Genomic DNA, 57,671 nt, shown 5'->3' with positions numbered 1-57,671 from the left:
CCGTTTATTTCTAAAGAACTTGGCACAAGGCATCGCGCTGCATTAGGTATTAGTGAAGTGACAGACAGCATTACCGTCGTTGTGTCTGAGGAAACGGGAGCGGTTTCTGTCACGAAAAATGGGGAGCTTTACCGCGACTTAAAGTTAGATGTATTGCGAGAATTGCTGACGAAAGAGCTCGTTCAACCGAAGACAACTTCTTCATCTCGTTGGCAGTGGAGGGCGAAAAAAAGTGGATAAATGGATGAATAGCCCATGGTTTATACGCATTTTTTCTTTGTTGCTAGCGCTTATGATTTACGTTTCTGTGAATATTGAAACACAATCAAACAGCACGTCAAGAAATACGGTCGGTCAAACCGATGTCGAAACAGTGACGGACGTTCCCGTCGTCGCATATTACGATCAAGAAAACCTTGTTGTTTCTGGTATCCCACAATCGGTGAATGTCATGCTTGAGGGGCCGAAAAGCATCGTTACGCCAACGAAGTTGCAACGAGATTTTGAAGTATATGTTGATTTATCTAAACTGCCAATTGGTAAGCATACAGTTCCTGTGAAATACCGAAATATTTCTGAAAAGTTACGCGTTACTATTGATCCAGCGACAATTACTGTGACGATTGACGAGCGTGTGTCAAAAGATTTTTCTGTGGAAGTCGATTTTATTAATAAATCACAAATTGCAGACGGTTATTCACCGGAACAACCAATTGTGAAGCCAAATATTGTGAAGGTGACAGGGGCAAAAACGCTAATTGACAAAGTTGCGTTAGTAAAGGCACGTGTTGACTTAAAAGGAGTCGAAGAAACGATTGAGCGAGAGTCGAAAGTGACGGTGTATGACAAAGAAGGAAATGTGTTGTCTCTTGATGTGGAACCGTCTATTGTTGATATTACTGTGCCAATTAAAAGTCCAAGCAAAACAGTTCCATTAAAAATTGATCGAAAAGGAACGCTACGGGAAGGATTAAGCATTAGTAAAATGGAAGTGATTCCGAGCGAAGTTACAATTTTTGGACAAAAAGCAAAAATTGACGACATCGAATTTATTAGCGGCATTGAAGTCGATTTAAGCGATATTACAGGCAATACAACTTTACAAGTCGATGTGCCTGTACCAAAAGGAGTAAAAGCTGTAGATCCAGCAAAAGTTACAATTTTAATTGAAGTGGAGCAAGAAAAAGAGAGAACGTTTGGTCAAGTTCCAATTGAAGTGATTGGACTAAACGATGCATACAAGGCAGAATTTATCGATCCTGCCGATGGAAATATTGCGCTAACTGCTTTAGGAGCTCAAAGTGTACTGAATGCTATTCAGTTGAAAGATATTGAGGTATACTTAAACGTTAGTGAATTAGGCATTGGAGAACATGACGTTCCAATTGAAGTCAATGGACCTCAAAATGTTCGATGGAGACTACCACAAAAAGAAGCAACGATTCGTATCACAAGAAATGAGTAACTATAAAAGGAGCGATAGCATGGGTAAGTATTTTGGAACAGACGGTGTGCGAGGGATTGCCAATAGCGAATTAACGCCAGAATTAGCTTTTAAAATTGGCCGTTTTGGTGGCTACGTATTAACAAAAGATAAAGAACGTCCGAAAGTGCTAATCGGGCGCGATACGCGCATTTCTGGTCATATGCTGGAAGGAGCGCTAGTGGCAGGACTGCTTTCCATTGGGGCAGAAGTGATGCGCCTCGGTGTTATTTCTACACCGGGCGTCGCATATTTAACAAAAGCGTTAGGCGCACAAGCAGGGGTTATGATCTCTGCTTCGCATAACCCTGTCCAAGATAATGGGATTAAGTTTTTTGGACCAGATGGTTTTAAACTTTCTGATGAACAAGAGTTAGAAATTGAAGCGCTTCTCGATAGTGAACAAGATACGTTACCACGCCCGATCGGCAAAGATTTAGGGCAAGTAAACGATTATTTTGAAGGCGGACAAAAATATTTACAATATTTAAAGCAAACGGTGGACGAAGATTTTTCAGGCATTCACGTTGCGCTTGATTGTGCGCACGGTGCGACGTCGTCATTAGCGACACATTTATTTGCTGATTTAGATGCCGATGTGTCTACGATGGGCGCATCTCCAAACGGATTAAACATTAACGAAGGTGTCGGTTCGACACATCCAGAGGCGTTGGCTGCGTTTGTGAAGGAAAAAGGAGCAGATGTAGGTTTAGCGTTCGATGGCGATGGCGACCGATTAATTGCGGTTGATGAAAACGGTCAAATCGTTGATGGCGATCAAATTATGTACATTTGCGCAAAATATTTACACGAACAAGGTCGCTTGAAACATCAAACGGTCGTTTCGACGGTGATGAGCAACCTTGGTTTTTATAAAGCGCTTGAAGCACAAGGAATCAAAAGCGTACAAACAGCAGTTGGCGACCGTTACGTCGTCGAAGAAATGAAAAAGAACGGCTACAATTTAGGTGGAGAACAATCGGGGCATATTATTTTCCTCGATTACAATACGACAGGCGACGGGTTACTGACGGCGTTACAGCTTGTCAACATTATGAAAATGACGAAAAAGCCGCTTTCTGAGCTAGCGGGGGAAATGAAAAAATATCCACAAAAATTAGTGAATGTGAAAGTAACAGACAAACATGAGGCGATTGCGAATGAAGAGGTGCAGCGTGTCATTCGCGAAGTAGAAGAGGAGATGGCTGGAAACGGCCGCATTCTCGTTCGTCCGTCTGGTACGGAGCCGCTCGTTCGCGTGATGGCAGAAGCGCCAACAAACGAACTTTGCGATCAATACGTCGAGCGCATTGCGTCTGTTATTCGCGAACGCTTTGGCGCATAATGATATGCTCGGTAAACGATATGCATAAATGGAACCATTTATTCCATTTATGCATATTTTGTTTAAAGATAAGAAATAAAATTTGAGGTATATGTCTAGCTCCAAGCGCCATCGGCTCGAGTCGCTCCGCCCCACACTGCGGCGGCGACAGCCTCCTCGGTGGGGCTTGTGCGCTCTTCGCCGATAGGCGGGCGCTTTGCGCTTTTCTTATACAGGGGGAAGCGATACACATTGACGTTTGCCTCTTTGTTGTTGTAAACTATTGTTGTTTGACATCTTACATGAAAGGAGGATAGCGGAAAACAACTGTATAAAAGCGCCTGGACTAAGCTTTGGACGGGAAAAAAGCTTAGTTGACGAGGAGGAGGTTTATCGAGTGTTCGGCGGATGCCTCCCGGCTGATGCGATGACAGCCGCAAGTTCTTTCTTAAAACAAAGAGGCGACTCTTTGCACAAAGGAAAGAACGTTCATCGCCATTTCATCAATTATTTAAGGGGCAAGAGCCCCTTCTTGCCCCTATGATTAGGGAGGACTTGTTATGTGCGGAATCGTTGGTTATATTGGTGAACAACCATCAAAAGAAATTTTATTGTACGGATTAGAAAAGTTAGAATACCGTGGCTATGACTCTGCGGGGATTGCTTTACTAAACGAAACAGGAGTACATGTGTTTAAAGAAAAAGGACGAATTGCTGATTTGCGTGCGATTGTCGCAGAAGATGTAGACGCACCGCTTGGCATCGGTCATACACGTTGGGCAACACATGGCGTACCGAACCGCGTCAACGCCCATCCACACCAAAGTGCATCAGGCCGCTTTACGCTTGTGCACAATGGGGTAATTGAAAACTACGAGTTGTTAAAACGTGATTATTTAGCGCACGTGTCGTTTAAAAGTGATACCGATACAGAAGTCATTGTGCAGTTAATTGAAACGTTTGTAAACGACGGATTATCGGTAGAAGAAGCGTTTCGTAAGGCGCTTTCGTTATTGAAGGGTTCATATGCGATTGCTTTAATTGATGCAGAAAATGATGGTGTCATTTATGCGGCGAAAAACAAAAGCCCGCTTTTAGCTGGATTAGGCGAAGGATTTAATGTAGTCGCCAGCGACGCATTAGCGATGTTACAAGTGACAAATCAATATGTTGAGCTCATGGATAAAGAAATTGTCATTGTCACAAAAGAAAGTGTGACAATTAAAAAGTTAAATGGTGAAGTAGTAGAGCGTGCACCATATGTAGCGGAATTGGATGCAAGCGACATTGAAAAAGGAACATATCCTTACTACATGTTAAAAGAAATTGACGAACAGCCGCTCGTCATTCGCCGTTTAATTGAAAAATATCGCAACGAACAAGGCGAATTGGCGATTGACGAAGAAATCGTGCAAGCAGTGAATGAAGCGGATCGTTTATACATCGTCGCTTGCGGCACGAGCTATCATGCTGGTTTAGTCGGTAAACAATTGATTGAAAACTGGGCGAAAATCCCTGTTGAAGTGCATATCGCCAGCGAGTTTTCTTACAACATGCCGCTTTTATCGGAAAAACCGTTATTTATTTATATTTCACAAAGTGGAGAAACAGCGGACAGCCGCGCGGTACTTGTGCGCACGAAAGAGCTTGGCTATAAATCGTTAACGATTACGAACGTACCAGGTTCGACATTATCGCGCGAGGCAGACTATACGCTTCTTCTTCATGCAGGGCCGGAAATCGCGGTTGCATCAACGAAAGCATATACAGCACAAATTGCGGTGCTTGCCATGTTAGCTGCGGTAGCTGCTAAAGCGAAAGGAATGGCGCTAGATGTTGATGTGACGAAAGAGCTTGGCATTGTTGCAAATGCGATGGAAGCACTTTGCGATGCAAAACATGAAATGGAACAAATTGCGCGCGAGTATTTAGCGACAACACGCAACTGCTTCTTCATCGGTCGCGCCGTTGACTATTATGTTGTATTAGAAGGCGCATTAAAGCTAAAAGAAATTTCTTATATTCAAGCAGAAGGATTTGCAGGTGGAGAATTGAAGCACGGCACAATCGCCTTAATTGAAAACGGCACACCAGTGATTGCCCTAGCGACACAAGAACATGTCAACTTAAGCATTCGCGGGAACGTAAAAGAAGTTGTCGCTCGCGGCGCAAATCCGTGCATCATCTCGATGAAAGGATTAGACATGGAAGACGATCGTTTCGTCATCCCAGCCGTTCATCCGATGCTCACACCGCTTGTGTCTGTCGTGCCATTGCAATTAATTGCTTACTATGCAGCATTACACCGTGGCTGCGACGTCGACAAACCGCGCAACTTAGCGAAATCTGTAACGGTGGAGTAAAGCGTAGAATTGAGTAATAAAAAACACACGTCATAGATTACCTGTATGTAATCGGACGTGTGTTTTTTCATGTAAATATTTTATGCCTTATTGTTTCGTTTGTTTTGCTGATACAATTGTACGATTTGTTCCTCCTGTTCACGAATGATGACTTTCGGAACAGGGGTCGGTTTTTTATTTTGATCGATGGCGACCATTGTTAAAAAGCATGTGGTTGTTAAGTGATGTTCGCCTGTAAATAAATCTTCTGTTTCGACTTTGACGAATACTTTCATGGATGTGCGTCCGGTTGAGTAGACGAATGCTTCGAGTTTTAAAATATCGCCTACTTTCGCGGATGAAATGAAATCAACTTTGTCGATCGAAACGGTGACGACTGCTTTTCGCGCATGGCGCATGGCGGATATTGCCGCAATTTCATCAATATACGCTAAAACCGTACCGCCAAAAATCGTGCCGAGATGGTTCGTATCAGAAGGCAATACGAGCCGTGTTTGAATCGTTTTCGACTGCTCGACGCTCACTTCCATGCTTTCATCCCTCCATAAGCCAAGAGTTGCTGGCGATATTCGTGTGCGGCTTCCACCATCGCTTTGAGTGCATCGATAGCTTCTTTTTCTTTTCGCGTTTTTAATCCACAATCGGGATTGACCCAAAATTGTTCTGGACGAAGAACGCGAAGTGCCCGTTCGATTTGCTCACGTATTTCTTCTTTTGTCGGAATGCGCGGACTATGAATGTCATACACCCCTAAGCCAATTTCCTTTTGATACTCATATGTTTCAAATGATGAAACAAGTTCACCGTGGCTTCGCGACGATTCAATGGAGATGACATCCGCATCAAGCTCATCAATGATATGCATCATATGTTCAAACTGGGAATAGCACATATGTGTATGAATTTGCGTTTCCTCTTTCACCGATGAGGTAGCGAGACGAAACGCCATAACGGCATCTTCCCAATATGATGCATGTTTCTCTTTTTTGAGCGGTAATCCTTCCCGTAACGCTGGCTCATCGACTTGAATGATGCGTATGCCTTCCTTTTCTAACTGCAATACTTCCTCACGAATGGCGAGAGCGAGCTGCATCAGCACATGTTTTCGTGAAATATCGTCGCGAACGAACGACCAGTTTAAAATGGTCACAGGACCTGTCAGCATTCCTTTAACAGGTTTATTCGTCAGCGACTGAGCATACACGGTTTCTTCTACGGTCATCGGTTGTTGATAGGCAATATGGCTAAAAATAATGGGTGGACGAACACAACGTGATCCGTATGATTGTACCCAACCGTTTGTTGTGCATGCCATTCCTTGTAATTTTTCACCGAAAAATTCAACCATATCTGTGCGTTCAAATTCGCCGTGAACAAGTACATCAAGCTGTAGCTGTTCTTGAATCTTGATCCATTTTGCAATTTCTTTCTTTATAAACGACTTGTATTGGTTATCGTTCCATTCGCCTTTTTTCCACCTCATCCGAGCTTGGCGCACGTCGTTTGTTTGCGGGAAGCTGCCAATCGTCGTTGTCGGCAATAGTGGAAGCTGCAAATGTGCTTGTTGTGCTTTTTTTCTTTCGTTGTAAGGTGTTCGGCTTAACGGAACGGTGGTGATGTCGTTTGTTTGTTCTTGTTGTTGGCGGAACTTAGTGAAATAAGCGTTTGTTTGCTCATCGTATTTGATTAGGTCGTCGATTGTTGCGTTTCCTTTCATATATTCTGTAAGCATACGTATTTCATCTAATTTTTCATCGGCAAATGATAAAGCCCCAGCAAGCTCCGTTGGCAAGGCATGTTCATGTTTTGTCGTGACAGGGACGTGCAGTAAGCTACAAGACGGTTGAATGATGAGCTGTTCAGCAACGCCTGCTAAATGATGAAGGAGCGTTGCTTTTTGTGCAAGCGAGCTTTTCCATACATTGCGACCGTCTACAATCCCAGCAACTAATATTTTATCTTTTGGAAATCCGTGTATGTTTATATGTTTGACGTTTTCGCCATCGTCATGCACGAAATCAAGCCCAATGCCTGCGACAGGTAAAGCAACGATTTCACGATAATGCGATACGCTATCAAAATATGTTTGTAAAATAAGGTTTATATTTGGTACATCGTGATGAAAAACTTCATATACATCACGAAATGCATCGACTATATCGTCATCTATATGTTGAACGAGAATCGGTTCATCAATTTGTACTAATGACACGCCCGCTTCGCTTAGTTGTTTGAATAATTCCACATAAACTGGAACTAACTGGGCGAGATGTTTGCGCCACTCATTTCGTTCGTATTGTTTAGAAAGCAAAAGAAATGTAATCGGTCCAAGCAATACAGGTTTTGTTTCAATATGGAATGTTTCTTTTATTAGTTTGTATTCTTTTAATAGCTGATTTTCTACTAATTTCGGCTTCGTTTGCCCGATTTCAGGCACGATGTAATGGTAATTTGTATTAAACCATTTCGTCATTTCCAAAGCATGTTGTCCATTTGTGCCGCGTGCCATCGCAAAATATTGTTCGAGCGCATTGTCTATTTGTTGAAATCGTTCTGGAATATACCCGAACATAAATGCTGTATCTAACACGTGATCGTATAAAGAAAAATCCCCGATTGGAATGAGGTCGATTCCTTTCTCTACTTGTTTACGAATCGAATCAAGTCGAATGTGTTCCATCGTTTCTATGAATTGCTGTTCGTTGATTTGCCCATTCCAAAAAGATTCTAACGCTTTTTTCCATTCTCTTTTCTCACCAATGCGCGGATATCCTACATTTGAACTACGGATGAACAAGTTAAGCACCTCCAGTTATTTATATCCCAATCAAGCGAAAAAGCCCTCTTCCAAGCAGAAGGAGGGCATAGCTAGCTCGTATTGAGATACATGAAGTGCCTCAAGATCATATGTCCTCACTCCTCCCTATGACGCGTAGGTCGTAAGTGCATACAACAGGCAGGTCTCCTGACTTAGCTTCATCGCTGTTTATCTCCTTCCCATTTCGCATGAAACAGTGGATTGTGATAAACAACTCTGCATCACAGTGGCGCGACCGTGTTGGATTTTCACCAAACTTCCCTTTTAAGATTCACAGCATCTGTGAACCACCTGTTGCGTGAACTTATTATTTTATTGTATAAAATTCAGAATAAACGAACTTTTTGTTTTTTTCAACCGAAATATTTTTTCCCGTTGTTTTTAGAGATGTGGTATTATAAATGGGGATATTTTTCTTTTAAGTTAATATTGATATTTTATTGATAATTTTATGTTAAGAAGTATTGATTTTTTTGTTAAAGTTTTAAATGTATAAGATTAAATTATTTCAAACAAAACAAATTAGCTCATCACTACAATAGGTACTTGAAAAGCCGAGGATTTTCTTGTGCCGCCGTGTACGATATTTACTGATTTTCCCTTATAAGTACAAAGAAGGTTTGTCGTTTATTGAGACAATGTCCAGAGAAGCTGATGGAGGAAGAACGTCAAATCGTACGAGAATAGTGTAATGAAAGCGATGACTGAAAGTCTGTCTACCAATCGCTCCAACATTTTCGCTATGTGTCCAAAAGCCGAGACGAGCAGCAGGCGAAACGACGTTTGGAGGTTTGGATTCATGGGTATTCGTTTTGTCCTTGTTCGGTTGTGCGTGCCATCACAAAATCACGCGTCAAACGAACAGACGAAATCATATCGTGCATTTTATCGCCTTATTCGAATGGAAAATGGAGGGGATGAATAACACGATCAAGCTGATGAAACATCGAGGATATGGATACAGAAATATCCAACGTTTTGCATTGCGGGTTTGGTTAGAAACAGCTAACATACTTTAATGGCTTGTGCAAGTACATATTTTTGTGATGAACTAAATAATTAATAAAGGAGTATAAGTATGCGTACTATTCAATTTTTTGCAGTTCTAAGAGGACTTGCAATGGGATTATTTTCTCCTATATGGATTCTTTACTTGGTGGATCAAGGTTATGATTTACTACAAATCGGATTGCTAGGTACAATTTTCGAAATAGCAAAGTTAATTTTTGAAGTACCATCCGGAACATTTGCGGACCGATATGGTATCAAACTCTCAATTGCGGGTTCTTTTTTTCTCTCCGTTGTAACATGGGCTTTCTTTCCTTTCATTGATACATTAATTATTTGTATATTAGCTATGATTATATGGGCTTTATCAGATGCACTCATCTCTGGATCACTAGAAACTTGGATGAGTAGAGTTGTAGGAGAAGAGAGATTCGGGAAAGAAGTAATGAAAAATACTCAAATACTCATTGCATTTATTGTTGTTGGTAGTATTATTAGTGGTTACCTATACTCTTATAATATGTTCTTACCATTTATTATCGTAGTAGCACTTTATACAACCTTGTTTATATGGATGTCAATTTTTGTTGAAGTACCTATAGTTAAAATTGAACACGAACAGGAACATATTAAGGAGTCATTTTTAAATATCTTAAAACAAAGTTTAAAAATAGTTTTCCATAAACGAAAAGTATTGTTAATTGTATTATCTGGATTCTTTACCGCTTTAACTTACGATATGGTATCAAGATATTGGCAGCCCTTACTCCATGAGATGGGTTTTTCTGATACCGGACTAGGCTATATCTTTGCACTAGCAGGAATATTCGCTTTCATTCTCTTAGAAATAACAATGAAATTAGAGGAAAAAATAGAAACAAATCCATATATATCTTTAACAATTGTAGAATCAGTCAGCCTACTACTAGTAGGAGTATTAACAATAGGTTTCAAACCGTTAGGGGCAATCGCAACTTCAATATTGTTAGCAGTTGAAGATGTTAGACATCCAATCGTTATTAGTTATTTAAATAAATTTTTCCCGGATAATTACAAAAGTACTCTATTTTCTTTAAATTCAGGAGTTGGTGCCCTAGGAGAAATCTTATCTGGTGTTATCTTTGGAATTATTGCAGTAAAATTTGGACTAAAAACAACATTTTTGGTAGCTGCCATTTTTCTATTCCCAGCAATTGTTATTTATTGGGTAGTACCTGAAATCCATGATAAGACCACGTGTGTTGATTAACAATAATATCCATGACCATCATATATACATCCAAATTGACATTTTAATCTCTGGTTTACGCAGCACACCCGATGCGGCGTAACACCTCATCTGGGTGCTGTAAGACGTGTTGTTCAAACCGAGTAATCGACAGGGCAATATCGTTTTGATCTTTATGCAAGACGTTAGCGATGACTTCATCTTTCAGCCACTTCCACAACCGTTCAATCGGATTCAAATGTGGGGAATACGGTGGCAGAAAAATAAAATGAAACGCACCGCCTTCTTCGCTTTGAAGGAAAGTTTGCACCATGTTGGCATGATGAATACGCGCATTGTCCAACACAAGCACGATGAATCGGTCGGAATATTTCTCTTTTAACAGGCGTAAAAAGTCAAGGAACGTTTCGGCATTGGCGGATGATGCGCGATGAAACACGACATCGCCTTGTTGCACATCGACTGCGCCAAAAATGGATACGTGAGCGTGGTGACCGTAGCTTGGCACTTGTTTTTGATTCCCTACTTCTGCCCATGTCGTACGAAGCGCTTGATAGGCGCGAACATGCGTCTCATCGACATGAAGCAGAACAATTTCTTCCGTGATTCGTTTTTTTATAAACTCGAGTTCTTTTTAACCGCTTGAAGTACGGAATCGCCTTTGACAAGCTTATAGGTCGGGCGTGTCCATGACAAGCGAAGACGATGCAACAACTTCCGAATGCCTTCCCGTGACATCGAAACACCATAGGTTTGTTGGATGTAGGACTGCAATATACGTGTGTTCCATAATGAAGAAATGCCCCACCCGACATCCATAGGAGTGGTGGTTCATACCAGTTGTCTGATCTCCTGTTGTTGTTCTTCCGTCAGAAATGGCACGCGACCAGGTGGCAAGCGACGATCGAGCAAATGATCAAGCCCACCTTCATTAAAGCGTGCGACGTAGAGGGCAACCGATTGGCGGCATAGATTGACCATTTTTGCGACATCTTTGCCAAGAAACCCTTCCATGACGAGGCGAACGGCAGTCACTCGAACACGAAGAGAAGCATCTTTAATTTTCCGTTCTTGTTTCCGAAGTGTTCGAGGTGTCCAACCGTGATCATTTGTGATTTTCAGACGTTTCATATCATTTCCGCTCCTTTTATACGTGGGTATTTAGGAGCGGTATACCCATGGAAAAAGGTGGTCATACAGAAGTCATTGCTTTAAAGTGCATGTATATAGTTAGAAGAGTGCACTTCATATAGGGTATCGTATACGATAGCCTTGTTTCGTGTGAATAATTGTTACTTTTCAGGGGATCTTTCGTACAAAGAGGCTCTATGGCAAGTAACAGTAAGTACGCTGAGACTTCTACCCTAGTTCGACAGCGACTAGGCAAACAAAATGCCTCTCATCCCTTGATACGAAAGGGACGAGAGGCATTTGGGCACACTTCGGGCGTGTATCTAGGCGCAAGGATGGAGGCTTAGAACCTTCGGAGGAGGCTCCAGCCCTAGAGCCGTAAAGAGTTGCGCTTGTTTGATCGTCGGTTCCGTACGTTGATAAAGGTCACCGTTTTTTGAAGAAAAATGTCCAAGCAAGCGACGCTCACATTCGTCTCTTACTTTTGGCCAGACGCTCCAAGACGGCGCGATCCACTTCATCTTCGCGCCCAAACGAATAAATCATCTTCGCTTTCGCATATTTGGCCTTTGGATCCCATTCGTTGTGAGTAAGCTGGAGATAAGCAACGGTTGTTCCATCTTTGTTTTTGCGTGTTACTCGTCGTATGTACATGCCTATATTATAACGTATAACCGTTCATTTTAAAAAATAAATTAATAAATCGTGTGCCTATGAAATTCAGAGTTTTTTTCTAGGATCCGCATCACGAAGTCCTTGATATAACATCATTTTGATCATTTCTATTTGCCTAAAATGGCCTCAAAACTGTCGAACTCGGGACTTAGTTTAATACGAAAATAATAAATTTTTAATATTTGCGTTTTTTTTGAATATTAAGGTAATATTAAATTAAATAACAAATAAAGGGGATGAAAAGGAGATGAATGTAATGAATTATGGCAAAAAAAGTGCAATTAATTATAGCAAAGGATTAGAAGGTGTAGTAGCTACCGAAACTAAAATTAGTCTTGTGGATGGTGAAAAAGGACATTTAGTGTATAGAGGTTATTGGGCTAAGGATTTGGCACTTAATCATTCTTTTGAAGAAGTTGCATTTTTAATTTGGTATGGTTACCTTCCTAACGAAGAGGAACTTACTATGTTCTCTGATCTACTAAAAAAATATAGAGTCATTCCTAAATATCTGAAGAATATTCTTGACTTACTACCTAAAGATATGGATATCATGAGCGTTTTAAGAACCTCTATTTCTGCTCTAGGAGATAGTAAATTCAAATGGCCTCCAACAATAGAACAGGCTATTCAGCTAACAGCAATTATCCCTTCGATAATTGCATATTGGTATAGAAAAGTTAACGGTAAGACATATATAGAACCAAACATGGATTTAGATCATATTGCAAATTATTTATATATGCTAAACGGGACAGAACCAAACAACGCACATACGAAAGCACTTTCTGCTTACTTTATTTTAACAATTGAACATGGAATGAATGCTTCAACTTTCTCTTCAAGGGTAGTAGCATCGACGGAATCGGAACTTATTTCTGCTATATGCGTAGCAATAGGAGCAATGAAGGGACCTCTACATGGTGGTGCACCATCAGCAGTAATAGAAATGTTAGAGGAAATTGGCTCGATAGATAATATAGAGCCTTGGATAATTAAAAAATTGGAGAATGGGGAAAAACTTATGGGTTTTGGACATCGAATTTATAAAACTAAAGACCCAAGAGCAGAAGCTTTAAAGGAGGTAGCAAAAAGTTTATCTGGAGAGGATGAATGGTTTGATCTTGCAATAGCATTAGAAGAGAAAGCAATTGAATTACTTAATAAGTATAAACCGGGTAAAAAACTATATACAAATGTTGAATTTTTCGCTGCTGCAGTGATGAAAGGGATTTCTTTACCTCAAGAATTGTTTACACCAACTTTCACAGCAAGTAGGATAGTTGGATGGACTGCTCATGTCTTAGAACAAGCAAGTGATAACAGGATCTTCAGACCGCAATCGATTTATACAGGGAACATTCCTAATTCTTAATAACAAAAATCCTTACTTAGAGGTAATGTTAATAACTCGTGGTGCTAGTTGAACCCTAACGCTCAACTAGCCCAAGTGTTACAAGCGAATATGCCAACAATATACCATTTAGTGCTACTTCGCATCCTGCAATCGAATTGGCACGAATGTCTGTGATCCGATACTGGTCGACGAGGACAGAGAACACCGTTTCCACCACTTTGCGTTTTTGTTTGAGCCGTCTCTCCCATGATGCCGATGGGCGATGCTTCTGATTTTTGCGAGATGGAGTCCAAAGCGCCATGTGATACGTTTCATACAACTTTTTTTCAATTTCCTGCTGATAAACCCCTTGTCGCCAAAATTAAAGGGATGGGGGATGCCGCGGTTCGATCATGACAGGATGCTTCCGTCACCACGTATCCCATCGGCAGTCCTTGATCGGTCACTTGAAGATTTAAACCCATAGTACCACTGTTTTTTCGATGCACAGAGCCCGGTATCTGCGATTCCTTGAAATCGTTTGACTCGGTACATTCTTGCGGCATGGCACAACTCGATCGGCATACTGTCTACGACCGCATAGGCGTGGTGTTGCCCACGTTTGACTAGCTCATGGCGAATCCATTTGATCGCAAAGCGCAGCGCACGGCAACGGCGATTGTATCGGGAACGTTCGAGAACATGTCCATCTGTAAACAAGTTCCCAGTAACAAAGCGATGCCATGCCCGTTCGGAAGAGAAACCAAGCAACTTTCCGAGAAGATGAATGGCAATGATCACCGCGTCTTCTTGTTTCGCCAAATGACGATTGCGACGTTGAAGATAGAATTGAATTTGTGACAGTTGGGCAGAAACAAAGAAGAAAATGGCTGCATATTGTTTTTGAATCTTTGCTTGATCTGTAGTAAAATGAAAGTGCTCTTGCATGGGGATTCTCCTTTCGAATGATGGTTAGCACTTTCATTCTACAGGAGATCCGCAGGCAAGGGCTATTTTTATGCTTACTCGATTTTATCTAGCACCACGGGTTTAAAAAGAATTTTATAAGAGTTTTTGGCATTTTAAATATAGCGTTTGTATTTATGTCAATAATAGCTGGGTTCATCGGTATATATTACTTGTCAATTAACCTTGATGGGTATTTTAAATATATAATCCTTTTCTTCGAAGGAATAACATATTTTTTAGTTTTGATATTTTTTGGGTTATTTCTTTATAAGTTGTCTAAACGGAAATCTTTAAGTTGAAAGGAATGGAAATAATTGATAACTCTTCGGAACATAAAAAAGTACTACAAATTAGATAGTGAAAGAGTTGAAGTATTGAAAGGGGTTTCCTTACATCTTCAAAAAGGACAACTTGTTTATTTATTGGGAGAGTCAGGATGTGGGAAATCCACTTTGCTGAATATTATCGGCGGACTAGACTACGCTGACGATGGAGAATACATTTTTAACTCTATAAATGTTAGAGAATTTAATGAAAAGAAGTGGGCGCGTTTACGAAGGGAAAAGATTGGGTTTGTGTTTCAAAATTTCAATCTTATTCCCCATCTAAGTGTCCTAGAGAATGTAGAGATGAGCATGATTTTATTAGGAAAATCTAAAGAGGAAAGAAAGAGAAGGGCGATAGAGCTTCTAAATATGGTAGGGTTAGGGGATAAATTAGAATATCTACCTAATCAATTGAGCGGAGGACAGAAGCAACGTGTAGCCATAGCGCGAGCGTTAGCAAACGATCCGGACATTATATTAGCAGACGAACCAACAGGGGCTTTAGATTCAGAAAACTCCATTAATATTATGGAAATATTAAAGGATATTTCTCAACAAGGGAAAATTGTGTTAGTTGTAACACATTCTCAAGAGTTAACTTCATATGCAGATAGAATCATAAGAATGAAGGATGGTAAAATTATTGGAGATGAGCATGATTTAGATACAGAAGAAATTGAAGATGTGTATGAGAATGTAGGAAGTAAGGGGAAAAGCCTAGATTTGCTTACAACCTGCAAGCTATCGTTTAGAAATATAAAAAATAAAAAGTGGAGAAATATTTTAACTGCCGTAGGCGCATCGATTGGAATCTTTGGGTTATCTATCATTATGGCTTTAGGAAATGGCGTGAAAGACAAATTATCTAGTTCGATAGATGAAGCTACAGCTAAAGCGTCCTTAAGTGTGGCAAATGAACAGTTTGATGTTTTGAACGAGAGTGACATTGCTCGATTGAGGGAAATCAAAGGAGTAAGTGACATATATCCGTACAATCCATTTCAAATGAGTATTAAAACGAAAGAAGGGAGTAAAGCTACCTCGTCAGCTGAGAGCTTGGCTCCTAGAAAATACGCCGAGATCATATATGGTAAAAAGTATATCGTGAAGGGGAGGTTTCCAGACGATCAAAGAGATGAAATTGTGCTGCCTGAGCGCATAGCCAAAAAGTTGTTTAAAGATTATAAACAGGCTGTTGGAAAAAATGTTTCACTCGTTGTACAGTTAATGTCTTTAAAAGAAATTTATCCAACAGTTACCATTCATGCGACGATAGTAGGAGTGGTGAAGAATAATTCTATACCTCTACTTGATACAGTAGGGATTTCATATGGACTGTCACAGAAGATCATGAAAGAATCTATAGGCAATAGCACAGGTGCCCTATCTTTCACAATTATCCCATCATCCATCAATGATATAGCGCTTTTAAAGAGTAAAATAAAGCAGATGGGGTATAAAGTGCAAACAGATGAAGAAAGTCAAAATGAAATCAATGAGTATGTTTCCCTAGCAAGTGTTGCGTTAGGAATGTTATCTGGCATATCGCTTATCGTTTCATCCATCATGATTGGCATTGTCTTATACGTTAGCGTTTTAGAACGAACTAGAGAGATTGGGATTTTAAAGGCACTCGGTGCATTTCGTGCCGATATTCGTCGTATATTTGTCACGGAAGGAATGTTGATAGGTATCATTGGGGGAGTTTTTGGAGTTTTAGGCTCCATTGCCGTGGGGAAAGCATCAAATTATATGATCACAACGTTGATGAAAAAAAGTAATTTGGATATTTTTCAATTTAGTTTTGCTCAAGTCATGCTTCTTATTCTTTTTAGTGGACTGTTAGGTATTTTAGCTTCTTTTGTTCCTGCGAATAAAGCAGCTAAGCAACCTGCTGTGGAAGCGTTACGTTACGAGTGAGAATAAAGATAGGGAGTGTGAAAATTATGAAATGGACAAATGTCGCGTTTATTATAGCTGTCATTACTTTCATTCTTTACAAATTTATCTCTGGAGAAATGATTAGCAATACAGCGTGGGCAATTTCTATTTTCTTGTCGTTACTAATTTCATTGGTTTAGTACGAGGGCATAATGAGAGCAAGCGAGTATAGTTGGTTAATTGCTCCAATATATAAGTGGAAAATTTAAATAAAAAATAATGTAAATGATCAGACTGTTATATTCACCAAACGGTTTTTCTGTAAACAGAAGGGAGGAAATTTGCACAATACTCCAGATTTTTGATAGATTAACGGGAAAAACTGTTTTAATTTTAAAAAATGGCCATTTTGTTCCGAAATAATGTGCTAACTTACACTGTCTGAAAAAGTAATTTCACGTCATCGCGATGCTCAAAAAGAACCGCATTCTCTATCCGAAAGGCATCGCCGTCCAAGTGACACTCACCTCGTCACGGTGGGAGAAGAGCGTTATCGCGTGTATCGTTACGAGGGAACGCTCAACGGTCTCGACCATGCGGTGGTGCTGCTTGTTTGGACATCCGATCAGCCGATGATACCCGAACATCTTCACTGCGTCTTGAGCACCGATCGGGAGCGAAGGGATGAAGAGATCTTGCGCTACTATGCCGAGCGTTGGTCGATCGAATGCTTGTTTCGACAAGCGAAAGACCAGCTGAAACTCGATAGATACCGCGTTCGCGGGCGTTGGGCGGTGAAACGGTATTGGATCTTGGTGCAGCTTGCTTATGTGTACAGTATAGTCGAGTCCAACCAGGATTTCTCTACCGGGCTTGATCTTCTCCGAACGAAGAAAAGGCATCGTCTCGTCGAGTTCATTTACCATGCAGCGAAGCACGATATTTGATGTTGTCAAAAAACAGCTCCATGTGGCATAAGGGATACCCTGTTTGTCTCTTTTTACATGGTAATTATTGTTATGAAAATTGCTCAACTACAGTAAATAAAATAATACAGTTACAACATAATAAACCTTCTTTAGAACAAACGGAACGTGCTATTGAACATGAGATAATAAGAGGAATGGCTTAAAAAATAATAAGCCAGACCAATTTATCTAACCTTTTCACTTTTGATAATAAAGGGAGGAATGAAAATTGGAGAACATTTTGGAATTGGACAATGTGTGTAAAGTGTTTCAAGGCTTTGCTTTACAAAATGTTAGCTTTTCTCTCGAAAAGGGTTATATCATGGGTTTTATTGGTCCAAACGGTGCAGGGAAAAGTACTACGATTCGTTGTATTATGGATCTCGTACACATTGACAGTGGTAATATTAAGCTGTTTGGTGTAGATTATTATAAAAATCTGAAAACATTAAAGCAGCGTATCGGTTTTGTCTATGATCAAGATATCTTTTTTGAGGATTTAAGTGTGGAAAAAAATAAAAAAATTATCTCGTTATTCTATGATACGTGGGATGATGATATTTTTTACCGATATGCCAACGAGTTTAATATCCCTCTAACAAAACCAGTGAAACATTTGTCAAAGGGAACAAAAATGAAGTTTGCCTTAGCTGTAGCTCTTTCTCATCATGCAGAACTGATCATTATGGATGAACCGACTACAGGGCTTGACCCGATTTTCCGAAGAGAACTATTGGATATCTTAAAAGATATTATCAAAAATAAAGATAAAGCGATTTTTTTCTCGACACATATTACAACCGACTTAGAACAGGTTGCTGATTTTATTACATTCATTCTTGATGGTAAAATTCTTTTTTGTAAAAAAACGGAAGAATTACTTGAACATTATGTAATAATAACAGGGTCACTGAATCTTAAAGAAGTAGTCCAGGCATTCCAACCCATATCACTCAAGGAAACATTGCTCGGATTTGAGGCATTTTTTGAAACTAGTAGGGCGACAAAAATCATTTCAAAGTACAACTTAAGCTTTAAAAAACCTTCCTTAGAAGAAATAATGTATTATTTAGTGAAATCTAATAATAACAAATAGGAAATCCTCTTGGATTTATAATTTCAAAGGTTGAGAGAAAGGGGAGATATACTTTGCTTCGTTTAATTTTAAAAGATTTATATACCCAAAAAAAAATTGCCTATTTTTCACCTTTATTATTATTACTCTATTTTTTTTCAATGGGCAAAAATATCTCAGGCTCAAATCTGATTGCGATCGTAATATACAGCTTAAGTATAGCATTTATTGCTTATTTCATGGTAACTTATACGAACTTTAATACGGGAGAGAGTGAGAAAAATCAAAACAGGCTTATTCTCAGTTTACCCGTTACGAGACTCTCTGTTATAAATGCAAAATACATAATGATTAGCATATGGTGGTTATTTTCATATACTTCCTATATTTTGATACGTATTATTTTAATGAATGTAGTTGATACAAGTATGACTTTTAATCAATTGTTCGATATTAAAGTATTGTTGCTTTCATTATGTTTCACATATCTTTTGACGTCTATTTTCTATCCACTTCATTACAAGTTTGGATTTCGTGTTGCAAGCTCAATTGGGATTGTATCATTTTTCCTTATGACAAATGCAGTGGGAAAGATTTTATCATCTAATAAGGCTAATGGTGTTCTCTCTATCATAATAGACAAACCGATTATTTCCTTTTCTATTATTGCAATTAGTGTTACTTTAGTCTCTTACATTTTTACAGTAAATATTTTTACAAACAAAGATTTTTAAAATTTAATTATTAAAGAACCGACATAGGAATAATAAAAAAAATAAATCATCAGTTTATCTAATGTCGCTTTATAAAAAAACATTAATTAAAAAAGGAGAGTTAAATAATGATCCGTAGAAAAAAATCATTCATAATAGCGATTATTTTTATAATTGTTGCGGTAGCTCAAATCTTAGATAGAAACTTTTTGGCTGTGTTCCCTTTTATATGTGGTATATACTTTTTTTTTCATTCAATTAAGGGTAATGAATGAGTTTTATAAGACTCATAAAGGCTCTTCACCACAAGTTGTACTTGATGATTTAAGATCGGTGTGCATAGAGAAATTAGAGGGTACAAAAAATGCGAATTTTCCTGTATGGTAAAGGTGACCAAACCAAACCATTGGAGGAACATTCGCGTGTACCCTCAGTTTATCAAAGAACTCATCGATTTACCAGATGTTTTGGTTCAAAAGGTACGAAAAGAAGAAAAATGTTGGATTTTCGAACTTTCTTTGCCTGAACAATACCAGTTATATCCTGTCTGCTTGAAACGCATAGTCAACATGACAGGAAAAAAGAAACAGTAGTAGATTCCACGACTATCACCGTGGGGAAAAACCGCCTTACTCTTTTTTCGTTTGTCCGTCGTTTTTTCTCTAGGCAACTTCCTCTCGAATGGCAATCCGAGATGGCAGCTGTCTTATTCGAGCATACTCGAATATATGGGAGGAGTATGCCTAATTTTGGATAATCAACAGGCGTGATAAAACATAAAAATAATGTAGTAATCACCCTAACGTTTGTGAATTTTTTGATTCGTATGCATATTGATGGTCGGTTATGGATGATTTTTTATTTAATGCTATCAATAACATCATAGTAATAATGCAAGCTGTGCCAATCCATTGAAAAAAACCAAAAGGTTCTTTTAACCAAAAAACGGTTGTTAAAACAGCGGCGAGTGGTTCAATGTTGCCTAATAGGCTTGATTCTTTAGGCGATAGACTTTGTAAGCTTTCGATATAAAACCAAAATGCAATCATTGTACCGAATATAATAACGAAAATTAAGTATAAGTACGTTTCTATTGTTAAGTGTTTAAAATCCATTTGCCAGGGTGGATGAACAAAGCTTAGTGCTAAGCCGCCGATTATCATGGACCAGCCGACAACGACAAGTGAATGATATTGTTTCAGTAAAGGAACAGCATATAAAGTATAAAATGCTAAAGCGATGCCAGATAAAAAACCCCAAACAATTGCGAGCAGTGGTACAGATAGTTGGGAAACAGAACCGTTTGTTAATAAGAAAAAGCAACCAACTAAGGCGAGCGAAATCGTCACTACATCTCTTTTTGTTATAGTAGCTTGTCTGCGAAAAACGGAGTAAATGATAATCATAACAGGTGCTAAATATTGCAATAATGTGGCGACAGCTGCGTTACCGTGTTTAATGGAAGCCATATACGTATATTGAACAGCCAGCATACCGAGCAATCCGAAGGTAATTAATGAGATAGCTGCTTTTTTCGTTTTCCAAATGGAAAATATTTTTGTGCGCTCTTCTTTCCTAACAAATTGAACGATTAAAAGTAAAAAACCAGCTACGAGTAATCTTGTCGTTACAAGCCAATCTACATCGATGCCATACTGAAAAAGTTTTTTTGATACAGTTCCCCCAATCCCCCAAAATAATGCTCCGGTGAGGACTAAAAACAATCCTTTTTTTCTATTCATGATTCATTTTTCACCTCGGAATATAAAAATTATGATAGATTGAGCCGTTCAGAGCGTTGTAGATATTTTAAAAAATTTTTTGAAAAAACACCACTAAATTATGTAATAGAGTTAAAAATTGAAACGACTTTCACTCAAGCTACAATTCATTAAAAATACGCCTTAAGTCGTAGGTGAAAATATAGCTGTGGGACATGATAGAAAAAAGCAAGAAGCGGTAAGATGAAAGCAAGGAAGGAGGCGAAAGGGATGTTAAAAAAAATCGGATGGTTGTTTTTAGGCGGTATAGCGGTGTTCGTGCTTATGTTTCACCTCGGTCCGCTTGTTGCGTTAGCGATCAGTTTGGCAATTTTGTATTATGCGGTGAAAAAGTTTTTCAAAGCCGATTCGGCGTTTGGCAAAATCGTTTGGGCGCTCATTGGCTTGGCGGCGCTGATGGCGAGTGTTTCGAATGTACCAGCGCTGATCGCCATTGTAGCGGCGTATGTGCTTTATGTCGTGTATAAAAAATGGAACGAACCGAAAGAAGTAGTACAAGTGGTCGATGATCCGTTCGTTCACTTTGAAAAACAGTGGGCGGAACTACAAAAACATTATTAAAGGAGTGAAGGACAATGGGTTTACTTTCTCGCGTGAAAACGATGATTGCGGCCGATATTCATGAATGGTTGGATGAAAAGGAAAAGAAAAATCCGATTGCGGTGCTAAATGAATACTTACGCCAATGCGAACAAGAAGTAGAAAAAGTACGGAAGCTGCTTGAGCGGCAATACTTATTGAAAGAGCAGTTTACGCGCGAATATCGCGAAGCTATGCAGCTTGCCCAAAAGCGGAAGAAACAGGCGGATATTGCTTCAAAAGCTGGGGAGTCAGAGTTGTTTGCGTTTGCGTCTCATGAGCAAATGCAGTATGAAGAGCGAGCGACGCGATTACAGCAATTGCTTGAGCAAACAAACGAACAGCTATTGGAACTAGAGAAAAAATACGAACAAATGAAACATCAACTCAAAGATATGCATATGCGCCGCATGGAGCTGATGGGGCGGGAAAATATCGCACGGGCGCATTACCGTATGAATCGTGTACTAGAAGATAAAAGCCCAGCGCTTTCTACGTTTGCGGATACGGAATCGTATTTAGAGCGCCTCGAGCAACGAGTGCAATCAGATTATTATCGCCATACGATTGACGCGCGCATTGCGGAATTAGAAAAGCGGTTGCAGCAAGAGCAATAAACATATATGCTAAAGGCGTACGTTGTTGCGCCTTTTTCGTTTTATTGATTTATCGCAGAAAGGGGGAAGCCCCGTGAATCAACAAAAAACGACCGACTATGTGAGTTGGGTAGTGCTTCTTGCGCTCATTATTTTGGCGCTGGAAATTTCGTTTTTTCATCCAGGCATTGTTTTCTCTGTCCTTTTTTCGGCAGGATTGATTTATATCGGAAGAAAAAAATGGTATCGGAAACTTGGGAAAATCGTCTTCTGGTTTGGGTGCATCAGTCTTTTTGTCCATGTGTTCACGATGATTACGGTGAGGTTTTTACTTGTCGCACTATTGTTTTATGTGCTCATCAAGTTTGCACAGTCGAAAAGACAGCCTGCTGTGATTCGTCCAGAGATGAAAACAAACGAAGCGGAAACAGAGCTCGTTTTTCGTCAGCCGCTTTTTCAAAACATGTTGTTCGGTCGGCAAAAAACGCCCGAGCATGCGTATGAATGGAGCGATGTGAACATTCAAACAGGCATTGGCGATACAGTCGTTGATTTAAGTTATGCGGTCGTTCCGAAAGGGGAAGCGGTGATCGTTATCCGCGGCTGGATTGGCAATGTGCACATTTTTGTTCCATATGAAATGGAAGTGAGCGTCGTTCATTCCGTGCTGTTTGGGGCAGCGTCTATTTTTTCAAGAGAAACGGAGCGGCTATGGAATCAAACGTTTATTTATCAAACGCCAGCGTATGAAACGTCCGAACAGAAGTTAAAAATCATCACCTCAATGGCGGTTGGAAATGTTGAGGTGAAACGAATATGAATCGACATATTGTTGGGGCACTTCTACTCGCTTTTACCGTTTCGGTTGTATTATTTCTTTCGTATGCTTTTACGTTTCCACCTGCGAAGTGGTCGGCACTATGGGACGAAACAGTGCTCGGGGTGCCGTTTGTCGCTTTTTTATTTATGGCAAGCGGGGTTATCGGCGTGCTTTTTGGCGTTTCGTTCGATTGGTTTTGGCGAAAACAGTGGCGAGCCATTGAACATGCGTTGCTTCAAATCGAACAAGGGAATACAGAGCTACCGCGCCAACAAACGGCAAAAGAACTTGCGGATGTGTGGGAGAGAATCGAAAAGCTGCAAAAACATTCGTTTGAACAAACGAAGCTCACGCAAAAATTGGTGACAGAAAAAGTGGAAAACGAAGGGGAGCTAATCGAGCGAATTATTTCAGAAGAACGAAATCGTCTAGCGCGCGAATTGCATGATTCCGTCAGCCAACAGCTATTTGCAGCATCGATGATGATGTCCGCACTAATGGAAACATATACAGGAAGCGAACAAGAGAAAAAGCAATTGAAGCTTGTTGAACAAATGATTCACCAATCCCAATTGGAAATGCGGGCATTGTTGCTTCATCTACGGCCTGTACAGCTGAAAGGAAAGTCGCTTCAAGATGGAATGAGAGAGCTATTGACGGAACTTGCTCAAAAAGTGCCGATGGAGATAAAGTGGAAAATAGAAGATGTGACGCTTGATCGCGGGGTGGAAGATCATTTATTCCGTATTTTACAAGAATCGGTATCTAATACGCTTCGTCATGCGAAAGCGACGATGCTAGAAGTATTGTTGCTTGAACGAGATGGATTTGTCATTTTGCGCGTGTCGGATGATGGAGTGGGCTTTGATGTCGAGCGGACAAAAAGCGGCTCTTATGGCTTACAGCATATGTACGAACGAGCGACCGAAATCGGTGGGACGTTAAAAATCGTTAGCGCAAAAAATAAAGGAACTCGGCTAGAAGTGAAAGTACCGCTTGTGTAAGGGAGGAAGCAAGGTGATTAAAGTATTGCTTGTCGATGACCATGAAATGGTGCGGCTTGGTGTTTCTGCGTATTTATCCGCCCAACCGGATATGGAAGTTGTCGGGGAAGCAGAAAGCGGAGAAAAAGGGGTTGAACTTGCGCTTCAACTTCGCCCGGATATTATTTTAATGGATTTAGTGATGGAGCCGATGGACGGCATTGAAGCAACGAAACAAATTATCAGCGCTTGGCCAGACGCAAAAATTATGATTGTCACAAGTTTTTTAGACGATGATAAAGTATATCCAGCGATTGAAGCAGGGGCAGTCAGTTATATGTTAAAAACGTCGAAAGCAAGCGAAATTGCGAATGCGATTCGTGCCACGTTTCATGGGCAATCGGTATTCGAACCAGAAGTAACGGGGAAAATGATGAACAACATGCGGAAACAATCGCTTCCACACGAAAAACTAACGAGTCGCGAGATGGAAGTGTTGTTATTCATTGCACAAGGAAAAACGAATCAAGAAATTGCCGAGGAGCTGTTTATTTCGTTAAAAACGGTCAAAGTCCACGTCAGCAATATTTTAGCGAAACTAGACGTCCAAGACCGGACGCAAGCGGTCATTTATGCATTTAAACACGGGTTGGTTAAATAATTGCATATTGTGTACGGTGCGAAATTTGTTATAATAAGGTAAAAATATTGAAAGGAGGGGTGGAGATGCGTATTTCAGCAAATGATTTTGAATTGTTGAAAAGGTGGGTTTATTCTCGAAAAAACAACGTTTTATTTGAAACGGAACATGCCATCGTGATTATTGAGGAGGGAGATAAGGTCATATTGAAACCTGAAAGAAAACGGTTAACGAAAGAAGAGAAGTTAGTCCTCGCTGAAAAACTAGCAGGTAGTGCTGATTATTTTAGCGTAAAGGGAGTAGAAGAAAGCATTCGAATTGCCAATCGAGAATATGATCGGGAGGATGAAACGTGTGCCGAAAGTTAATCGATAGCAACATCTGGGTCGCTCACGAAATGGGTTATCCAGATGTTGTTTTTTATATACGTGAATTAATTAAAAGTGAACAGTCGTTGGTCATTAATACTGTAATTGAAATGGAGCTCATGTCTCACTACGAAATTGAAACGAATCCAATCGTTAAGCAAATTAGAGAGGATTACGTATACAAGATGATAGATGAAATTATTGATATTACTAGTCCGATTGCTATGAAGGCAGGCGAAATTAGAAGAAAGGCAAAATTATTGGGTAGAAGAGTTCCGAAAGGACCAGATGCGCTCATCGCAGCGACAGCTATTGTACATCGCATCCCGTTAGTTAGTAATAATGATAAAGATTTTAAATGGATAAGTGAATACTTTGATTTTCCGCTCATCAATCCAATTACAAATCATACCGACTTTCAAGAATTTCAACAAATGTATAAAAGAAAGAGAGAAAACATGTAGCAAAAACTCCTAATTTTATGGCGAGATTTTTTATTTTTTTGCTTTACATTGACGTTACGTAAACGTTTATCATGAAATTGTCAGGAGGTGAGCGAATGGAATATACGGTGCAGCAACTAGCGAAATTGGCGGGGGTTACGAGCCGAACGCTGCGATATTATGATGAAATCGGTCTTTTGAAGCCAGCGAGAGTAAACGCCTCAGGCTATCGCATATACGGCTCGAAAGAGGTAGACCAACTCCAGCAAATTTTGTTTTATCGCGAACTTGGGGTTGATTTAGAAACGATTAAGCAAATCATCACGTCCCCGTCATTTGACGACGTACAGGCGTTGAAGCAGCATCGCGAAAAACTCTTGGCAGAACGGAGGCGATTAGAGGCGTTAATCGCCAATGTCGAAAAAACACTATTAGCGAAAGAAGGGAGAATGATGATGAGCGACAAAGAAAAATTTGAGGCGTTTAAACAGCAGCTCATTGACGAGAACGAACGAAAATATGGCAAAGAAATTCGGGAAAAATACGGCGATGAGCAAGTGAACAAATCAAACGAAAAAGTAAAAAACATGACGCAAGCACAATACGAAGAAGTAACAAAGCTTGGCGAAGAAGTATTACGCGTATTGCATGAAGCGTTTTTGACTGGCGACCCAGCGGGAGAGCTTGCCCAAAAAGCAGCCGATTTGCATCGTCAATGGTTAGGCTATTTTTGGGACCATTACTCAAAAGAAGCACATGCAGGATTGGCACAAATGTATGTGGATGATGAAAGGTTTAAAGCATACTACGATCAAAAACAGCCAGGAATGGCGGAGTTTCTTCGTGACGCCATTTTCATTTACACAGGCAAAAAGTAGGCAGGCATAAGCCTGTCTTTTTTACATTGTAAAAGTTTGAAAAAAGATGTATATTTAAATGAGAATGATAATCAAATTTAAAAGGTGATAGCGATGGAACAACTATACGATGTGACGATTATTGGAGGCGGTCCGGCGGGGCTGTATGCGACGTTTTATAGTGGACTTCGAGAAATGAAAACAAAACTGATTGAATATCAGCCACAATTAGGTGGGAAATTGCATGTGTATCCAGAAAAAATGATTTGGGATGTTGGGGGACATGCTCCGATTACGGGAGAGAAATTACGTGAGCAACTTGTTAAACAAGCGATGACCTTTCATCCAACCGTTGTATTAAATGAAAAAGTTGAAGCGATTCGGCGAAGAGAGGACGGGATATTTGTTTTACAAACATCATCCGGACAACAACATGTGTCGAAAACGGTCATTATTGCAGTAGGAAGCGGTATATTAAAACCGCAAAAGCTTCAAATTGAAGGAGCCGAAAAATTTGAAATTACAAATTTACATTATACGGTGAAATCGTTAAAACAGTTTAAAGGGAAAACGGTGATCATTTCAGGCGGGGGAAATACAGCGATTGATTGGGCAAATGAGCTCGTGCCGATTGCCAAAAAAGTATATGTGACTTATCGCAATGAATCGTTAAAAGGGCATGAAGCGCCAGTGACGCAATTATTGAACAGTTCAGCAACTTGCTTTTTTCATACGTCCATTACAAAATTAGTTGCTAGTGCGAATCATGAAACGATTGAGCGAGTGGTATTGACAAATCATGAAACGGGCGATGTGTTTGAACTCGATGTAGATGATGTCATTATTAGCCATGGGTATGAACGAGATGCTTCATTGCTTATGAATAGCGAGTTGCCAATTCAAATGGCAGACGATCATTATGTTGCAGGGAACGCAAAAGGTGAATGTTCTGTTCCAGGTTTATATGCAGCAGGAGATATTTTGAAATATGATGGGAAGTTATATTTACTTACAGGGGCTTTCCAAGACGCAGCGAATGCAGTAAATAGCGCGAAACGGTTTATTGAACCAACTGCCGATCCGTATGCGATGGTTTCATCTCACCACGAAGCGTTTAAGGAGCGAAATCGAGAGTTAGTGAAACAAATGTTAAAATAAATCATAGCGATGATGTATAAACCCGTTTGTTTCAACGCAAACTTTCGGTAAAACAAACGAGGTGAACATCGTGTTCAAACAACGGACGATATGGATGATGGTGTTGGCGTTATTTATATTGACGGCGTACAGTCAGCCACTTACTGTGACAACGAAGCAAATGAAATATACAAATGAACTGATGGAAGTCGATTTAAACATTCCGATTGTATCCGGCTCGATCAACCAATCGTTCCAACGCCAAGTCAATCGTTTATTGCGAAAGGAGTCGCTTGATTTAAAACGTGAAGTAGAAAAGCAAGCGCGAGAAAATATGGCGATCAGTAAAAAGGAAGGATTTCCATATCGGCTACATGCGGCAGTCAGTAATTATGAGGTGACGTACAATCAACGTGGCATTTTAAGCATTCCTGTTACGTTATATAGCTATACAGGTGGGGCGCACGGAATGACAGTGAAAGTGCCAAACAATTTCGATTTCCATACAGGGAAATCGTTGCAACTAAGCGACTTATTTAAAAAAGGAACGAAATACAAACAAGTGATTATAGACGAAGTGATGGCTCAAATAAAAAAAGAAAACGATTTGTATTTTGACAACGCCATCGCTGTTGTGCAAAAGATGCCAAATGATCAACCTTATTATATGACGAAAGATGGTATTGTCGTCTATTACGGCCTTTATGAAATAGCCCCATACGCCGCAGGCATTCGCGAATTTCTTATTCCATTTTCAACTTTGCGACCATATATGAAAACGAAGCTAGCGCAATAAAAGCGCTAGCTTCATTTCATTTATCGGTGGTAAGAAACGACTTCTTTTTTCGTTGTTTTCGTCATCGCTCCCCATCCTTCAATAGCCAAGAAAATGCATAAAACGAAAAGGATGAAAGCAGAACCAGCTAATAGCCAATTTTGTGTTAATGCGTTTTGGTACATTAACACGCAAAGAGCAGCAATCGTGACAGCGAGCATAAACACCATTGGGATGACAACATAAAACGATTTGGCGCCAATTTTCATGAGCCATGCGGAAACAGCTAACAAAGCAAGCGCACCGAGCATTTGATTCGCTGCCCCGAAAAGCGGCCAGACGGACTGCCATGTTCCTGATAATGCAAGCGCTCCAGCGCCAATAAGACCAACTGTTGTTGCGACATGATTATTTTTAAATGCGTTTGTCCGCTCTTCACCAAGTTCTTGAATGGCGTAGCGCATTAACCGTGTTGCCGAATCTAATGTTGTTAATAAGAAAGCGGATGCTGTAAGTGCGGTAAATGTAACTGCTGTTGCTTCTGGGATGCCGACATGGGACATAAAATAACCAACACCAGCAGAAAATGTACCAATTGGTCCACCAAGTTCACTCATACGAGTCGCAAAGTCAGCTTGTGTTAAATACGCGACCGTTCCAACTGAAATGATTGCCAAAAAGCTCTCTAACAACATACCACCATAGGCGATAAATTTCCCGTTTTTCTCATTATCAAGCTGTTTTGCCGTCGTTCCAGATGATACGAGCGAATGGAAGCCTGAAATAGCACCGCAAGCGATTGTAATGAACAAAATTGGAAACAAAAATCCAAGTTTTTCGTGATAAAAACCTGTAAACGCTGGAAACTGAATAGTCGGTGCAGCGATAATCATGCCGACAGCAGCCCCAGCAATCATGCCGTATAAAAGAAATGAGTTTAAATAATCGCGTGGTTGTAACAAAATCCAGACAGGTAATACCGATGCAGCGTATGCGTAACCTAGTAAAATAAGTGACCATGTTGTTGCACTTAACGAAAGTGGATATTGAATGCCAACCCATACAGATAAGAGCATAGCGATAACCCCTAGCACGCTGGCTATAAATAAGTTCATTCGCATTTGATTAACGAAAAAACCAAAAATAATCGCAATGCCGAGGAATAAAACAGACGCTGTAGCCGCTTCTGGAACAGCGACAAACGTATTTGCAACTAAAATAATAAATACACCAACAACGAGCATAAGTGTCGCGATAGAGAAAGTTAAAAATAATACTTGTCCGCGACTTCCCATATATTGTTTAATAATCGTCCCGATCGATTGTGCTTTATGGCGAATCGAAGCTTGCAATGATGTATAATCATGAACACCGCCAATAAAAATGCCTCCGATCATAATCCATAAAACAGCAGGAAACCAACCGAACACAGCAGCAGTGATGGGGCCTACAATTGGTCCCCCTCCAGCGATTGTAGCGAAATGATGTCCAAGTAAAACAGGTTTTTTTGCTGGCACGTAATCTACACCATCATACATTTCATACGCTGGTGTTTTCCGGTTGCTATCGACTTTCAATTGTCTTTCGAGAAAGCGTCCATATGTAAAATAGGCAATGACTAAAATGACTCCGCAAACAAGTAACAACGTTAATAAGTTCAACGCACATCCTCCTCAAATGGTTTTTCGAAAACATGTGTAAACGACCGAGCTTTTCGGTGAGTAAATAATTGTTTTGAGTCTAAAGCGATGATAGCCATATAACACTCGAGCCAACCGTGTAATCCGAAACGAATAAATTGTAGCTTGCGAAATCGTTTCACCTCCTTTATCGCTTCATCACATGCATTTGGTGCGACAATTGCCCCGATGAAAACGGTAGACATATGATCTTGATGGTTGGATATGTAGTTCGGCACATGATTGATAAATGTTTGAGAGAATTGTATGATGTCTTCTCTTGTCACGATATTTTCTTTTTGCCACACAAAAATAAATTGCTCATTTTCAACAGCCCAAATTTTAGATTTTTTTGTCATAAAATATTTCTCATCACGTCGGTGATAATGGGCATAAAAAGGTAAAGACAATGTGCCAAGCTTTTCATCTCGATAAACGTTGAAATAAGGTGTAAGAATTGTTGTTAGGTTATGGATATATTTGTTTATATTCATTGCAGCCACCTTTTAAAATTTTCTGAATATTATTATATTTAAAAATGTAAAACATTTCAATAGTTTCTTTTTTCTTAATAAAATACTACTTGTTAGAACGATAAAATCATTTAACTTTTCTGAAAATTGTGTTAAAATACAACAAAAAGGAGTTTATAAGCATGGTCGAAAAGCAATTAAAAGATCGCATTATTGAAACGGCGCTCACGTTGTTTGAAAAATATGGATATCACGGGGTGACGGTTGATCGAATTGTTGCTGAATGTGGAGCGTCAAAAGGGGGATTTTATCATAATTTTAAGTCGAAAGATGAACTGCTTTACCATATTCATGATGTATTTATTACGTATGTGCTAAATAAAGCTCAAGAAGCATATGTAAAATATAAGACACCAACTAAACGGCTATGTGCAATCATCCAGTCGTTTGTAAGAGTTTTCCATATATATAAACCGCACATTACAGTGTTCAATCAAGAGGCAGCATATTTAAAGCCGGAATACGCTGAAAAAATTAACGCAAAACGTGAGCAGTATAAGCAAATTATTTTTCAAGTGCTTCGTGAAGGTATTGAAGCAAAACAATTTCGTGCAGAAGTGCCTGTTGAAATTGCGGGATTGTCGATCATCGGCATGGTGAACTGGATGTATAAATGGTATAAGCCTGATGGACCGATGTCGATTGAACAAATCGCCACAGCCTTTAATGATTTAATTTTACATTCGCTTTTGACAGAAGAGGCGAAGCGAGATGAAGATATTTCGTCATTTCTTTTGTCGCATGTGGGCGACGAATGACGAATGTTGCATAGCGTACAGACCAACTAGTCGGTTTGCTATCAAAACAGGCTTGTTGGTTTCATATATTTTCATTTTTATAGAGGAGGAGAAAAGCGATGCATTTTGAATTAACGAAAGAACAACAAATGATTAAAGAGATGGTTCGCGATTTTGCGGAAAAGGAAATTGCCCCATACGCGTCGAAATGGGATGAGGAGGCCATTTTTCCAATTAAGACGTTCAAAAAAATGGGCGAGCTTGGACTGTTTGGCATTCCGTTCCCTGAACAATATGGCGGTTCTGGTGGAGACACGATTTCGTATGCGATTGCGGTTGAAGAAATTGGTCGAGCGTGTGGCGGAACAGGGTTAAGTTATGCGGCAGCTGTATCGCTCGGTGCTAGTCCAATTTACTATTTCGGAACAGAAGAGCAGAAGAAAGAGTGGCTTGTACCGATGGCAAAAGGTGAGGCATTCGGCTCGTTCGGATTGACGGAACCAAACGCAGGGTCTGATGCGGGCGGAACGCAAACGCGCGCGATTCTAGATGGCGATGAGTACGTCATTAACGGAGAAAAATGTTGGATTACAAATGCAGGTTATGCTCGCCAAGTGATTGTAACCGCTGTCACAGGAAAGGATGAACAAGGGAAAAATATCATTTCTGCGCTCATCGTTCCGACGGATACGCCAGGGTTTTCGATTAATTGTCATTATGACAAGATGGGCGTTCGTGCATCCAATACGTGTGAGCTTGTTTTGCAAGATGTACGTGTGCCAAAAGAAAATATATTAGGCGATCCGAAAAAAGGATTTAAGCAGTTTTTATATACGCTAGATGGAGGACGCATTTCCATTGCGGCGTTAGCTGTCGGCATCGCGCAAGCCGCATTCGAGAAAGCACTTCAGTATGCAAAGGAGCGAAAACAGTTCGGGCAACCGATCGCGAAATTTCAAGCCATCCAGTTTAAACTTGCTGACATGGCAATGCAATTGGAGCTTGCGCGCAATATGGTGTACAAGGCGGCATGGTTAAAAGATCAAGGCAAGCCGTTTACAAAAGAAGCAGCGTATGCAAAATTATTTGCTTCCGAAACAGGATTTCACATTTGTAATCAAGCGATTCAAATTCACGGTGGATACGGATATATGAAAGAATACGGTGTTGAACGTCATCTTCGCGACATCAAACTGATGGAAATTGGCGAAGGAACATCAGAAATTCAGCGGCTAGTCATTGCTCGTCAACTAGGATGCTAGAGGAGGGAAAGCATGCTTCATATTACAGTTGGTCAGTTGCTTGAACAAAAAGCGTCCATCCATCCCAATCATGAAGCGGTTGTGTATGCGGACCGTCAATTGCGTTGGTCGTATCGTCAATTCAACGATTACTGTCGCCTCGTTGCGAAAGGATTGATGAAACTTGGCATTGAAGTGGGAGAGCACATTGCTGTTTGGGCAACGAATAAACCGGAATGGCTTACATGCCAGTTTGCGACAGGAAAAATGGGAGCAGTACTTGTTACAGTAAACACAAATTATCGCACAGCAGAACTTGAATATTTGTTAAAGCAATCCGATGCCACAACGATTATTTTAATGGAACAGTACCGCGACGCTTCTTATATCGACATGATTTACGAAATTGCACCTGAACTTGCTTATTGTGAACCTGGAAAACTGCGGGCAAAACGACTTCCACAACTACGAAACGTCATCGTATTAGGTGAACAACGTTATCCTGGAACATTTTCATGGAACGACCTCTTAGCCATGGCGGAATATGTCGAAGACGCAGCACTAGATGAACGAATGAACTCCCTCGAACCACATGATGTCATCAACATGCAATATACCTCAGGAACGACAGGATTCCCAAAAGGCGTCATGCTTACACATCATAACATTGTCAATAACGCGTATTACATTGCTGAGTGCATGAAATTAACAAAAGAAGATCGTTTATGTATTCCCGTACCGTTTTTCCATTGTTTCGGTTGCGTGCTCGGAACGCTTGCTTGTGTGACAGTTGGGGCAACAATGGTACCTCTTGAGCAATTCCATCCAAAACAAGTGTTGCAGACGGTGCAAGATGAGAAATGTACGGCGCTCCATGGCGTGCCAACGATGTTTATCGCGGAATTAAACGATCCTGATTTTGCATCATATCATTTATCTTCTTTACGCACAGGTATTATGGCAGGATCGAACTGCCCGATTGAAGTGATGAAAGCAGTCATTGAAAAGATGGGAGCAAAAGAAATTACTATTGCATACGGACAGACGGAATCTTCACCTGTCATTACACAGACGCGTACGGACGATCCGATCGAATTGAGGGTAGAAACGGTAGGACGCGCACTTCCACATGTGGAAGTGAAAATTGTCGACCCAGCTACAAATCAAGAAGTGCCACCGGGTGTTCAAGGTGAGTTATGTACGCGCGGATACCATGTCATGAAAGGATATTATAACAACCCTGCTGCGACGCGCGAGGCGATTGATGAGGAAGGCTGGTTGCATACAGGAGACTTAGCGGTTATGGATGAGAACGGTTACTTCCGCATTACAGGGCGATTAAAAGATATGATCATTCGTGGTGGAGAAAATATTTATCCGCGAGAAATTGAAGAATTTTTATACAAACACCCAAAAGTGCTCGATGTGCAAGTTGTTGGTGTTCCAGATGAAACGTATGGAGAAGAAGTGATGGCGTGGATCATTTTGAAAGAAGGAGAACACGCTACCGCCGAAGACATTCGTTCGTTTTGTGAAGGGCGCATATCGCGCCATAAAATTCCGCGATATATCGAATTTACAACATCATATCCGATGACTGCATCAGGGAAAATTCAAAAATTTAAATTGCGCGAATGGGCGCGTGAACGAGTCGAACAGAAAAAGCATGTATAAGGGAGGAAGAGCATGTTTTCAAAAGTACTTATTGCTAATCGAGGGGAAATTGCTTTACGTATCATTCGCACGTGCCAAAAGCTTGGCATCCAAACGGTCGCCATCTATTCGGAAGCGGATGCCGAATCGCTTCATGTAAAACAAGCGGATGAGGCGCATATGGTTGGAAAAGCTCGCGTGAATGAGAGCTATTTAAATATCGAAAAAATCATTTCGATTGCAAAAGAAACGAACGCGGAAGCTATTCACCCTGGCTACGGTTTGCTTTCAGAAAATGCAACATTTGCTCGTCGATGCGAAGAGGAAGGGATCGTCTTTATCGGTCCAAAACCGGATGTCATCGCGAAAATGGGGAGTAAAATTGAAGCAAGACAAACGATGGCGGAAGCAGGGGTGCCGATTGTGCCCGGCATCTCCTTTCCGCTTGCTGATGTCGATGAAGCAGTACATGTAGCAAACAACATCGGCTATCCGGTCATGTTGAAAGCATCGGCAGGCGGCGGAGGGATTGGCATGCAACTTGTTTATGACGAAGAGCAGCTACGCAAAGCATTTGAAGGAAACAAAAATCGTGCCGCTTCCTTTTTTGGAGATGGAGCGATGTATGTCGAAAAATATATTGATAATCCGCGCCATATTGAAATTCAACTGTTAGCCGATCAACATGGAAACTGCGTGTATTTATGGGAAAGAGAGTGCTCCATTCAACGCCGACATCAAAAAGTTGTTGAAGAAGCCCCATCCCCGTTTTTAGACGAAGAAACGCGCAAAAAAATGGGAGAGGCAGCTGTACAAGCAGCAAAACATATTGGATATACAAACGCAGGGACGATTGAATTTCTCGTGGATGAACAAAAAAACTTTTATTTTCTTGAAATGAATACACGTCTGCAAGTAGAACATCCTGTCACAGAAGAAATTACAGGCATTGACATTGTCGAACAACAACTACGCATTGCAGCGGGAGAAAAACTTCCTTTTTCACAATCTGAAGTAAAACGAGAAGGGCATGCGATTGAAGTGCGTATTTACGCCGAAGACCCAAACACATTTTTCCCTTCCCCTGGAACGATTACATCTTTACAACTGCCGAGTGGGGAACATGTACGCCATGAAATTGCGGTACAAAGCGGTTCTGTCGTTACCCCTTTTTACGATCCGATGATTGCTAAATGTATTGTCAAAGGAAGTGATCGACAAACAGCTATCGCAACGATGATTGAAGCATTACATGAATATAAAATCGGAGGAATTAAAACGAATATACCGATGTTAATGGCTGTATTGACACATGAAGCATTTCAACAAGGGCATACGACAACAAACTTTGTGAATACGTATATGAAAAAAGGAGGCAAAACACATGCATGAAGTTGTCGCATTGATGGCAGGGAACGTATGGAAAATTGTTGTGCAAGTAGGTGATGTCGTTGAAGAAGGACAAGATGTTGTCATTTTGGAATCGATGAAAATGGAAATACCAGTCGCTTCACAAGTAGGTGGGGTAGTCAAAGCGATTCGTGTACAAGAGGGAGATTTCGTAAACGAAGGGGACGTATTAATCGAAATCAAATAGGGGGGGTATGTATGCGCGTAACAGTGAAAGAAGTTGGTCCGCGTGACGGGTTACAAAATGAGCCGACATTTATTCAAACGGAAGATAAAATTGCATGGATTAATCAACTTTCGCAAACGGGATTGACATATATTGAAGTGACGTCGTTTGTCCATCCGAAATGGATTCCGCAGCTTGCCGATGCGTATGAAGTCGCTTCCCGCATTGAGCGAGTAGAAGGAGTGACATATGCTGCGCTTGTGCCAAACAAAAAAGGATTAGAAGGTGCGCTAGCAGCGAATATTGATGAAGTCGCTGTATTTATGTCGGCAAGCGAAACACATAATCGAAAAAATATTAATAAATCGATGGAAGAAACGTATGTTGTGTTAAAAGAAGTGATTGACGAAGCGAAGCGAGAAAACAAAACAGTTCGCGGTTACGTATCAACTGTGTTCGGTTGTCCGTACGAAGGAACAGTCAGCATTGAACGCGTCATCTCTGTTTCTGAACGATTGTTTGAGCTTGGGATTGATGAGCTGTCGCTCGGTGATACGATCGGTGTCGCGAATCCTGTCCAAGTCCAACAAACATTAGAACGGCTGTTGAAGCGGTTTCCAGCTGAGAAGATAGCACTTCATTTTCATAATACGCGCGGTATGGCGCTTGCAAACGTGTTTGCATCGCTGCAAATGGGCATAACCATTTTTGATAGTTCACTCGGTGGGTTAGGTGGTTGTCCGTATGCTCCAGGGGCATCTGGGAATTTAGCGACAGACGATTTAGTATATATGCTTACACAAATGGGGATCGAATGCGGTGTCCAGCTAGAACCTTTAACAGAAGCAGCACGATGGATAGAAGAGAAAATTGGCCGTCCGCTTACGAGCCATCACCTGAACGTTGTAAGGAGGAATGTATAATTATGGAATCTGTCCTTTATTCTACGATTGATGCAGGGATCGCGGTTGTCACGCTAAATCGACCGGATGCGGCGAACGCTCTTTCATTAAAAATGTTAAACGAACTGCAGCGCATTCAAGCGGAACTGAAGTTAAATCGGAACGTGCGGGCAGTCATTGTCACAGGTGCGGGACAAAAAACATTTTGCGCAGGGGCAGATTTAAAAGAGCGGGCAAAAATGAATGAAACACAAGTGCGTCAAACGGTTGCGCTCATTCGAGAGACGATCAACGGATTCGAACAATTGCCCCAACCTGTCATTTGTGCCCTGAACGGTGGAGCTTTTGGAGGTGGACTTGAATTGGCGCTCGCATGTGATATTCGCATCGCTGCTGAACATGCCACGATGGGACTGACAGAGACAGCGCTTGGCATCATTCCTGGTGCAGGAGGGACGCAACGCCTTCCACGGCTGATTGGTATCGGGCGCGCAAAAGAGATGATTTATACAGCAAGGCGCATTTCAGCACAAGAAGCGGAGCGGATTGGTTTAGTCGAGCGCGTCGTTTCTGCTGAACAATTGTTAGATGAGGCGTTTACAATCGCGACAGCGATTTCGAATAACGCCCCGATTGCCGTTGCTCAAGCGAAAGCAGCAATAAACCATGGCGTGCAAGTCGATATGCATACAGGGCTTGTCATTGAACAAATGGCATATGAGCGAACGATTCATACAAACGATCGGTTAGAAGGGTTACAAGCATTCAAAGAAAAACGAAAACCGGTGTACAAAGGGGAGTAAGGTATGATTTCAAACGAACAATTATCGCTTGTTGAACAACTACAACAAAAACGAAAACAAATTGAACAAGGGGGAGCGCGCAAATATCACGAAAAAAACGCTGAACAAGGGAAATTGTTTGTGCGTGATCGCTTGAAACTGTTATTTGATGAAGGACTACAATTTGAAGATGCATTTTTCGCAAACTGTTTAGCGGACGGACTGCCGGCAGATGGTGTCGTGACAGGGGTCGGGAAAATTAACGGACAAACGGTATGCGTCATGGCAAATGATTCGACCGTCAAGGCAGGTTCATGGGGAGCAAGAACAGTAGAAAAAATTATTCGCATTCAAGAAACGGCTGACAAACTACGATGCCCTATTTTATATTTAGTCGATTCCGCTGGTGCGCGCATCACGGATCAAATTGAAATGTTCCCAGGACGACGAGGAGCAGGACGTATTTTTTACAATCAAGTCAAATTGTCTGGAAAAGTTCCGCAAATTTGCTTATTGTTCGGACCATCAGCAGCAGGTGGTGCATACATCCCTGCGTTTTGTGATATCGTTATTATGGTCGAAGGAAACGCGTCGATGTATCTCGGTTCACCGCGCATGGCGGAAATGGTTATCGGTGAAAAAGTGACACTTGAGGAGATGGGTGGCGCTCGCATGCATTGTTCTGTTTCAGGTTGCGGTGATGTGCTTGTGAAAACGGAAGAAGAAGCGATCGCCTTTGCACGTAAATATTTGTCGTACTTTCCAGCCAATTTTAGTGAAAAACCGCCGGTGGCGGAGCCAAGAGAGCCAAAGACGTTTGATAAAACGATTGAAGAAATCATTCCGAAAAATCAAAATGCCCCGTTCAATATGTACGATTTAATCGACCGCGTGATCGATGAAGGAACGTTTTGTGAAATAAAAAAGTTGTTTGCACCTGAACTCATTACAGGTCTTGCACGCATCAACGGCCAACCGGTTGGGATTATCGCTAATCAGCCGCGCATGAAGGGCGGCGTGTTGTTTCACGACTCAGCAGATAAAGCCGCGAAATTCATTACACTTTGCGATGCTTTTCATATTCCGCTCATCTTTTTAGCAGACATCCCTGGCTTTATGATCGGAACGAAAGTGGAACGAGCGGGAATCATTCGTCATGGTGCAAAAATGATTTCAGCGATGTCAGAAGCAACCGTGCCGAAAATTTCAATCATTGTCAGAAAAGCATACGGAGCAGGATTATATGCTATGGCAGGTCCAGCCTTTGAACCGGATTGTTGCTTAGCTTTCCCACATGCACAAATTGCTGTCATGGGACCAGAAGCAGCCGTGAATGCGGTATATGCGAATAAAATTGCTGAACTGCCAGAAGAAGAGCGAGCCGCTTTTATTGAGCAAAAACGTGAAGAATATCGAAAAGACATCGATATTTACCGACTTGCTTCTGAAATGGTTGTCGATGGCATTATTGCGCCAAATGAGTTACGTTCTGAACTCATTCGACGATTAGATGCATATATGTCGAAATATGTGGTATTTTCTGAACGAAAGCATGGGGTTTACCCTGTGTAGTTGTCAAGACATATGGTACAATGGAGGCGATGTGTTCTAACATCGCCTTTTTTTCGGGAAATTTCCCCGGAAATCGACAACATTTGCATGTTGTGTCGATGAAAAGAAAGCTCCATTTGTTTTTTAAAAAACGCTCTTTGTTCCATACTTCATGTATCTTTTTGTATAATCGAGAAAGGGGATTTGACGTTTGATTTACATATGGCTCATCGCACTATTTCTCATTTATAGCATATTCCCAACGTTGATTGTCCGCATTTTCTCACTTCGTGTACAAAAGAAGGTGAAAAACGGTGTAGCATTGACGTTTGACGATGGTCCAGATCCGGTGTACACGCCTCAGTTGCTTGATTTATTGAAAAAATACAATGTAAAAGCGACGTTTTTCGTTGTCGGCTGGAAGGCGAAAAAATATCCACATCTTATTAAAAGAATGTATGAGGAAGGGCATACGATCGGTTTGCACCATTATTACCATACGAGCAACTGGTTTCTTCCGCCGCTTGTTACGGAATGGGAGCTTGAACGATCAGCACGTGTCATTGAGCACATGACAGGCGTTCGTCCGGTATACTATCGTCCGCCATGGGGACATTTAAACATATGGACGGTGCTCATGCAAAAAAAGTATAAAATCGTCATGTGGACATATATTCTTGGTGATTGGAAAGCTTCAATGAGCGTTGAGCGGCTTTATGGACGATTAGCGAATAGTATAAAAGATGGGGCGATCATCGTATTGCATGATAGCGGTTCGACCATCGGAGCTGATCAACATGCACCAGCGAACATGTTACGAGCATTAGAACAATTATTGCAACATTCTTCTGTTCAATGGGTAAAAGTGAACGAACAATAAAGGGGAACGGAGAAATGGAAGCGAACGACATTTTCATGTATATTCAATCCCACGGTTATATTGTATTGTTTCTATCATTATTTTTCGGCATTGTCGGCATCCCCGCACCCGAAGAGTCACTTCTGTTTTTCGTGGGCATATTTATTTCACACGATCAATTACATTTATTCAAAAGTTTATTTTTCGCGATTTCTGGGGCGACAGTTGGGATGGTTGTTGCCTATATGGCTGGCTATACATTCGGTTCAGCGCTGTTATTTAAATATGGACATTATATTGGTTTTCATCGTCGGCGTTATCGGTATGTTTATCGCCACTTTCGAAAACGCGCTCCTTGGATTATTACATTTGGCTATTTTATTCCGGGTGTTCGTCAGTTATCTCCATACATGGCTGGAGTTGTTCGCGTTCCATTTCTCCCGTTTCTTTTTTTGTCGTTTGCTGGATCAGCGTTTTGGATTAGTTTATTTATATTTGTCGGGAAGTTTCTTGGGGAGCGTATACATATTCCTCTTTACTTATTACCATGGATAATGATCGTGTTTTTTAGTTTATTTTTCATTGGGCTATATGTGAAAAGAAGAAAAACAAATTAAAGGGAGTTCGCATAATGATGAACATTCTCGTACTACCTTTGTTTCAAATGTCATCTGGCCATCATCAAGTGGCCGATGCGCTTATATATTCATTGCAACATCGTTTTCCTAACGTTTCTTGCGAAAAACTTGATTTCTTAAGTTATTGTAACGAACAAATGGAAAGACGAGTAGCGGACTTTTATCTTCGCTGGATTTCGCTATCACCGCACTCATATGAATGGATGTACCAACGATGGATGAAAAAATTTGAACAACCAGCAATGGAACCGTGGTTGCTTTATTTTGAAAAGAAGATGAAACGTCTTCTTCAAGAGAAAAAACCGGATCTCGTCATATGTACGCATTCGTTTCCTTCACACGTGTTGCAGCGATTGAAACAAAGAGGCGCTATAACAGTGCCTGTTATAAACGTATATACAGACTTTTTTTTGAGCGGCATTTGGGGGAAAACAGCGATTGATTATCACTTTGTTCCGCATGGGGAAGCGAAACGATCGCTATGTACGAGATTTCGTATGGAGCGTCATCGCGTTATTGTGACAGGCATTCCGATTCATGAACATATTGTACCTGTACAAAAAATAAAGCGACGAATGAATAAACACATTTTAGTGGCTGGCGGCAATCAAGGACTAGGGAAGATGAAACAATTTTTAAAAAACGCTAACCATTCACAGTTAACGTATTCTGTTTTATGCGGTAAAAATGAAAATTTATATGAAGAATTAAAAAGTTGGAACGACCCGCGTATCCGTCCGTTTCGATATATCTCCGATCGAGCAAAAATGAACGAATTGTATGATGAAGTCGATGCGGTTGTGACAAAGCCGGGCGGTGTCACGATGAGTGAAGTGCTCGCAAAAAAACTGCCTGCTTTTACTCTTTCTTATTTACCTGGACAAGAACAAATGAATTTGCGCTATTTAAGAAAAAAAGAGCTCATTTATTTTCTCAATGACAATGAGCCGTACGATCAACAATTATTGCGTGTATTAATGGACGATGAGGAAATGAATCAATTAGAAAAACGAATGAAACAGTATTGGTTAGGGTGTGAAAAAACAGCGCAAGAAGCGCTTGCCGAATGGATTGAAGCGAATATATATGCAACGAAAAAGCGATGAGATCTGCTCATCGCTTTTATTTTTTTGACTTTCCATATGTGTCAATGCTTAATTGGACATTGATTTGTTGTAACGTATCATTTGTCAGTGAAACTAATCCGTTTGTCGTATATTTGCGCCAGTCATTGACGTTTTGACGATATAAAGCGTTTGATAATTGAAGCGTATCGACCCCTTCTTTTACGCCGAGTTGGAATAGATTTTCTAATTCATTCTTTACTGTTTTTGTTGCGTATTCAATAATTTGTTTTTCAGACATTTGTTCGCGAAGTTCAATGATGCTTCCTTTTGCTTGTACATCAATTGTAAATACAGGATGACCATTTTTTATTTTGTACGATATGCTTGCTTTCGGTTCACGCACGACGAGTGTGCCAATCATATTTCCGTCTGGTTGAATATAAATGGGCGTTCGCCCTGTGCCTTTTGTCACCCAACGCAACCCGTCAAGTTTATGGCGCGGGATACATGCTTGTTTATTGTAACGATGCAAGAAACAGACGCCATCCATTTTTAACATCGGTTTTGCCTTTTTATTTTCTTTCCAACTTTTCTTTTCAATTGCAAGGGAAGGGAGCGGAAAAACAACCGCTTGTTCATTAGAAGCAGCAATCAATTCGTTCAAGCGCTTCGGTTGAATAAAAGAACTTTGTTTGTAAATGTCTGTCGGATTAGCGAGCAAAGAAAAATACGGTGAGTAATCTAAAAATGGTGTTGTTTCGAAAATATGTTCAATCGATTCGGTTGTTGTAAATGCCCAGATTGTATGGCGAATTTCGTTGTAACGATCAAGTACATCAATAACATCACGCACGAGTCCTTTTTTGAGCGCTCGTTCTGTGAAGACGATCCCTTTCACATGCCCCCATGATACACCTTGTTGAATCGCATAATATAGCCGATCTGTTGCAACGTTAAACGTCTCCCCTTTCGCTTTTCCAACGGTCACCGTTGATTTTTGTTTTCCTCCGCCCGCTTCGACTTTCGCAAGTCCTGTAAAACTAATAAGTTGGGCGTAGGCGATCACTTGTCCGTCTTCGTAGTCCACGCCGATCACATGAATATAAGCCAGATGATCAATTTCTTTCATTCCCCAGCATCCAGTTAAAAGGAAACAAAAAAAACAACAAATAAGCGCGCGAGTCATGATTCGTCACCTGGTGTATTATCGTTCGTTTTTAACATTTTTGGCCTTTGTTTAAACTTTTTCCACCCGCTTGTAATAACTACTTTCCATATGTCTCCTGTTGCCGGAGAAATTGGAGCTAAATATGGGACACCGAATGACGTTAAATTAGCTGTGTAAATTAGAAGAAAAAACATTGACGCGATAAAACCAAACAACCCTAACATAGAGGAAGCTGCAAGGACGATAAATCGTAAAATGGACACTGTCCCAGCAAGCGATTGATTCACGAGCGTAAACGTGGCAATGACAGATGTTGCGATGACAACAAGTGTTCCGGGTGCCGCCAGTCCAGCGTTAATGGCGGCCTGACCGATAATAAGACCGCCGACGACGGATAATGTTTGTCCAATCGCAATCGGAAGTCGCATGCCTGCTTCTTTAAAAATTTCAAATAAACTGACCATAATAAACGCTTCAAGCGGGGCAGGGAGCGGTACTCCTTGCCTTGCGAGAACGATTGTTGCCAACAATGTAAACGGCAACTGGTCTTGATGATATGTTGTAATAGCGACCCAAAGTCCCGGTAAAAATACAGCGACGCTCACCCCGATTAGTCGAATAATGCGTTGAAATGTCACAAACACAAACGATGTACTATTGTCTTCAGATGTGTTTAATAAAAACGTTAAGTTTGTCGGGCCAATTAAGGCTGTTGGTGAGCCGTCAATAAAGACCGCGAATCGTCCGCTCAGTAGTGCGTTGACGACAAAATCAGGGCGTCCAGAGTAAGCGAAAACAGGAAATAACGAAATATATTTTTCGCTTAACAATTCTTCTAACTGATTTGTTCCTGTTAAGGCATCAATGTTGATTGTACTTAATCGCCGCTTTAATTCCTCAACGGTTTCTTGATTAATAATATCTTCAATATATAAAATATCAACTTTCGTCCGGCTTCTCTTACCAATTAATACTTGTTCAACGTGCAAGCTGCTCGTTTTTAGCCGTTTTCGGATGAGCGCTACGTTTTTTGCCACTTCTTCAATAAAGCCGTCTTTCGGTCCGCGAATGGATACTTCTGTGTTTGGTTCCTCCGGATTACGGTTCGGTGGATTCGCAAGCGAAATAGAATACATCGCTTCCGCTTCCACAAAGTAAATCACTAAGTCCCCATTAAAAACGATAAAATCTAGTTGTTGGGCAGAGACCGATTTTCCGATTAAATGAAGAGGCATTTGTTTATATTTTTCAATATCTGTCACTGAATATAGCGGATATCGTTGTCCCATGCGTGTAATTGTTGGGAAAATAAATTGTTTGAGTAACTTCGTGTCACATAATTCTTCACAATAAATGAAAATAAGCGAGAGGGGCTTTCGTTCTTTTGAATAAATGGTCGCTGGCATAATCACAACATCTTTACATTGCGAAAAATGTTCTTTTAGCGTTTGTTCATCGACAATGATTTCAGCGGTCATGCGGACGCTCTCCTTTCTTTTATACGTATCGCTAACGCTAGTACGCACAATAACGTCGAAAGAAAACAAATAAAGAAAAACGAAATCGGTAGCAGCCATTTTTTTAACATATGAAAAAACGTGTCATCGCTCATCGGTGTCATCGCGGCGAAGAAAATGACGACGTATACAAATATTAATATCCAACGTCGCGAGGCTTTATTTGTTATGTCAAATAGCTCTGGAATGAGCGCTGTCGCAAGCGAAATGCGAATAAATGCGCCCGCTAGCCATTGATACACGGATAAAAAATCAAAATGCTCTAAATATGTTCCTAAATTCACCATTCTCCATTGCTCAAAGGCCGGATAACGCAAATGACTAGCTTCTGCCGGTCCAAACTCTGTAATGGCTCCAATTGTCGGTCCGATCGATAGACTGGCAGCGACAAGCCCGAATAAAACGAGTTTCATAAAAGAAATGTCCGTTTTCATTTGTTGTTGCATAAACAGTAAAAGAACAATTTCACCATATCCGGTAGCGACGTACATCACTCCCTTCCAAATGGGCATCCAGCCGTTTTCGAGCATCGGTTTTAACAGCTCATAATTTTTATGCGGGATCGTCGCTAAAGCGACAAATATGCCGAACAATACGACGAAAGGTAAAATAATACCTGACGTTTTGGCGATCGATGGCAAGCCAATCGAAGCATTATAAAAACAAATGATACAAAGTGTTACAATAATCGCCCAGTTCGGTGTACCCGTTAAATATGAGGTCGTTGTAAACGTTGTTGTATCTTTTAATGTCACAATACTAATGAGAAGTAAATATAAACATGTGACAGAAGCGATAAAATAGGCCATTGGGGCACCGATATTTTCTTTTAGCCATTGAAAGATGTGCGTTTGTTGTGATTGTTTGATAGGAAAATAAATGAGAGGAAGAAACATGACAAGCAACACAAGCCCAATGACGGTCGAGATCCACGCATCCCGCCCAGCAATTTCAAGTAAAACAGGAATGATGATGACATGATTCATAAGACCGATCGATAACATTAACACGAATAACATTTGTACCGTATTCATATACACACACCTTTTTCCTTTTTGTATTTTTATCGTTTCCAAACAGGGAAATGATATGCATTGTCACCATCTAGACTCGTTTCACCATATAAATAAAAAAGTAGTTGTGCTACAATAAATGAAGTGAACGTACAGTCGAGGAGGAACGAACATGAAAATGACGTTAGGTGTATTATACGGCGGCAAATCGCCTGAACATAAAGTATCATTACAAACGGCACGTTCGGTCATTAATGCCATAAATAAAGAAAAGTTTCGTGTCGTCCCCATTTACATTACGACCAATGGAGAATGGCTGCGTGGGGAAGCGATTGAAGGGGAAGTGCAACATGTGAAGCAGCTTGCTTTTCAACAAGGTTTACCAGCGCTTGCGTCTATTGCAAATCGTTCGGAAAAAAAAGAAGAGCGCATTGATGTTATTTTCCCTCTTTTACACGGGCCGAACGGAGAAGATGGAACAGTGCAAGGGATGTTAGAATTATTAAACGTACCGTATGTTGGGAACGGTGTGTTAGCATCAGCTGTCGGTATGGATAAGGTTGTTATGAAACAACTGTTTGCGCAAGCGGGATTAAAACAAGCACGTTACGTCTTTTTCTTGAAAAAAGAATGGGAAAAACATGAAGAAAACGTATATGAAACAGTAGAACGTGAGCTTGGCTATCCGTGTTTTGTCAAACCAGCCAATGCTGGTTCGAGCGTAGGAATAAGTAAATGTAAAAACCGTGAGCAGCTACAAGTGGCATTCCAAGAGGCGTTTCGTTACGATCGAAAAGTAATCGTCGAAGAAGCGATTGTTGGCCGTGAAGTAGAAATTGGGGTGATCGGAAACGATGAGCCAATTTGCTCTGTTGTTGGGGAAATTGTGCCGAAAAAAGAATTTTACGATTACGAAGCAAAATATGTCGATGGAAATACAGAATTAGTTATTCCAGCGAACATTACAGATAAAGAATACGAAACGATGAAACAAATGGCGCTTACCGCTTTTAAAGTGCTCGATTTAGCTGGATTAGTCCGCGCCGACTTTTTCTTGACGGCAGATGGGGAGGCGTATATTAACGAAGTCAATACGATGCCAGGCTTCACCCCATTTAGCATGTTCCCGCTTTTATGGAAACATACTGGCGTATCGTACGAGGAGTTAATTGAACGCCTTATTCAACTAGCGATTGAGCGATATGAAGAAAAACAAAACATTACGTATGTGTTTTAAGGTGATGATATGATTAAACGTTCATTAGCTAATATTCAAACAATGATTCCGAACAGCACGGTGGATGAGCGCTTTGCTTCCGTTGTCATTCACGGTGTGTCGACAGATACGCGTACAATTGAGCAAGGAAATTTGTACGTTCCGCTAAAAGGAGCGACATTTAACGGTCATCAATTCGTCATGCAGGCGTTTGAAAAAGGCGCAGCGGCTGCGCTATGGAGCACACATGAGCCAAATGCTCCGAAAGATGTGCCGCTCATTTTTGTTGATGATTCGCTCGTTGCATTGCAACAGCTAGCTCATGCGTATCGAAAACAACTTCGCACACGCATGATCGGTGTGACAGGGAGCAATGGAAAAACGACGACAAAAGATATGATCGCCTCTTTGCTTGGAACGGTATATCGTGTGCAAAAGACGGAAGGGAATTTAAATAATCATATTGGTGTGCCGCTAACGCTTCTCCGCCTCAAAGAAGAAACAGAATATGCAGTCGTTGAAATGGGGATGAGTGGGTTTGGAGAGATTGAATTACTCTCTACCATAGTTGAACCAGATGTGGCGATTATTACAAATATTGGTGAATCACATTTACAAGAGCTCGGTTCGCGTGAAGGAATTGCAACAGCGAAGTTTGAAATTGTAAAAGGCCTAAAACGTGACGGACTGTTTATTTATCACGGAGATGAACCGTTGTTGCAAACGCGTGTGGAAAGCGCTAATCTTTCGCATGTTCAAACGTTCGGCATGACAGCAGCAAACGATTATTATCCAACGGATATTCGTATTCAAGCGGACGGAACGACGTTTACAATAAATCATTGGCCAAACGAAGTATTTCATATGCCGCTTCTTGGCCGACACCATGTCATGAACGCTCTTGCAGCCATGGCAGTCGCTCGTTTCGCTTCTGTTGATGTGACCGATATGAAAAAAGGATTTTCGCGTTTATCTGTTACAAAAATGCGCACAGAAGTCATCAAACGCCATGACGGAGTGACGATCATTAACGATGCATATAACGCAAGTCCGACGTCGATGCGAGCGGCGCTTCAGTTGCTCGCACAATTGACACAATATCGTAAAAAAATTGCCGTTGTCGGCGATATGCTTGAATTAGGTGAACAAGAAATGGCTTTCCACGAACAAATTGGCGAGATGATCGATCCGCAAAAAATAGATTATGTACTTACGTACGGAGAGCGTGCCAAAGCGATCGCTGAACGGGCAAGCAAGCGGTTTAGCGAAGGACGTGTTCGTTCGTATACAAATAAGGCGCAATTAGCTGCAGACTTACAAGCGATGATGGGAGCGGGCGATGTTATTTTATTAAAAGCATCTCGCGGTATGAAGTTAGAGGAAATCATTTCTTTGTTAAATGAGTAAAAAGAAACGTTCAATTTGTTGAAAACATATGCATAAAATGGTATGATGAACAAGAGCTATTTACGGAATGAATTTCAACAAGGCACTTCCGTCTATACGGGAATGCCTTTTTTCGTAAGTTATTTGAAGAAGGAGTATGAAAACATTGGTTACATTTAAAGAATTTGGATTGAGTCCAGAAGTAATGAAAGCAGTTAGTAAAATGGGATTTGAAGAGGCAACACCGATTCAGGCGGCTACGATTCCGCTTAGTCTACAAAATCGTGATGTCATTGGTCAAGCGCAAACAGGAACAGGGAAAACGGCGGCATTCGGCATTCCGCTTGTTGAGAAAATTGATATGAACAACGATGCAGTGCAAGCGATCGTTGTTGCGCCAACGAGAGAGTTAGCTATTCAAGTGTCCGAAGAGTTATATAAAATCGGTTCAACGAAGCGTGTACGCGTGTTGCCGATTTACGGTGGGCAAGACATTGAGCGACAAATTCAGGCATTAAAAAAGCACCCACATATTGTTGTCGGTACGCCAGGACGTATTCTTGATCATATTCAACGTCGTACGCTCCGTTTGCAAAACGTGCATACGGTTGTGTTAGACGAAGCAGATGAAATGTTGAACATGGGATTTGTCGAAGACATTGAGGCGATTTTAAGCCACGTGCCGACAGAGCGTCAGACGCTTCTTTTTTCAGCGACGATGCCAGAGCCGATTCGTCGTATCGCTGAACGATTTATGAACAATCCGGAGCTCGTTCGTGTCAAAGCAAAAGAGATGACAGTTCCAAACATTGAACAATATTACATTGAAATTCAAGAAAAGAAAAAGTTTGACACGTTAACGCGTTTATTAGATATCCAATCTCCTGAGTTAGCGATCGTTTTCGGAAGAACGAAGCGTCGTGTCGATGAGCTAGCAGAAGCGCTCAATTTGCGTGGTTATGCGGCTGAAGGCATTCACGGTGATTTAAGCCAGGCGAAGCGTTTATCTGTGCTGCGTAAGTTTAAAGAAGGTTCGATTGATATTTTAGTTGCAACGGATGTCGCTGCACGCGGTTTAGATATTTCTGGTGTGACGCATGTATATAATTTCGATATTCCACAAGACCCAGAAAGCTATGTTCACCGTATTGGTCGCACAGGACGTGCTGGTAAAACGGGAATGGCGATTACGTTTGTTACACCTCGTGAAATCGGACAGTTACATCATATCGAGAAGACGACGAAGCGGAAAATGGAGCGCATGAAACCGCCAACGTTAGATGAAGCGCTTGAAGGTCAACAACGAGCAGCGATCGAAAAATTGCTGGCGACAATTGAGCATAACAATTTATCGTTTTACAAACGTGCAGCAGAAGAATTGTTAGAAGAACACGATTCCGTTTCACTTGTTGCCGCATGTATTAAAATGTTAACGAAAGAGCCTGATATGACGCCAGTACAGCTGACAGAAGAGCCACCGGTGATGAAAAAAGAGAAAAAGCGACAAGTGCAGACGCGTCAACGCCGCAATGAAACGCGTGGCCGTGGAGCGAAAACGCGTGCGAAACGATAGGAGCTGTCTTCATAGATAGCTTCTTTTTCTTTATTGGAGGGATATGGATGATTGTCGGGATTGGGATTGACATTGTGGAGTTAAGTCGCATTGCTCAATTGATCGAACAACAGCCAAAATTTATTGACCGCATTTTAACACATAATGAGCGCATTCGTTTTCAACAATTATCGTCAAAACGAAAAGTTGAATTTATGGCTGGGCGCTTTGCAGCAAAAGAAGCGTATGCGAAAGCGGTGGGGACGGGGATTGGCACACATGTTTCATTTCACGATATTGAAATTCAAAATGATGAAAACGGTAAGCCATATATCGTTTCCACGTCATTGAATGAACGTGTGCACGTCTCCATTTCTCATAGCGAACATTATGCTGTTGCTCAAGTAATCATTGAACGCTTGTCAAGCTAGTCTGCATATTCTCCCGCTTGACCTCATATGATGGCTTATGAAGGAAGTCCAAATGAGGTAAAGGGGTTGAAAAAATGAGACGAACATTGCTTTTTTGGTGCCTGCTTCTTTTTGTTGTAGGCAGTTTGGCCGCTTGCGGAGAAAAGTCGCAACAAGATGTATTAAAAGCGCTCGATGAAAAAGTGCAAACGATGTCTGGGTACAAAGCAGAAGCAAAAATGACGCTTCAAACAGGAACAGAACCACAAGTGTATGAAATTGAAATTTGGCATAAGTCGCCAAACTACTACCGAGTGAACTTAAAAAATGCTCAGCGTGACCAACATCAAATGATTTTGCGTAACGATGAAGGAGTATTTGTATTAACGCCAGCGTTAAATAAAAGTTTTCGCTTTCAAAGCGACTGGCCGCAAAATACAAGTCAAGTATACTTGTATGAATCGCTCGTGAAAGACATTTTAGCTGATTCGAAAGCAGACTTTAAAGCAACAAACAATCATTATATATTCCAAACGAAAACAAATTACGAAAACAAAAAAATGTTGCCAAAACAAGAGATTACATTAAACAAGAAAGACTTAACACCAGTCAAAGTGACCGTTATGGATATTGACTCGCAACCGATGTTAACGGTCGAGTTTTCGAAAGTAGAGTGGAACGCCGCGTTTGATGATAATGCTTTTGACGTAAGTAAAAACATGACGAGAGCGAAGTTAGAAAACGAACAAGAAGTAACAAAAGAAGCGAATCAACAAGCAGTGCCAGTCATGTATCCGACATATGAGCTCGATGGGGTGAAACTTGTCGAAGAAAAAGAATTTACAACAGCAAACGGCAAGCGAATTGTCATGACATTTGCCGGAGAAAAATCGTTTACGCTTGTACAAGAAAAAGCGCATGCTGTACCAACAGCGAACGTATCGACAACGGTTAAAGGTGAGCCTGTTGATTTAGGATTTGCGGTTGGGGCAATGACAAGCGGAACGTTGACGTGGACGTATAAAGGGGTCGATTTTATTCTCGCTTCCCAAGACTTAACGAAAGATGAAATGGTCGCGATTGCTCGTTCCGTACAAGGAAAGATGATGAAGTAAGACTCGCATGGCGGGTCTTTATTTTTTTGTTGACATGACGCAAGGAGAAAAGAAATAATCAAACGTGAACACATTTTTGAAGGGGTATGAAGGATGGATCAAGCATTTTATCGCGATACATGGGCAGAAATTGATTTAGATGCCATTTTTTATAATGTGCAATCGATGAAGCAGCATGTCGGTCCGCATGTCGAAGTCATTGCTGTGGTGAAGGCGAACGCTTATGGACATGGGGATATCCAAGTAGCGAAAACCGCGCTAGAAGCAGGTGCAACGAGATTAGCAGTCGCTTTTTTAGATGAAGCGCTAGCGCTGAGAAAAAAAGGGGTTTCTTTAGACGTACCGATTCTCGTACTTGGAGCGACAAACCCTCAATATGCGTCGTTAGCCGCCAGTCAAAACATTGCGTTAACTGTTTTTCGAGCCGAATGGTTTGAACAAGCATTCATGTATGGACCGTATGAGCAACCGTTGAACGTTCATATAAAATTGGATACAGGGATGGGGCGACTAGGAGTTAAAACGAAAGAAGAAGTGCAACGAATTGTAAACATAGTGGAACAAAAAGAATCGTTTGTTATTGAAGGAGTATATACGCATTTTGCAACAGCCGATGAACAAAATGTTGACTATTTTTCGTTTCAATACGATACATTTATGCACATGCTAGAGTGGCTTCCTGCAAAACCTCCGCTCATTCATTGCGCCAATAGCGCCGCGGGACTGCGTTATCCTGATCGAGTATTTAATGCCGTACGCTTAGGCATCTCGATGTATGGGTTGGCACCGTCGCAAGAAATGAAACCATTGTTACCTTATCCGTTAAAAGAAGCGTTCTCGCTCCATAGTCGTTTAACGCATGTAAAAAAGGTGAAAGCTGGAGAAAAAATAAGCTATGGAGCGACATATGAGGCAAAAGCAGATGAGTGGATTGGTACGGTTCCAATCGGTTACGCAGACGGTTGGTTACGTCGTATGCAACATTTTTCTGTTCTTGTTGATGGAAAGCGCGCCCCTATTGTTGGACGTGTTTGTATGGACCAAATGATGATTCGTCTGCCGTATGAGCTTCCTGTCGGTACAAAAGTGACGCTCATCGGTGAACAAAAAGGTGAACGCATTTCTGTTGATGATGTTGCAACCCATTTGAACACAATTAATTATGAAATTCCTTGTACAATTAGTTATCGTGTTCCCCGTATTTTTTTAAAAAACAAGAGTATAATTGAAGTGAGAAATGCGGTATTATAGTAGATGGGTGCAATGAGAACGATTGTTTTCGAAAAATTTCTACAAAATTTGGACGAATGATGCTGGAAATGACTTTGCATCGCGATGATGAAATGGTATGATGTAAATTGGGAGCAACTATGTGGTTGTAGTTTAGTTGGAGGTGTGTGTTTGTGTCTGAATCCAGCGCAACAACAGAAATTGTTATTCGGTTACCGCAGGCGTTAGTGAGCGAATTAGATGGAATTGTGAAGCAAGAAAACGGCAGCCGAAATGAGCTCATTTATCAAGCGATGAAAATGTACATCCGCGAACGGAAAAAACGTCAAATTCGAGAAGCGATGAGACGTGGGTATATGGAGATGGCGAAAATTAATTTGTCGCTTGCATCGGAGGCTTTTCTTGCGGAATATGAAGCTGACCACACCGTTGAACGCTTAGTTAGCGGGGGGTAATCTTTTGATTGTCAAACGTGGTGACGTGTATTTTGCCGATCTTTCTCCAGTAGTTGGATCTGAGCAAGGGGGCGTGCGCCCTGTGCTTGTTATTCAAAATGACATTGGGAACCGTTTCAGTCCAACCGTCATTGTTGCTGCCATTACTGCGCAAATCCAAAAAGCGAAGTTGCCTACACATGTTGAAATCGACGCAAAGCGCTACGGATTTGAACGGGACTCTGTCATTTTGCTTGAACAAATTCGGACGATTGATAAACAGCGTCTGACAGATAAGATTACCCATCTAGATGACGAGATGATGGATAAAGTAGATGAAGCGTTGCAAATTAGTCTCGGTCTTATTGATTTTTAATATGTCGAAAAATAGCTACATTGTGTAGCTATTTTTGTTTAGAGGAGGAATTTTGTTTGGAACTACTAAAGCAGTTGGCTATGAAATTACATATTCCGTTTGTCAACGTCCAACAAGTTATTCAGCTTTATGAGGAAGGGAATACGATTCCGTTTATTGCTCGTTACCGAAAAGAAATGACTGGCGCGCTCGATGAAGTGCAAATTCGCACCATTTTAGATGAATGGCATTACTTGCAAAACTTAGCGAAGCGAAAAGAAGAAGTGATTCGTTTAATTGATGAACAAGGAAAGTTGACGGACGAACTGAAAGAAGCGATTACAAAAGCGACGAAACTGCAAGAAGTAGAAGACTTATATCGTCCATATAAACAAAAGCGACGAACAAAAGCGACAATTGCGAAAGAAAAAGGGTTGGAACCTTTTGCAGAATGGTTATTAACGTTTCCGAATGAGTCGATTACAGAACGAGCACAATTGTTTATTGATGAGCAAAAAGAAGTACATACGATCGAAGAAGTGATCCAAGGTGCGAAAGATATTATTGCTGAAAAAGTGTCCGATGACGCCACGCTTCGTCAATGGATTCGTCAGCAAACGTGGCAAACAGGAATGATCGTTTCTGTTGGAAAAGAAGTAGAAAAAGACGAAAAGCGTGTATTTGAAATGTATTACGATCACCGTGAACCGGTCGCTAAAGCGCCTGCCCACCGTGTTTTAGCAATGAACCGCGGCGAAAATGAAGGAATTTTACGCATTGCAATTGATGTAGATGCTGAACGAATCATTACATACATTCGTAAACAAGTTATACAAAATGAGCGCTCATCGGCAGCTGACATTGTTGCTGAGGCGATTGAAGATGCATATAAACGTTTGATTGCTCCGTCTATTGAGCGAGAGGTACGAAATGAGTTGACAGAACATGCGGAAGAACGAGCGATCCACATTTTCGCTGAAAACTTACGCAACTTGCTGCTGCAACCACCGTTAAAAGGCAAGGTCGTTTTAGGGATCGACCCAGCATATCGTACAGGATGTAAGTTAGCCGTCGTCGATGAAACCGGAAAGGTACTTCATATTGATGTCATTTATCCACATCCACCGAAAAATGAGGTGGAGAAAGCGAAAGAAAAATTAAAGCAATTGCTTCATATGTATCAAGTAGAGTTAATTGCGATTGGAAACGGAACGGCATCGCGAGAGACAGAGCAGTTTGTAGCTGATACAATTTCTGAGTGGGAAGGAAACGTGTTTTATTTAATTGTCAATGAAGCAGGGGCAAGTGTATATTCTGCATCAGATTTAGCGCGTAAAGAGTTTCCACATCTGCAAGTGGAGGAACGAAGCGCTGTATCGATTGCTCGACGCGTTCAAGACCCGCTTGCTGAATTAGTAAAAATTGATCCGAAGTCTGTAGGAGTTGGGCAATATCAGCATGACGTGTCGCAAAAAAAGCTTGAGCAATCGTTGCAATTTGTCGTAGAAACGGTTGTCAACCAAGTTGGTGTAAACGTGAATACAGCTTCTCCAACATTGCTGCAATATGTATCTGGCTTAACGAAGACAGTGGCCGAAAATATTGTGAAATACCGTGAAGAACACGGGAAGTTTACAAATCGTGTGCAATTAAAACATATTCCGCGCCTTGGAGCGAAAACGTACGAGCAATGCATCGGGTTTTTGCGCATCATAGATGGAGATGAGCCGTTAGACCGCACACCAATCCACCCTGAGCGATATGAAGAAGTGTATCAATTGTTACGACGCCTCGGTTTTTCGACAGAAGCGATCGGAAGTGAGCAATTGCGAGTTGCACTTGAAGGGATAAATATAGAAGAAACAGCACAAGAATTGAACATAGGGGTATTGACGCTCCAAGATATTATCGATGCACTTAAGCGCCCAGAGCGCGATCCGCGCGATGATTTGCCGAAGCCAATCCTCAAGCAACATGTGTTGAAGATGGAGGATTTGAAAAAAGGTATGGAATTAGAGGGAACAGTACGAAACGTCGTCGATTTCGGTGTATTCGTAGATATCGGTGTGAAACAAGATGGACTTGTTCATATTTCCAAACTAAGCAATCGATATGTGAAACATCCGCTTGATGTTGTGTCAGTCGGGGATATTGTAAAAGTATGGGTTGATTCGGTCGATTTGCAAAAAGAGCGCATTGCTTTAACAATGATTCCTCCAACATCGGAAAACACACTGTCATGAGCAGTGTGTTTTCCGGTAAAAAAACCAACATTGATTGAGAAGTTTAATTTGAGCGCGATTTTTCTCATAATATGCACGGCGCATTTGGTTTTTTAGCCACATCGGCATGACGATCACCTTCAAATTGTTTTTTATTATGTTATGAGTAAAAGAGCCCAATGGTGAAAGGACGGAAAGAAAATGGATGAGCGCGAGTTGCAGGAGCTTGTTGAGTGCATATCGTTACATATATTTCATAAGCCATTTCGGCATCGAGCACTATTTAATGACCGGTTAAAGACGACAGGCGGGAGGTATTTACTTTCTACACATAACATTGAACTGAATCGAAAATATTACGAACAACACGGGGAAGAAGAACTCATTCAAGTAATTAAGCACGAATTATGCCACTATCATTTGCACTTAGAAGGAAAAGGTTATCGCCATCGTGATCGTGATTTTCGAGAATTGTTACAAAAAGTACAAGCTCCACGCTTTTGCAAACCTGTTGTATTAGCAAAGACAGGAAAGAAATATTATTATGAATGCACATCATGCCATTATATATATGTGCGTAAAAGAGCGATGGATACGAATCGATATGTATGTGGACGCTGTCGAGGAAAATTAAAAAAAATAAAAAGAGAGTGTTGACAAGCCAAATCTTTATATGCTAAATTATAAAAGCCGTCGTTATTCAACGAGAAAAAACAAGTGAGAAAAAGACGGTTGACAGACGTAAAAAGAATAAATATAATATAAGCAGTCCTAATGATTAGATTGTTCCGCAGTAGCTCAGTGACGAGCAACGCTTCTTTGAATAAGTTGCGAGTTGCCTCGATGCATCCATCATCATTGAGTATACTAGTAGAGGAAGAGGCAGTAAAGTTAAACTATAATATTGGTTGGGTAGTATGAGCCACTTTTGTTATTATTCCGCAGTAGCTCAGTGGTAGAGCACTCGGCTGTTAACCGAGCGGTCGTAGGTTCGAATCCTACCTGCGGAGCCATTGGAGAAGTACCCAAGTGGCTGAAGGGGACGGTTTGCTAAACCGTTAGGTCGTTCTTTTACGGCGCGCGGGTTCAAATCCCGCCTTCTCCGCCAGGAAGATAATGAATATGGCCCGTTGGTCAAGTGGTTAAGACACCGCCCTTTCACGGCGGTAACACGGGTTCGAATCCCGTACGGGTCATCCTTTGGAGTGCTCATTTTGTTCACTCCATTTTATTTCGGAGGATTAGCTCAGCTGGGAGAGCACTTGCCTTACAAGCAAGGGGTCGGCGGTTCGATCCCGTCATCCTCCACTCTTGTTGGTCCCGTGGTGTAGTGGTTAACATGCCTGCCTGTCACGCAGGAGATCGCGGGTTCGATCCCCGTCGGGACCGCCATTAAAAAAAGTTTTTATAGCGTTTCAACATACATGTTCAATTGTTTATTGGGCTATAGCCAAGCGGTAAGGCAACGGACTTTGACTCCGTGATGCGCTGGTTCGAATCCAGCTAGCCCAGCCATTGACGTAATGAGCCATTAGCTCAGCAACGAGCAAAACTTCTTCGAATATGTTGCGAGTTGTCCCGACGCACTTGACATCTTGAGTGTGCTAGTAGAGGAAGGGACAGGTAAAGCAAAATTGAATAAGGTTTTTTAATTTATTAATGAGCCATTAGCTCAGCAGGTAGAGCATCTGACTTTTAATCAGAGGGTCGGAGGTTCGAGTCCTCCATGGCTCACCATGTATGCGGGTGTGGCGGAATTGGCAGACGCACCAGACTTAGGATCTGGCGCCTTTGGCGTGGGGGTTCAAGTCCCTCCACCCGCACCAGTCGGTCGGTTTTTTAACAATATGCGGTCGTGGCGGAATGGCAGACGCGCTAGGTTGAGGGCCTAGTGGGGGCAACCCCGTGGAGGTTCAAGTCCTCTCGGCCGCATCTAAAAAACTTGACTTTGATTGATGAAATGTGATATATTGAAAAGGTCGTTAAAAATGCGCCCGTAGCTCAATTGGATAGAGCATCTGACTACGGATCAGAAGGTTAGGGGTTCGAATCCTCTCGGGCGCGCCATGTTTATATCAATGAGGACGGGAAGTAGCTCAGCTTGGTAGAGCACATGGTTTGGGACCATGGGGTCGCAGGTTCGAATCCTGTCTTCCCGACCATCTCGTATGTAATATTGATAAAAATCAATCAACAATATGCGGGTGTAGTTTAGTGGTAAAACCTCAGCCACGAGCGACACTTCGCTGAATCAGCTACGAGTTGCCTCGACGCATCAATCATCTTCGGATTTGCTAGTAGAGGAAGAGGCATGATTGGTCGTAGTATGTAATGTTGATGAAAATCAATTAACAACGTGCGGGTGTAGTTTAGTGGTAAAACCTCAGCCTTCCAAGCTGATGTCGTGGGTTCGATTCCCATCACCCGCTTTGATGTTCCTTGAAAACTGAACGAAGCGAAAAGCGTACAGAAGCTAAGGATAACTTTTCTATGGAGAGTTTGATCCTGGCTCAGGACGAACGCTGGCGGCGTGCCTAATACATGCAAGTCGAGCGGAC

Annotated in this window: 52 protein-coding genes, 12 tRNA genes, 1 rRNA gene, 6 pseudogenes and 1 riboswitch (1 of these 72 running past the window's edge); of the genes and pseudogenes, 57 read left to right on the top strand and 14 right to left on the bottom strand. The window is 41.1% G+C overall.

Annotated elements, in window-relative coordinates; all coding sequences use genetic code 11:
* The 4 genes from cdaA to glmS form a co-directional block, all read left to right on the top strand.
* A protein-coding gene (cdaA, locus tag K1I43_RS13325; RefSeq protein WP_026011443.1) for a diadenylate cyclase CdaA crosses the window boundary here: on the top strand, positions 1 to 240 show its 3' portion. The gene continues 582 nt to the left of window position 1, outside the view; the window shows 240 of its 822 coding nt (coding positions 583-822); the start codon falls outside the window, past its left edge; its stop codon occupies positions 238 to 240.
* Entirely contained in the window at positions 233 to 1,465 is a 1,233-nt protein-coding gene (locus K1I43_RS13320; RefSeq protein WP_019416502.1) for a CdaR family protein, read from the top strand. Before cdaA ends, K1I43_RS13320 begins: the two co-directional genes overlap by 8 nt.
* Before the next feature lie 19 nt (positions 1,466 to 1,484).
* Positions 1,485 to 2,828, top strand: a complete 1,344-nt coding sequence (gene glmM / locus K1I43_RS13315) for a phosphoglucosamine mutase (RefSeq protein WP_009362624.1) — start codon at positions 1,485 to 1,487, stop codon at positions 2,826 to 2,828.
* Between the two features lie 539 nt (positions 2,829 to 3,367).
* Positions 3,368 to 5,170, top strand: a complete 1,803-nt coding sequence (gene glmS / locus K1I43_RS13310) for a glutamine--fructose-6-phosphate transaminase (isomerizing) (RefSeq protein ID WP_019416500.1) — start codon at positions 3,368 to 3,370, stop codon at positions 5,168 to 5,170.
* A gap of 80 nt (positions 5,171 to 5,250) precedes the next feature.
* Here glmS and K1I43_RS13305 read toward each other — a convergent pair whose 3' ends face one another.
* Positions 5,251 to 5,700, bottom strand: coding sequence for an acyl-CoA thioesterase (locus K1I43_RS13305; RefSeq protein ID WP_009362626.1), 450 nt, complete (start codon positions 5,698 to 5,700; stop codon positions 5,251 to 5,253).
* Entirely contained in the window at positions 5,691 to 7,967 is a 2,277-nt protein-coding gene (metE, locus tag K1I43_RS13300; RefSeq protein WP_019416499.1) for a 5-methyltetrahydropteroyltriglutamate--homocysteine S-methyltransferase, read from the bottom strand. Before metE ends, K1I43_RS13305 begins: the two co-directional genes overlap by 10 nt.
* A 141-nt stretch (positions 7,968 to 8,108) precedes the next feature.
* Positions 8,109 to 8,298: riboswitch (cobalamin riboswitch) on the bottom strand.
* A gap of 308 nt (positions 8,299 to 8,606) precedes the next feature.
* On the opposite strand from metE, the pseudogene K1I43_RS13295 reads away from it, so the two are divergent.
* Together K1I43_RS13295 and K1I43_RS13290 are read left to right on the top strand one after the other, a co-directional pair.
* A pseudogene (locus K1I43_RS13295) lies at positions 8,607 to 9,007 on the top strand (ISL3 family transposase); the annotation flags it as partial.
* Between the two features lie 59 nt (positions 9,008 to 9,066).
* Positions 9,067 to 10,245, top strand: coding sequence for an MFS transporter (locus tag K1I43_RS13290; RefSeq protein WP_019416497.1), 1,179 nt, complete (start codon positions 9,067 to 9,069; stop codon positions 10,243 to 10,245).
* A 55-nt stretch (positions 10,246 to 10,300) separates the two neighbouring features.
* On the opposite strand, the gene K1I43_RS13285 is transcribed toward K1I43_RS13290, so the two are convergent.
* The 4 genes and pseudogenes from K1I43_RS13285 to K1I43_RS13270 all read right to left on the bottom strand — a co-directional run.
* Positions 10,301 to 10,813, bottom strand: coding sequence for an IS630 family transposase (locus tag K1I43_RS13285; protein ID WP_026011444.1), 513 nt, complete (start codon positions 10,811 to 10,813; stop codon positions 10,301 to 10,303).
* Positions 10,814 to 10,839: 26 nt separating this feature from the next.
* Positions 10,840 to 10,962: a winged helix-turn-helix domain-containing protein gene (locus K1I43_RS15950; RefSeq protein WP_238148426.1), complete on the bottom strand. Its 123-nt coding sequence runs from the start codon at positions 10,960 to 10,962 to the stop codon at positions 10,840 to 10,842.
* Between the two features lie 93 nt (positions 10,963 to 11,055).
* Positions 11,056 to 11,355 (bottom strand): helix-turn-helix domain-containing protein, encoded by a 300-nt coding sequence (locus K1I43_RS15945; protein ID WP_019416495.1) that lies wholly within the window; start codon positions 11,353 to 11,355, stop codon positions 11,056 to 11,058.
* A 471-nt stretch (positions 11,356 to 11,826) separates the two neighbouring features.
* Positions 11,827 to 12,009 (bottom strand): annotated as a pseudogene (locus K1I43_RS13270) (IS1634 family transposase); the annotation flags it as partial.
* A gap of 277 nt (positions 12,010 to 12,286) precedes the next feature.
* Here K1I43_RS13270 and K1I43_RS13265 point away from each other — a divergent pair.
* A complete protein-coding gene (locus tag K1I43_RS13265; protein ID WP_220382678.1) occupies positions 12,287 to 13,405 on the top strand; it encodes a citrate synthase/methylcitrate synthase in 1,119 nt (372 codons plus the stop codon).
* Between the two features lie 55 nt (positions 13,406 to 13,460).
* Here K1I43_RS13265 and K1I43_RS13260 read toward each other — a convergent pair.
* Positions 13,461 to 14,314, bottom strand: a pseudogene (locus tag K1I43_RS13260) (IS982 family transposase).
* Positions 14,315 to 14,709: 395 nt separating this feature from the next.
* Here K1I43_RS13260 and K1I43_RS13255 point away from each other — a divergent pair.
* The 6 genes and pseudogenes from K1I43_RS13255 to K1I43_RS15725 all read left to right on the top strand — a co-directional run.
* Positions 14,710 to 16,581 carry an ABC transporter ATP-binding protein/permease gene (locus K1I43_RS13255; RefSeq protein WP_238148425.1) on the top strand — a complete coding sequence of 624 codons (1,872 nt, stop codon included), beginning with the start codon at positions 14,710 to 14,712 and terminating at the stop codon, positions 16,579 to 16,581.
* 414 nt (positions 16,582 to 16,995) lie between these two features.
* Positions 16,996 to 17,520: pseudogene (locus tag K1I43_RS13250) on the top strand (transposase); the annotation flags it as partial.
* Between the two features lie 219 nt (positions 17,521 to 17,739).
* Complete coding sequence (locus K1I43_RS13245; RefSeq protein WP_019416548.1) at positions 17,740 to 18,606, top strand: ABC transporter ATP-binding protein; 867 nt, start codon at positions 17,740 to 17,742, stop codon at positions 18,604 to 18,606.
* Between the two features lie 53 nt (positions 18,607 to 18,659).
* Positions 18,660 to 19,319 (top strand): ABC-2 transporter permease, encoded by a 660-nt coding sequence (locus tag K1I43_RS13240; protein ID WP_019416549.1) that lies wholly within the window; start codon positions 18,660 to 18,662, stop codon positions 19,317 to 19,319.
* Between the two features lie 401 nt (positions 19,320 to 19,720).
* A pseudogene (locus K1I43_RS15730) lies at positions 19,721 to 19,888 on the top strand (ISL3 family transposase); the annotation flags it as partial.
* Positions 19,889 to 19,926: 38 nt separating this feature from the next.
* Positions 19,927 to 20,055, top strand: a pseudogene (locus K1I43_RS15725) (IS4 family transposase); the annotation flags it as partial.
* A 37-nt stretch (positions 20,056 to 20,092) separates the two neighbouring features.
* Here the strand turns inward: K1I43_RS15725 and K1I43_RS13235 are convergent.
* Entirely contained in the window at positions 20,093 to 21,040 is a 948-nt protein-coding gene (locus K1I43_RS13235; protein WP_019416552.1) for a DMT family transporter, read from the bottom strand.
* A gap of 249 nt (positions 21,041 to 21,289) precedes the next feature.
* Here K1I43_RS13235 and K1I43_RS13230 point away from each other — a divergent pair, with 249 nt between their 5' ends.
* The 10 genes from K1I43_RS13230 to K1I43_RS13185 all read left to right on the top strand — a co-directional run bounded on the left by K1I43_RS13230 (position 21,290) and on the right by K1I43_RS13185 (position 28,298).
* Positions 21,290 to 21,640 carry a lmo0954 family membrane protein gene (locus tag K1I43_RS13230; protein WP_026011457.1) on the top strand — a complete coding sequence of 117 codons (351 nt, stop codon included), beginning with the start codon at positions 21,290 to 21,292 and terminating at the stop codon, positions 21,638 to 21,640.
* Positions 21,641 to 21,654: 14 nt separating this feature from the next.
* The gene (locus tag K1I43_RS13225) at positions 21,655 to 22,275 is read left to right on the top strand and encodes a PspA/IM30 family protein (protein WP_026011458.1); all 621 of its coding nucleotides are present in this window, start codon (positions 21,655 to 21,657) and stop codon (positions 22,273 to 22,275) included.
* 73 nt (positions 22,276 to 22,348) lie between these two features.
* A complete protein-coding gene (gene liaF, locus K1I43_RS13220) occupies positions 22,349 to 23,074 on the top strand; it encodes a cell wall-active antibiotics response protein LiaF (RefSeq protein ID WP_026011459.1) in 726 nt (241 codons plus the stop codon).
* On the top strand, positions 23,071 to 24,078 hold the full coding sequence (locus K1I43_RS13215; RefSeq protein WP_019416555.1) for a sensor histidine kinase: 1,008 nt from the start codon (positions 23,071 to 23,073) through the stop codon (positions 24,076 to 24,078). Before liaF ends, K1I43_RS13215 begins: the two co-directional genes overlap by 4 nt.
* A 13-nt stretch (positions 24,079 to 24,091) precedes the next feature.
* Entirely contained in the window at positions 24,092 to 24,718 is a 627-nt protein-coding gene (locus K1I43_RS13210) for a response regulator transcription factor (protein WP_009362392.1), read from the top strand.
* A 65-nt stretch (positions 24,719 to 24,783) separates the two neighbouring features.
* Complete coding sequence (locus K1I43_RS13205; RefSeq protein ID WP_019416556.1) at positions 24,784 to 25,065, top strand: hypothetical protein; 282 nt, start codon at positions 24,784 to 24,786, stop codon at positions 25,063 to 25,065.
* A complete protein-coding gene (locus K1I43_RS13200; protein ID WP_019416557.1) occupies positions 25,050 to 25,529 on the top strand; it encodes a type II toxin-antitoxin system VapC family toxin in 480 nt (159 codons plus the stop codon). Before K1I43_RS13205 ends, K1I43_RS13200 begins: the two co-directional genes overlap by 16 nt.
* A 95-nt stretch (positions 25,530 to 25,624) precedes the next feature.
* On the top strand, positions 25,625 to 26,386 hold the full coding sequence (locus tag K1I43_RS13195) for a MerR family transcriptional regulator (RefSeq protein WP_026011461.1): 762 nt from the start codon (positions 25,625 to 25,627) through the stop codon (positions 26,384 to 26,386).
* Between the two features lie 93 nt (positions 26,387 to 26,479).
* Positions 26,480 to 27,523, top strand: a complete 1,044-nt coding sequence (locus K1I43_RS13190; RefSeq protein WP_026011462.1) for an NAD(P)/FAD-dependent oxidoreductase — start codon at positions 26,480 to 26,482, stop codon at positions 27,521 to 27,523.
* Positions 27,524 to 27,593: 70 nt separating this feature from the next.
* The gene (locus tag K1I43_RS13185) at positions 27,594 to 28,298 is read left to right on the top strand and encodes a DUF3298 and DUF4163 domain-containing protein (protein ID WP_019416560.1); all 705 of its coding nucleotides are present in this window, start codon (positions 27,594 to 27,596) and stop codon (positions 28,296 to 28,298) included.
* Between the two features lie 20 nt (positions 28,299 to 28,318).
* On the opposite strand, the gene K1I43_RS13180 is transcribed toward K1I43_RS13185, so the two are convergent.
* Positions 28,319 to 29,938: a carbon starvation CstA family protein gene (locus K1I43_RS13180; RefSeq protein WP_019416561.1), complete on the bottom strand. Its 1,620-nt coding sequence runs from the start codon at positions 29,936 to 29,938 to the stop codon at positions 28,319 to 28,321.
* Positions 29,935 to 30,450, bottom strand: coding sequence for a DUF8052 family protein (locus K1I43_RS13175; RefSeq protein ID WP_019416562.1), 516 nt, complete (start codon positions 30,448 to 30,450; stop codon positions 29,935 to 29,937). Before K1I43_RS13175 ends, K1I43_RS13180 begins: the two co-directional genes overlap by 4 nt.
* Positions 30,451 to 30,611: 161 nt before the next feature.
* Here K1I43_RS13175 and K1I43_RS13170 point away from each other — a divergent pair, with 161 nt between their 5' ends.
* From K1I43_RS13170 to K1I43_RS13120, 11 genes are all read left to right on the top strand, one after another.
* Positions 30,612 to 31,247 (top strand): TetR/AcrR family transcriptional regulator, encoded by a 636-nt coding sequence (locus K1I43_RS13170; RefSeq protein ID WP_019416563.1) that lies wholly within the window; start codon positions 30,612 to 30,614, stop codon positions 31,245 to 31,247.
* Positions 31,248 to 31,345: 98 nt separating this feature from the next.
* Positions 31,346 to 32,488 carry an acyl-CoA dehydrogenase gene (locus K1I43_RS13165; RefSeq protein ID WP_019416564.1) on the top strand — a complete coding sequence of 381 codons (1,143 nt, stop codon included), beginning with the start codon at positions 31,346 to 31,348 and terminating at the stop codon, positions 32,486 to 32,488.
* A gap of 12 nt (positions 32,489 to 32,500) precedes the next feature.
* Positions 32,501 to 34,141: an AMP-binding protein gene (locus K1I43_RS13160; RefSeq protein ID WP_019416565.1), complete on the top strand. Its 1,641-nt coding sequence runs from the start codon at positions 32,501 to 32,503 to the stop codon at positions 34,139 to 34,141.
* 12 nt (positions 34,142 to 34,153) lie between these two features.
* The gene (gene accC, locus K1I43_RS13155) at positions 34,154 to 35,512 is read left to right on the top strand and encodes an acetyl-CoA carboxylase biotin carboxylase subunit (RefSeq protein WP_026011463.1); all 1,359 of its coding nucleotides are present in this window, start codon (positions 34,154 to 34,156) and stop codon (positions 35,510 to 35,512) included.
* Positions 35,505 to 35,717 carry an acetyl-CoA carboxylase biotin carboxyl carrier protein subunit gene (locus K1I43_RS13150; RefSeq protein ID WP_019416566.1) on the top strand — a complete coding sequence of 71 codons (213 nt, stop codon included), beginning with the start codon at positions 35,505 to 35,507 and terminating at the stop codon, positions 35,715 to 35,717. The genes accC and K1I43_RS13150 overlap by 8 nt, the downstream gene beginning before the upstream one ends.
* 11 nt (positions 35,718 to 35,728) lie before the next feature.
* Positions 35,729 to 36,619, top strand: coding sequence for a hydroxymethylglutaryl-CoA lyase (locus K1I43_RS13145; RefSeq protein WP_019416567.1), 891 nt, complete (start codon positions 35,729 to 35,731; stop codon positions 36,617 to 36,619).
* Positions 36,619 to 37,401, top strand: coding sequence for an enoyl-CoA hydratase (locus tag K1I43_RS13140; protein WP_026011464.1), 783 nt, complete (start codon positions 36,619 to 36,621; stop codon positions 37,399 to 37,401). Before K1I43_RS13145 ends, K1I43_RS13140 begins: the two co-directional genes overlap by 1 nt.
* Before the next feature lie 3 nt (positions 37,402 to 37,404).
* A complete protein-coding gene (locus K1I43_RS13135; protein ID WP_019416569.1) occupies positions 37,405 to 38,952 on the top strand; it encodes an acyl-CoA carboxylase subunit beta in 1,548 nt (515 codons plus the stop codon).
* Positions 38,953 to 39,142: 190 nt separating this feature from the next.
* Positions 39,143 to 39,811 (top strand): polysaccharide deacetylase family protein, encoded by a 669-nt coding sequence (locus tag K1I43_RS13130; RefSeq protein WP_019416570.1) that lies wholly within the window; start codon positions 39,143 to 39,145, stop codon positions 39,809 to 39,811.
* Positions 39,812 to 39,825: 14 nt separating this feature from the next.
* Positions 39,826 to 40,407 carry a DedA family protein gene (locus K1I43_RS13125; RefSeq protein WP_009362379.1) on the top strand — a complete coding sequence of 194 codons (582 nt, stop codon included), beginning with the start codon at positions 39,826 to 39,828 and terminating at the stop codon, positions 40,405 to 40,407.
* Positions 40,408 to 40,421: 14 nt separating this feature from the next.
* Positions 40,422 to 41,534, top strand: coding sequence for an MGDG synthase family glycosyltransferase (locus tag K1I43_RS13120; protein WP_019416571.1), 1,113 nt, complete (start codon positions 40,422 to 40,424; stop codon positions 41,532 to 41,534).
* Positions 41,535 to 41,550: 16 nt separating this feature from the next.
* Here the strand turns inward: K1I43_RS13120 and K1I43_RS13115 are convergent, their stop codons facing one another.
* Genes K1I43_RS13115 through K1I43_RS13105 form a run of 3 tightly spaced genes read right to left on the bottom strand, consistent with a single transcriptional unit; the run spans position 41,551 to position 45,214 of the window.
* The gene (locus tag K1I43_RS13115; RefSeq protein ID WP_019416572.1) at positions 41,551 to 42,681 is read right to left on the bottom strand and encodes a Ger(x)C family spore germination protein; all 1,131 of its coding nucleotides are present in this window, start codon (positions 42,679 to 42,681) and stop codon (positions 41,551 to 41,553) included.
* A complete protein-coding gene (locus tag K1I43_RS13110; protein ID WP_026011465.1) occupies positions 42,678 to 44,141 on the bottom strand; it encodes a spore germination protein in 1,464 nt (487 codons plus the stop codon). Before K1I43_RS13110 ends, K1I43_RS13115 begins: the two co-directional genes overlap by 4 nt.
* Entirely contained in the window at positions 44,138 to 45,214 is a 1,077-nt protein-coding gene (locus tag K1I43_RS13105) for a GerAB/ArcD/ProY family transporter (protein ID WP_019416574.1), read from the bottom strand. The genes K1I43_RS13110 and K1I43_RS13105 overlap by 4 nt, the downstream gene beginning before the upstream one ends.
* Positions 45,215 to 45,365: 151 nt before the next feature.
* Here K1I43_RS13105 and K1I43_RS13100 point away from each other — a divergent pair, with 151 nt between their 5' ends.
* The 9 genes from K1I43_RS13100 to K1I43_RS13060 all read left to right on the top strand — a co-directional run bounded on the left by K1I43_RS13100 (position 45,366) and on the right by K1I43_RS13060 (position 55,134).
* Positions 45,366 to 46,430: a D-alanine--D-alanine ligase gene (locus K1I43_RS13100; RefSeq protein ID WP_019416575.1), complete on the top strand. Its 1,065-nt coding sequence runs from the start codon at positions 45,366 to 45,368 to the stop codon at positions 46,428 to 46,430.
* Between the two features lie 9 nt (positions 46,431 to 46,439).
* On the top strand, positions 46,440 to 47,816 hold the full coding sequence (locus K1I43_RS13095; RefSeq protein WP_009362373.1) for a UDP-N-acetylmuramoyl-tripeptide--D-alanyl-D-alanine ligase: 1,377 nt from the start codon (positions 46,440 to 46,442) through the stop codon (positions 47,814 to 47,816).
* A gap of 145 nt (positions 47,817 to 47,961) precedes the next feature.
* Complete coding sequence (cshA, locus tag K1I43_RS13090) at positions 47,962 to 49,368, top strand: degradosome RNA helicase CshA (protein WP_255572242.1); 1,407 nt, start codon at positions 47,962 to 47,964, stop codon at positions 49,366 to 49,368.
* Between the two features lie 47 nt (positions 49,369 to 49,415).
* Positions 49,416 to 49,778 (top strand): holo-ACP synthase, encoded by a 363-nt coding sequence (acpS, locus tag K1I43_RS13085; protein ID WP_019416577.1) that lies wholly within the window; start codon positions 49,416 to 49,418, stop codon positions 49,776 to 49,778.
* A 74-nt stretch (positions 49,779 to 49,852) separates the two neighbouring features.
* On the top strand, positions 49,853 to 50,872 hold the full coding sequence (locus K1I43_RS13080; protein WP_009362370.1) for a LolA family protein: 1,020 nt from the start codon (positions 49,853 to 49,855) through the stop codon (positions 50,870 to 50,872).
* 93 nt (positions 50,873 to 50,965) lie between these two features.
* Entirely contained in the window at positions 50,966 to 52,123 is a 1,158-nt protein-coding gene (gene alr / locus K1I43_RS13075; RefSeq protein ID WP_019416578.1) for an alanine racemase, read from the top strand.
* Positions 52,124 to 52,275: 152 nt separating this feature from the next.
* Complete coding sequence (locus K1I43_RS13070) at positions 52,276 to 52,557, top strand: CopG family ribbon-helix-helix protein (RefSeq protein ID WP_003398486.1); 282 nt, start codon at positions 52,276 to 52,278, stop codon at positions 52,555 to 52,557.
* A gap of 4 nt (positions 52,558 to 52,561) precedes the next feature.
* On the top strand, positions 52,562 to 52,912 hold the full coding sequence (ndoA, locus tag K1I43_RS13065; RefSeq protein ID WP_003253417.1) for a type II toxin-antitoxin system endoribonuclease NdoA: 351 nt from the start codon (positions 52,562 to 52,564) through the stop codon (positions 52,910 to 52,912).
* Between the two features lie 56 nt (positions 52,913 to 52,968).
* Positions 52,969 to 55,134, top strand: a complete 2,166-nt coding sequence (locus tag K1I43_RS13060; RefSeq protein WP_026011467.1) for a Tex family protein — start codon at positions 52,969 to 52,971, stop codon at positions 55,132 to 55,134.
* Here K1I43_RS13060 and cmpA read toward each other — a convergent pair.
* Positions 55,129 to 55,242, bottom strand: coding sequence for a cortex morphogenetic protein CmpA (gene cmpA, locus K1I43_RS13055; RefSeq protein WP_012573928.1), 114 nt, complete (start codon positions 55,240 to 55,242; stop codon positions 55,129 to 55,131). The two genes, K1I43_RS13060 and cmpA, sit on opposite strands and share 6 nt — an antisense overlap.
* Before the next feature lie 72 nt (positions 55,243 to 55,314).
* On the opposite strand from cmpA, the gene K1I43_RS13050 reads away from it, so the two are divergent.
* The 14 genes from K1I43_RS13050 to K1I43_RS12985 form a co-directional block, all read left to right on the top strand.
* Positions 55,315 to 55,770, top strand: coding sequence for a SprT family protein (locus K1I43_RS13050; protein ID WP_019416580.1), 456 nt, complete (start codon positions 55,315 to 55,317; stop codon positions 55,768 to 55,770).
* A 281-nt stretch (positions 55,771 to 56,051) separates the two neighbouring features.
* A tRNA-Asn gene (locus tag K1I43_RS13045) sits at positions 56,052 to 56,126 on the top strand.
* Between the two features lie 2 nt (positions 56,127 to 56,128).
* Positions 56,129 to 56,221: transfer RNA gene (locus K1I43_RS13040), tRNA-Ser, on the top strand.
* A gap of 16 nt (positions 56,222 to 56,237) precedes the next feature.
* Positions 56,238 to 56,309 (top strand) — tRNA-Glu (locus K1I43_RS13035).
* A 39-nt stretch (positions 56,310 to 56,348) separates the two neighbouring features.
* Positions 56,349 to 56,421, top strand: a tRNA-Val gene (locus K1I43_RS13030).
* A gap of 8 nt (positions 56,422 to 56,429) precedes the next feature.
* Positions 56,430 to 56,505 (top strand) — tRNA-Asp (locus K1I43_RS13025).
* A gap of 48 nt (positions 56,506 to 56,553) precedes the next feature.
* A tRNA-Gln gene (locus K1I43_RS13020) sits at positions 56,554 to 56,628 on the top strand.
* Positions 56,629 to 56,774: 146 nt separating this feature from the next.
* A tRNA-Lys gene (locus tag K1I43_RS13015) sits at positions 56,775 to 56,850 on the top strand.
* Positions 56,851 to 56,855: 5 nt separating this feature from the next.
* Positions 56,856 to 56,939 (top strand) — tRNA-Leu (locus K1I43_RS13010).
* 23 nt (positions 56,940 to 56,962) lie between these two features.
* Positions 56,963 to 57,045, top strand: a tRNA-Leu gene (locus tag K1I43_RS13005).
* Positions 57,046 to 57,103: 58 nt separating this feature from the next.
* Positions 57,104 to 57,180 (top strand) — tRNA-Arg (locus K1I43_RS13000).
* An 18-nt stretch (positions 57,181 to 57,198) separates the two neighbouring features.
* Positions 57,199 to 57,275, top strand: a tRNA-Pro gene (locus tag K1I43_RS12995).
* A 196-nt stretch (positions 57,276 to 57,471) separates the two neighbouring features.
* Positions 57,472 to 57,542, top strand: a tRNA-Gly gene (locus K1I43_RS12990).
* Between the two features lie 58 nt (positions 57,543 to 57,600).
* Positions 57,601 to 57,671: ribosomal RNA gene (locus K1I43_RS12985) — 16S ribosomal RNA — on the top strand; the annotation flags it as partial.

It is taken from the genome of Anoxybacillus sp. ST70, from assembly GCF_019553625.1.
Lineage (GTDB): Bacteria > Bacillota > Bacilli > Bacillales > Anoxybacillaceae > Anoxybacillus > Anoxybacillus gonensis.
Note: the sequence above shows the minus strand (reverse complement) of the source record. Positions and strands in the feature narration are given on the sequence as shown.

Coding starts and splice junctions, on each gene's coding strand:
- glmM (WP_009362624.1), top strand. CDS start 1,485: ATGGGTAAGTATTTTGGAACAGACGGTGTGCGAGGGATTGCCAATAGC.
- glmS (WP_019416500.1), top strand. CDS start 3,368: ATGTGCGGAATCGTTGGTTATATTGGTGAACAACCATCAAAAGAAATT.
- K1I43_RS13305 (WP_009362626.1), bottom strand. CDS start 5,700: ATGGAAGTGAGCGTCGAGCAGTCGAAAACGATTCAAACACGGCTCGTA.
- K1I43_RS13290 (WP_019416497.1), top strand. CDS start 9,067: ATGCGTACTATTCAATTTTTTGCAGTTCTAAGAGGACTTGCAATGGGA.
- K1I43_RS15950 (WP_238148426.1), bottom strand. CDS start 10,962: ATGTCACGGGAAGGCATTCGGAAGTTGTTGCATCGTCTTCGCTTGTCA.
- K1I43_RS15945 (WP_019416495.1), bottom strand. CDS start 11,355: ATGAAACGTCTGAAAATCACAAATGATCACGGTTGGACACCTCGAACA.
- K1I43_RS13265 (WP_220382678.1), top strand. CDS start 12,287: ATGAATTATGGCAAAAAAAGTGCAATTAATTATAGCAAAGGATTAGAA.
- K1I43_RS13235 (WP_019416552.1), bottom strand. CDS start 21,040: ATGAATAGAAAAAAAGGATTGTTTTTAGTCCTCACCGGAGCATTATTT.
- K1I43_RS13230 (WP_026011457.1), top strand. CDS start 21,290: ATGTTAAAAAAAATCGGATGGTTGTTTTTAGGCGGTATAGCGGTGTTC.
- K1I43_RS13225 (WP_026011458.1), top strand. CDS start 21,655: ATGGGTTTACTTTCTCGCGTGAAAACGATGATTGCGGCCGATATTCAT.
- K1I43_RS13215 (WP_019416555.1), top strand. CDS start 23,071: ATGAATCGACATATTGTTGGGGCACTTCTACTCGCTTTTACCGTTTCG.
- K1I43_RS13205 (WP_019416556.1), top strand. CDS start 24,784: ATGCGTATTTCAGCAAATGATTTTGAATTGTTGAAAAGGTGGGTTTAT.
- K1I43_RS13195 (WP_026011461.1), top strand. CDS start 25,625: ATGGAATATACGGTGCAGCAACTAGCGAAATTGGCGGGGGTTACGAGC.
- K1I43_RS13190 (WP_026011462.1), top strand. CDS start 26,480: ATGGAACAACTATACGATGTGACGATTATTGGAGGCGGTCCGGCGGGG.
- K1I43_RS13175 (WP_019416562.1), bottom strand. CDS start 30,450: ATGAATATAAACAAATATATCCATAACCTAACAACAATTCTTACACCT.
- K1I43_RS13170 (WP_019416563.1), top strand. CDS start 30,612: ATGGTCGAAAAGCAATTAAAAGATCGCATTATTGAAACGGCGCTCACG.
- K1I43_RS13165 (WP_019416564.1), top strand. CDS start 31,346: ATGCATTTTGAATTAACGAAAGAACAACAAATGATTAAAGAGATGGTT.
- K1I43_RS13160 (WP_019416565.1), top strand. CDS start 32,501: ATGCTTCATATTACAGTTGGTCAGTTGCTTGAACAAAAAGCGTCCATC.
- accC (WP_026011463.1), top strand. CDS start 34,154: ATGTTTTCAAAAGTACTTATTGCTAATCGAGGGGAAATTGCTTTACGT.
- K1I43_RS13150 (WP_019416566.1), top strand. CDS start 35,505: ATGCATGAAGTTGTCGCATTGATGGCAGGGAACGTATGGAAAATTGTT.
- K1I43_RS13145 (WP_019416567.1), top strand. CDS start 35,729: ATGCGCGTAACAGTGAAAGAAGTTGGTCCGCGTGACGGGTTACAAAAT.
- K1I43_RS13135 (WP_019416569.1), top strand. CDS start 37,405: ATGATTTCAAACGAACAATTATCGCTTGTTGAACAACTACAACAAAAA.
- K1I43_RS13125 (WP_009362379.1), top strand. CDS start 39,826: ATGGAAGCGAACGACATTTTCATGTATATTCAATCCCACGGTTATATT.
- K1I43_RS13120 (WP_019416571.1), top strand. CDS start 40,422: ATGATGAACATTCTCGTACTACCTTTGTTTCAAATGTCATCTGGCCAT.
- K1I43_RS13115 (WP_019416572.1), bottom strand. CDS start 42,681: ATGACTCGCGCGCTTATTTGTTGTTTTTTTTGTTTCCTTTTAACTGGA.
- K1I43_RS13110 (WP_026011465.1), bottom strand. CDS start 44,141: ATGACCGCTGAAATCATTGTCGATGAACAAACGCTAAAAGAACATTTT.
- K1I43_RS13105 (WP_019416574.1), bottom strand. CDS start 45,214: ATGAATACGGTACAAATGTTATTCGTGTTAATGTTATCGATCGGTCTT.
- K1I43_RS13100 (WP_019416575.1), top strand. CDS start 45,366: ATGAAAATGACGTTAGGTGTATTATACGGCGGCAAATCGCCTGAACAT.
- K1I43_RS13095 (WP_009362373.1), top strand. CDS start 46,440: ATGATTAAACGTTCATTAGCTAATATTCAAACAATGATTCCGAACAGC.
- acpS (WP_019416577.1), top strand. CDS start 49,416: ATGATTGTCGGGATTGGGATTGACATTGTGGAGTTAAGTCGCATTGCT.
- K1I43_RS13080 (WP_009362370.1), top strand. CDS start 49,853: ATGAGACGAACATTGCTTTTTTGGTGCCTGCTTCTTTTTGTTGTAGGC.
- alr (WP_019416578.1), top strand. CDS start 50,966: ATGGATCAAGCATTTTATCGCGATACATGGGCAGAAATTGATTTAGAT.
- cmpA (WP_012573928.1), bottom strand. CDS start 55,242: ATGCCGATGTGGCTAAAAAACCAAATGCGCCGTGCATATTATGAGAAA.
- K1I43_RS13050 (WP_019416580.1), top strand. CDS start 55,315: ATGGATGAGCGCGAGTTGCAGGAGCTTGTTGAGTGCATATCGTTACAT.